The sequence below is a fragment of the Neisseria sp. GT4A_CT1 genome (assembly GCF_000227275.1).
Classification (GTDB): Bacteria; Pseudomonadota; Gammaproteobacteria; order Burkholderiales; family Neisseriaceae; genus Neisseria.
In genome coordinates this window covers 303,078-350,732 of the sequence record NZ_JH164967.1, presented here as the reverse complement: position 1 = coordinate 350,732, position 47,655 = coordinate 303,078, and the positions used below count along the sequence as shown (strand labels likewise).

43 protein-coding genes and 3 pseudogenes are annotated in these 47,655 nt (G+C 51.3%); 22 read left to right on the top strand and 24 right to left on the bottom strand.

From position 1 onward, the window contains the following. Window positions 1–58: 58 nt before the first annotated feature. The 3 genes from HMPREF1028_RS08435 to HMPREF1028_RS08425 all read right to left on the bottom strand — a co-directional run bounded on the left by HMPREF1028_RS08435 (window position 59) and on the right by HMPREF1028_RS08425 (window position 3,056). Entirely contained in the window at window positions 59–499 is a 441-nt protein-coding gene (locus HMPREF1028_RS08435) for a TIGR01244 family sulfur transferase (RefSeq protein WP_003757987.1), read from the bottom strand. 36 nt (window positions 500–535) lie between these two features. Then, window positions 536–1,228 (bottom strand): hypothetical protein, encoded by a 693-nt coding sequence (locus HMPREF1028_RS08430; RefSeq protein ID WP_009312368.1) that lies wholly within the window; start codon window positions 1,226–1,228, stop codon window positions 536–538. Window positions 1,229–1,292: 64 nt separating this feature from the next. After that, the gene (locus tag HMPREF1028_RS08425) at window positions 1,293–3,056 is read right to left on the bottom strand and encodes a M61 family metallopeptidase (RefSeq protein WP_009312367.1); all 1,764 of its coding nucleotides are present in this window, start codon (window positions 3,054–3,056) and stop codon (window positions 1,293–1,295) included. Window positions 3,057–3,385: 329 nt separating this feature from the next. On the opposite strand from HMPREF1028_RS08425, the gene ccoN reads away from it, so the two are divergent. The 4 genes and pseudogenes from ccoN (at window position 3,386) to ccoP (ending at window position 7,025) form a co-directional block, all read left to right on the top strand. Continuing rightward, on the top strand, window positions 3,386–4,819 hold the full coding sequence (gene ccoN / locus HMPREF1028_RS08420; protein ID WP_009312366.1) for a cytochrome-c oxidase, cbb3-type subunit I: 1,434 nt from the start codon (window positions 3,386–3,388) through the stop codon (window positions 4,817–4,819). 23 nt (window positions 4,820–4,842) lie between these two features. Further along, window positions 4,843–5,454, top strand: a complete 612-nt coding sequence (gene ccoO, locus HMPREF1028_RS08415) for a cytochrome-c oxidase, cbb3-type subunit II (protein ID WP_009312365.1) — start codon at window positions 4,843–4,845, stop codon at window positions 5,452–5,454. Window positions 5,455–5,458: 4 nt separating this feature from the next. Then, on the top strand, window positions 5,459–5,629 hold the full coding sequence (locus tag HMPREF1028_RS08410; RefSeq protein ID WP_003757997.1) for a CcoQ/FixQ family Cbb3-type cytochrome c oxidase assembly chaperone: 171 nt from the start codon (window positions 5,459–5,461) through the stop codon (window positions 5,627–5,629). Between the two features lie 30 nt (window positions 5,630–5,659). Further along, a pseudogene (ccoP, locus tag HMPREF1028_RS08405) lies at window positions 5,660–7,025 on the top strand (cytochrome-c oxidase, cbb3-type subunit III). 79 nt (window positions 7,026–7,104) lie between these two features. Here the strand turns inward: ccoP and HMPREF1028_RS08395 are convergent. The 6 genes from HMPREF1028_RS08395 to HMPREF1028_RS08370 form a co-directional block, all read right to left on the bottom strand. After that, a complete protein-coding gene (locus HMPREF1028_RS08395) occupies window positions 7,105–7,476 on the bottom strand; it encodes an NADAR family protein (protein ID WP_009312362.1) in 372 nt (123 codons plus the stop codon). A 521-nt stretch (window positions 7,477–7,997) separates the two neighbouring features. Beyond that, complete coding sequence (gene tyrS, locus HMPREF1028_RS08390) at window positions 7,998–9,296, bottom strand: tyrosine--tRNA ligase (protein WP_009312361.1); 1,299 nt, start codon at window positions 9,294–9,296, stop codon at window positions 7,998–8,000. Between the two features lie 69 nt (window positions 9,297–9,365). Continuing rightward, complete coding sequence (ychF, locus tag HMPREF1028_RS08385; protein ID WP_009312360.1) at window positions 9,366–10,457, bottom strand: redox-regulated ATPase YchF; 1,092 nt, start codon at window positions 10,455–10,457, stop codon at window positions 9,366–9,368. A gap of 566 nt (window positions 10,458–11,023) precedes the next feature. Beyond that, window positions 11,024–12,535 carry a ubiquinone biosynthesis regulatory protein kinase UbiB gene (gene ubiB, locus HMPREF1028_RS08380; RefSeq protein ID WP_009312359.1) on the bottom strand — a complete coding sequence of 504 codons (1,512 nt, stop codon included), beginning with the start codon at window positions 12,533–12,535 and terminating at the stop codon, window positions 11,024–11,026. A gap of 365 nt (window positions 12,536–12,900) precedes the next feature. After that, the gene (glyS, locus tag HMPREF1028_RS08375) at window positions 12,901–14,964 is read right to left on the bottom strand and encodes a glycine--tRNA ligase subunit beta (RefSeq protein ID WP_009312358.1); all 2,064 of its coding nucleotides are present in this window, start codon (window positions 14,962–14,964) and stop codon (window positions 12,901–12,903) included. A 452-nt stretch (window positions 14,965–15,416) separates the two neighbouring features. Further along, window positions 15,417–16,874, bottom strand: a complete 1,458-nt coding sequence (locus HMPREF1028_RS08370) for a transferrin-binding protein-like solute binding protein (RefSeq protein WP_009312357.1) — start codon at window positions 16,872–16,874, stop codon at window positions 15,417–15,419. Between the two features lie 323 nt (window positions 16,875–17,197). Here HMPREF1028_RS08370 and HMPREF1028_RS08360 point away from each other — a divergent pair, with 323 nt between their 5' ends. Together HMPREF1028_RS08360 and HMPREF1028_RS08355 are read left to right on the top strand one after the other, a co-directional pair. Further along, window positions 17,198–17,728 carry a tyrosine-protein phosphatase gene (locus HMPREF1028_RS08360; protein WP_094113029.1) on the top strand — a complete coding sequence of 177 codons (531 nt, stop codon included), beginning with the start codon at window positions 17,198–17,200 and terminating at the stop codon, window positions 17,726–17,728. Window positions 17,729–17,871: 143 nt separating this feature from the next. Beyond that, complete coding sequence (locus HMPREF1028_RS08355; RefSeq protein ID WP_036529469.1) at window positions 17,872–18,489, top strand: hemolysin III family protein; 618 nt, start codon at window positions 17,872–17,874, stop codon at window positions 18,487–18,489. A 151-nt stretch (window positions 18,490–18,640) separates the two neighbouring features. Here the strand turns inward: HMPREF1028_RS08355 and rplS are convergent, their stop codons facing one another. The 8 genes and pseudogenes from rplS to misR form a co-directional block, all read right to left on the bottom strand. Then, complete coding sequence (rplS, locus tag HMPREF1028_RS08350) at window positions 18,641–19,006, bottom strand: 50S ribosomal protein L19 (RefSeq protein WP_009312354.1); 366 nt, start codon at window positions 19,004–19,006, stop codon at window positions 18,641–18,643. Between the two features lie 13 nt (window positions 19,007–19,019). Beyond that, window positions 19,020–19,769 carry a tRNA (guanosine(37)-N1)-methyltransferase TrmD gene (gene trmD / locus HMPREF1028_RS08345; RefSeq protein ID WP_009312353.1) on the bottom strand — a complete coding sequence of 250 codons (750 nt, stop codon included), beginning with the start codon at window positions 19,767–19,769 and terminating at the stop codon, window positions 19,020–19,022. Continuing rightward, window positions 19,769–20,278: a ribosome maturation factor RimM gene (rimM, locus tag HMPREF1028_RS08340; RefSeq protein ID WP_009312352.1), complete on the bottom strand. Its 510-nt coding sequence runs from the start codon at window positions 20,276–20,278 to the stop codon at window positions 19,769–19,771. Before rimM ends, trmD begins: the two co-directional genes overlap by 1 nt. An 18-nt stretch (window positions 20,279–20,296) precedes the next feature. Further along, entirely contained in the window at window positions 20,297–20,545 is a 249-nt protein-coding gene (rpsP, locus tag HMPREF1028_RS08335) for a 30S ribosomal protein S16 (protein ID WP_003740833.1), read from the bottom strand. Window positions 20,546–20,621: 76 nt separating this feature from the next. After that, window positions 20,622–23,015, bottom strand: a complete 2,394-nt coding sequence (locus HMPREF1028_RS08330; protein ID WP_009312351.1) for a bifunctional acetate--CoA ligase family protein/GNAT family N-acetyltransferase — start codon at window positions 23,013–23,015, stop codon at window positions 20,622–20,624. A 385-nt stretch (window positions 23,016–23,400) separates the two neighbouring features. After that, window positions 23,401–23,463: pseudogene (locus HMPREF1028_RS15545) on the bottom strand (transposase); the annotation flags it as partial. 26 nt (window positions 23,464–23,489) lie between these two features. Continuing rightward, on the bottom strand, window positions 23,490–24,905 hold the full coding sequence (locus HMPREF1028_RS08325; RefSeq protein ID WP_003758036.1) for a HAMP domain-containing sensor histidine kinase: 1,416 nt from the start codon (window positions 24,903–24,905) through the stop codon (window positions 23,490–23,492). A gap of 15 nt (window positions 24,906–24,920) precedes the next feature. After that, on the bottom strand, window positions 24,921–25,598 hold the full coding sequence (misR, locus tag HMPREF1028_RS08320) for a two-component system response regulator MisR (RefSeq protein ID WP_003740839.1): 678 nt from the start codon (window positions 25,596–25,598) through the stop codon (window positions 24,921–24,923). Window positions 25,599–26,070: 472 nt separating this feature from the next. Between misR and pheA the strand changes: the two are divergent. Beyond that, window positions 26,071–27,160, top strand: a pseudogene (gene pheA, locus HMPREF1028_RS08315) (prephenate dehydratase). A gap of 266 nt (window positions 27,161–27,426) precedes the next feature. On the opposite strand, the gene HMPREF1028_RS08310 reads toward pheA, so the two are convergent. From HMPREF1028_RS08310 to HMPREF1028_RS08300, 3 genes are all read right to left on the bottom strand, one after another. Beyond that, entirely contained in the window at window positions 27,427–27,948 is a 522-nt protein-coding gene (locus HMPREF1028_RS08310; protein WP_009312348.1) for a DUF4189 domain-containing protein, read from the bottom strand. A gap of 131 nt (window positions 27,949–28,079) precedes the next feature. Next, window positions 28,080–28,547, bottom strand: coding sequence for a CDP-paratose synthetase (locus HMPREF1028_RS08305; protein ID WP_009312347.1), 468 nt, complete (start codon window positions 28,545–28,547; stop codon window positions 28,080–28,082). A 165-nt stretch (window positions 28,548–28,712) separates the two neighbouring features. Continuing rightward, window positions 28,713–29,174: a type IV pilin protein gene (locus tag HMPREF1028_RS08300; RefSeq protein WP_009312346.1), complete on the bottom strand. Its 462-nt coding sequence runs from the start codon at window positions 29,172–29,174 to the stop codon at window positions 28,713–28,715. Window positions 29,175–29,539: 365 nt separating this feature from the next. Here HMPREF1028_RS08300 and HMPREF1028_RS08295 point away from each other — a divergent pair, with 365 nt between their 5' ends. The 11 genes from HMPREF1028_RS08295 to HMPREF1028_RS08245 all read left to right on the top strand — a co-directional run bounded on the left by HMPREF1028_RS08295 (window position 29,540) and on the right by HMPREF1028_RS08245 (window position 39,150). Further along, the gene (locus HMPREF1028_RS08295; protein ID WP_003758056.1) at window positions 29,540–30,721 is read left to right on the top strand and encodes an efflux RND transporter periplasmic adaptor subunit; all 1,182 of its coding nucleotides are present in this window, start codon (window positions 29,540–29,542) and stop codon (window positions 30,719–30,721) included. A gap of 96 nt (window positions 30,722–30,817) precedes the next feature. Further along, complete coding sequence (locus HMPREF1028_RS08290; RefSeq protein ID WP_009312345.1) at window positions 30,818–32,755, top strand: MacB family efflux pump subunit; 1,938 nt, start codon at window positions 30,818–30,820, stop codon at window positions 32,753–32,755. Window positions 32,756–32,848: 93 nt separating this feature from the next. Further along, window positions 32,849–33,523 carry a glutathione S-transferase gene (locus tag HMPREF1028_RS08285; protein WP_009312344.1) on the top strand — a complete coding sequence of 225 codons (675 nt, stop codon included), beginning with the start codon at window positions 32,849–32,851 and terminating at the stop codon, window positions 33,521–33,523. Window positions 33,524–33,753: 230 nt separating this feature from the next. Next, complete coding sequence (locus tag HMPREF1028_RS08280; RefSeq protein WP_009312343.1) at window positions 33,754–34,230, top strand: DUF1877 family protein; 477 nt, start codon at window positions 33,754–33,756, stop codon at window positions 34,228–34,230. A gap of 96 nt (window positions 34,231–34,326) precedes the next feature. Then, window positions 34,327–34,701, top strand: coding sequence for a hypothetical protein (locus HMPREF1028_RS08275; protein ID WP_009312342.1), 375 nt, complete (start codon window positions 34,327–34,329; stop codon window positions 34,699–34,701). Further along, window positions 34,698–35,027 carry a hypothetical protein gene (locus tag HMPREF1028_RS08270; protein ID WP_009312341.1) on the top strand — a complete coding sequence of 110 codons (330 nt, stop codon included), beginning with the start codon at window positions 34,698–34,700 and terminating at the stop codon, window positions 35,025–35,027. Before HMPREF1028_RS08275 ends, HMPREF1028_RS08270 begins: the two co-directional genes overlap by 4 nt. Before the next feature lie 78 nt (window positions 35,028–35,105). Continuing rightward, window positions 35,106–35,396, top strand: a complete 291-nt coding sequence (locus HMPREF1028_RS08265; protein WP_009312340.1) for a helix-hairpin-helix domain-containing protein — start codon at window positions 35,106–35,108, stop codon at window positions 35,394–35,396. A 75-nt stretch (window positions 35,397–35,471) separates the two neighbouring features. Next, complete coding sequence (locus tag HMPREF1028_RS08260; protein ID WP_009312339.1) at window positions 35,472–36,854, top strand: TolC family protein; 1,383 nt, start codon at window positions 35,472–35,474, stop codon at window positions 36,852–36,854. 340 nt (window positions 36,855–37,194) lie between these two features. After that, the gene (locus HMPREF1028_RS08255) at window positions 37,195–37,800 is read left to right on the top strand and encodes a glutathione S-transferase N-terminal domain-containing protein (protein WP_003762636.1); all 606 of its coding nucleotides are present in this window, start codon (window positions 37,195–37,197) and stop codon (window positions 37,798–37,800) included. A gap of 18 nt (window positions 37,801–37,818) precedes the next feature. Continuing rightward, window positions 37,819–38,229: a ClpXP protease specificity-enhancing factor gene (locus tag HMPREF1028_RS08250; RefSeq protein WP_009312338.1), complete on the top strand. Its 411-nt coding sequence runs from the start codon at window positions 37,819–37,821 to the stop codon at window positions 38,227–38,229. Window positions 38,230–38,433: 204 nt separating this feature from the next. Next, on the top strand, window positions 38,434–39,150 hold the full coding sequence (locus HMPREF1028_RS08245) for a YwqG family protein (protein ID WP_009312337.1): 717 nt from the start codon (window positions 38,434–38,436) through the stop codon (window positions 39,148–39,150). Between the two features lie 92 nt (window positions 39,151–39,242). Here HMPREF1028_RS08245 and yidC read toward each other — a convergent pair whose 3' ends face one another. The 4 genes from yidC to rpmH all read right to left on the bottom strand — a co-directional run bounded on the left by yidC (window position 39,243) and on the right by rpmH (window position 41,695). Continuing rightward, entirely contained in the window at window positions 39,243–40,886 is a 1,644-nt protein-coding gene (gene yidC / locus HMPREF1028_RS08240) for a membrane protein insertase YidC (protein WP_009312336.1), read from the bottom strand. A gap of 112 nt (window positions 40,887–40,998) precedes the next feature. Continuing rightward, window positions 40,999–41,220 (bottom strand): membrane protein insertion efficiency factor YidD, encoded by a 222-nt coding sequence (gene yidD, locus HMPREF1028_RS08235; RefSeq protein WP_003758087.1) that lies wholly within the window; start codon window positions 41,218–41,220, stop codon window positions 40,999–41,001. Continuing rightward, on the bottom strand, window positions 41,220–41,558 hold the full coding sequence (rnpA, locus tag HMPREF1028_RS08230) for a ribonuclease P protein component (protein WP_003758090.1): 339 nt from the start codon (window positions 41,556–41,558) through the stop codon (window positions 41,220–41,222). Before rnpA ends, yidD begins: the two co-directional genes overlap by 1 nt. Before the next feature lie 2 nt (window positions 41,559–41,560). Further along, the gene (gene rpmH / locus HMPREF1028_RS08225; protein ID WP_002214728.1) at window positions 41,561–41,695 is read right to left on the bottom strand and encodes a 50S ribosomal protein L34; all 135 of its coding nucleotides are present in this window, start codon (window positions 41,693–41,695) and stop codon (window positions 41,561–41,563) included. A 425-nt stretch (window positions 41,696–42,120) separates the two neighbouring features. On the opposite strand from rpmH, the gene dnaA reads away from it, so the two are divergent. The 4 genes from dnaA (at window position 42,121) to HMPREF1028_RS08205 (ending at window position 47,418) form a co-directional block, all read left to right on the top strand. Beyond that, entirely contained in the window at window positions 42,121–43,671 is a 1,551-nt protein-coding gene (gene dnaA / locus HMPREF1028_RS08220; RefSeq protein WP_009312334.1) for a chromosomal replication initiator protein DnaA, read from the top strand. Between the two features lie 148 nt (window positions 43,672–43,819). Continuing rightward, window positions 43,820–44,923 (top strand): DNA polymerase III subunit beta, encoded by a 1,104-nt coding sequence (gene dnaN / locus HMPREF1028_RS08215; RefSeq protein ID WP_003758101.1) that lies wholly within the window; start codon window positions 43,820–43,822, stop codon window positions 44,921–44,923. A gap of 60 nt (window positions 44,924–44,983) precedes the next feature. Then, the gene (locus HMPREF1028_RS08210) at window positions 44,984–45,469 is read left to right on the top strand and encodes a disulfide bond formation protein B (RefSeq protein WP_009312333.1); all 486 of its coding nucleotides are present in this window, start codon (window positions 44,984–44,986) and stop codon (window positions 45,467–45,469) included. A gap of 287 nt (window positions 45,470–45,756) precedes the next feature. Continuing rightward, window positions 45,757–47,418 (top strand): electron transfer flavoprotein-ubiquinone oxidoreductase, encoded by a 1,662-nt coding sequence (locus HMPREF1028_RS08205; protein WP_009312332.1) that lies wholly within the window; start codon window positions 45,757–45,759, stop codon window positions 47,416–47,418. Window positions 47,419–47,655 lie beyond the last annotated feature (237 nt).

The following is a 47,655-nucleotide window of genomic DNA, read 5'->3' as shown; positions in this document are numbered from 1 at the left end:
CCATTTTTTGAAACGGTATTTTCAGACGACCTTTGCTTTTGGCTAAACGGATAGCGTGTTACGCCAGCCCGTTTTGTTGCGCGTCTTGCAGACGGGCTTCGAAGTTGCTCAGGTTGACGCCTGCTTGTTGTGCGGCAGCGACGACTTCGGCGACGCTTGCGCCGTTTTGCACCTGATGATAGCCCCAGAGCAGGGAGCAGCGGGTGCCGGTGCGGCAGTAGGCGAGGACAGGTTGGGGAACGCTTTTGAGCAGGTTTTGGAAAGCGGCGACATCGGCGGCGTTGATGGCGGGCGCGACGACGGGCTGATGGTGGTGTTCGCGGATGCCTGCGGCTTCAAGCCAGCTTTCGACTTGTTTGAACGAGGGTTGGTTTTCTTCTTCGCCGTCGGGACGGTTGCAGATGACGGTTTGGATACCGAGTTTGGCGGCTTCTTGAACGTCGGCTTCGGTCAGCTGCGGGGCGATGTAGAGGTTGTCGGCAAGTTTTTGGATAGACATGGGTTTTCCTTTTCTACGTTTGACGATGGATTGATTTTAGTCGTCTTGAGGGGCTAACAGGGCTTGTTCCAATCGTTTTTTATTGGCTTCGGATTGTTTTTGTATGTATTGGCGGACAATGCTGTCAATCGCCGTATCTTGTTCCATATTGGATCGGGTTGACCAAATGGCAGAGGCAAGTGTGAGGTCTACATGGTTGGGGCGTTGGGCGGCAGCCGTTTGGGCTTTGATGATGTAGTCGACGATACGCTCGACTGCTTTCGGGTTGCCGGTGGCAAAATAAGTTACCCAATGAAAATCCAGTGATGCAGGGGAAATGATGGGTTCTTGAAGCGGATGGAAGCTTTTGTTTTTTTTGAGGTTGTTTTTAAGCTCGATATCTAATGTCAGGCTGTTAAGGCAGGTTTTGGCTTGATTCGTGCCTGTCAGGGTGAGGGTGTAGGCGGCAAAGGTTAGGGCGTCGCCTTGGTAGGTTCGGATGTTGTCACACCAAATGGTGCTGCCTTGGGGGTATTTTTGTAGCGCTTGCGTCCCCCATGCAAGGGTGGTTTCGCGCATGATATCGGCTTTGACAAGCTGGTCCATCAAAGAAGCAGCGCGTTCGGCAGAGGGATTTTTGTAGAAGACGGCGATATCCTTTCCTAGTTTATCTGCCGAATCTGATTTGGGGGCGGCTGCGGCGTGCAGACTGAGTAACAGGGCGGTCATGCTGACAAGGATTTTTTTCATGGTTGTTTCTTTCAGAGTTGATGTTTCAGACGACCTTGATCCGGCACTTGAGGTCGTCTGAAAATCAGGCTTGGTCATTATAAAGCCAGTTTTCAAATAATTCGCGGTCGGTAATGTAGAGGACGGCGGTGTCGGCTTCGGCGGCTTGAACGGTGATGTCGGCGACGTACAGGATACCGGTGCGGAAGTAGTGGAGGCGGGCGGTGGCGCCGATGGGGAGTTGCGCCCACTGTGCGGCAAGGTCGGTACAGGCGTAGCCGTCGATGGCGATGATTTTGTCCTGCGGGCAGAGGGCGGCGTTTTCTGCGCTGCCGCCGTTGAAGACGTGGGTCAGGGTGGCGTGGTCGCTGCTTTGTTTGAACCTTGCGCCGAAGTCGGACGCGGGAGCGGGCGTTTCGGTTGGTGGTTCGGGCAGGAATGCGCCGCCGTGGCTGCGCGGTTGTGCCTGCCATTGCAGTCCGATGCCTATGGTGGCGAGGAGTTCGGCAAGGGGCAGGTCGGCGGTGGTGTAGAGGGTCGTCTGAAAAAAGTCTTCGAGGTCTAGGTCTGTAAATGCTTGGCAACGGGCTTGCCATTGTTTTTCGGGGATGCCTTGACGGGTGTCCAGCCAATCGCGGTAGTGTTGCTGCATGACGCTGTCGAGGGTGTGTCGTCCGCTGCTTTTACTGCGGATGGCAAGGTCGAGGCAGAGGGCGACGAGTGCGCCTTTTTGGTAGTAGCTGACGATGGCGTTGGGGCTGTTTTCGTCTTGTTTGTAGAATTTGTTCCAAGCGGTGAAGCTGGATTCGGCAAGGCTTTGTTTCAGACGACCTTTGGTTTGCTGCACGCGGGTGATGCTTTGGGCGAGCAGGCGCAGGTAGGCTTCGGGGGCGATGGTGCGGCTTCGGGCGAGGAAGAGGTCGTCGTAGTATGAGGTGATGCCTTCAAATGCCCAAAGCTGCTCGGTGTAGTTTTCGCGGTCGAGGTCGTAGGGGGCAAAGGCGGCGGGTTTGATAGATTTGACGTTCCAGGCGTGGAAGTATTCGTGTGAGAACAGTCCGAGCAGTTGGGTGTAGGCGTCGTTGGCTTCGGTCATGCCGTGCGGCGGCAGGCTGTGGCGGTCGGCGAGCAGGGCGGTGCTGCTGATGTGTTCCAGTCCGCCGTAGATGTTGTCGCCGACGTGGAGCAGGAAGAGGTAATGGGTGAACGGGGCAGGGGAGGGGAACATGGCCAGTTCGGTTTCGCAGATTGTGCGGATGTCTGACACGAGGCGGTCGCGGTCGAAATCGGGGTAGTGGCCGCTCAAGGCGATGCGGTGCGGGATGCCGCCGGCTTCAAAATCGAGAAATTCGATGTTGCCCAGTTCGACAGGGTGGTCGATTAAGTCGTGGTAGGAGGTCGTCTGAAAGCTGTGGATGCCGGTTTGGGGCAGGGTGGTGGCAATCCGCCATGTTTTCGGCAGGATGGGGAATTCGATTTGGTGCGCGCTGTTTTCTTGTCCGTTTACCTGCAAAAACAGGCACGCGCCGTCAAAGAATCCGCGTTCGGCAGTCAGAAACGAGCCGCGGACGGATAGGTCGTAGGCGTAAACGGTGTAGTAAATTTCCCACTCGCCGGACTGAGGGGCGGTGCGCCATCGGTTTTTTTTGACTTGGGTCAGATGGGCATATTCTCCGTTGCAAAAAGCGCGGATGGTGGTGATGTGGCGGGAAAAATCGCGTATCAGATAGCTGCCGGGAACCCAGTTCGGTAGGCTGATTTCTGTTTCCAAATCATGTTCTTGTCGGAAGGTTAGGCGGATGTGCCACTCGTGGGCGAGCGGGTTGGGGGTGATTTTGTAATTAATCATGACTATTAATGCATTTGTTAAATTTTATGAATAAAAAGGTCGAATTATGCAGTTTGATTTATATCGATAAAGTCCCCTTCAAAAGGGAGGCTTGAAAAAATAAAGTGGCGCTGTAGGGGAGGTTGTTAAATAATAATATGATTATAAAGTAAAAAATATAAAAAATCGATAAAGCCGCCAGATGGAGTGAAATGTAATTCCGCTTGGCTAGGCTTGTCTTATATGTTAAATTTAGAAAAATTTAAACCTAGCCCTTATTGCGTTTGTTCAAAACGCATACGGCAAAGTGAGATAAAAAATTTTTATTCCCATAATTCATGGAGACTCTCATGGACACACAAACTTATAACTACAAAGTGGTGCGCCAGTTCGCCATCATGACCGTAGTTTGGGGTATTGTGGGCATGTTGGTCGGTGTCATCGTTGCCGCCCAATTGTTTGCCCCGTCCCTTGATTTATCAGATGTCGGCCCTTGGTTCCACTTCGGCCGCCTGCGTCCGTTGCACACCAATGCGGTGATTTTTGCGTTCGGCGGTTGCGGTCTGATGGGTACATCATACTACGTTGTTCAACGTACCTGTAATGCACGCCTGTTCGGCGGTTGGCTGCCGGCATTTACCTTCTGGGGCTGGCAGGCAGTTATCGTTGCGGCAATCGTCAGCCTGCCTTTGGGTTATACCCAAGCTAAAGAGTATGCCGAATTGGAATGGCCTATCGACATCCTGATCGCTTTGGTTTGGATTGCTTACGCCATCGTATTCTTCGGTACGATTGCCAAACGTAAAATCAAACATATCTACGTTGCCAACTGGTTCTACGGCGGTTTCATTTTGGCCGTTGCCCTGTTGCACATCGTCAATAACCTGAGCATTCCTGCGGGCTTCATGAAATCCTATCCGGTTTATGCGGGCGCAATCGATGCTATGGTTCAATGGTGGTATGGCCACAATGCCGTAGGTTTCTTCCTGACAGCAGGTTTCTTGGGCATGATGTATTACTTCGTGCCGAAACAGGCGGGTCGTCCGGTTTATTCTTACCGCTTGTCCGTCGTCCACTTCTGGGCTTTGATTTTCACCTACATGTGGGCAGGTTCCCACCACTTGCACTATACCGCGCTGCCTGACTGGACTCAGTCCTTGGGTATGGTGTTGTCCCTGATTCTGTTCGCACCTTCTTGGGGCGGTATGATCAACGGTATCATGACCTTGTCCGGTGCATGGGACAAACTGCGTACCGACCCTATCTTGAAATTCTTGATCGTTTCTCTGTCCTTCTACGGTATGTCCACCTTCGAAGGTCCGATGATGTCCATCAAATCCGTCAACGCTTTGAGCCACTACACCGACTGGACCGTTGCACACGTTCATGCCGGCGCATTGGGCTGGGTGGGCTTCGTGACCATTGGTTCCGTGTACTACATGATTCCCCGCCTGTTCGGTAAAAATGAAATGTACAGCACCAAATTGGTGGAAGCACACTTCTGGATTGCGACCATCGGCGTGGTTCTGTATATCGCCTCCATGTGGATTGCAGGGGTATTGCAAGGTCTGATGTGGGGTTCTTTGAATGCGGACGGTACTTTGACCTACTCGTTTGTAGAGTCAGTTAAACGCACCATGCCTTTCTACATGATTCGTTTCACCGGCGGCCTGCTGTACCTGAGCGGTATGTGTATCATGGCATACAACGTTTACCGTACGGCCATCAGTGGCAAAGCGGTTGATGCCGAGATTCCCGCGGTGTCTCAAACCCAGCACCACTAAAAACATAAGAAAAGGCTACCAAAATGAAATTACAACAATTAGCTGAAGAAAAAGTCGGCGTCCTGATTGTATTTACCCTGCTTGTAGTCAGCGTAGGCCTGTTGATTGAAGCCGTGCCGCTGTTCTTTACTAAGGCAGTCACCCAGCCTATTGAAGGTGTGAAACCTTATAACGCTTTGCAAGTGGCTGGTCGCGACATCTATATCCGCGAGGGTTGTTACAACTGTCACTCTCAAATGATCCGTCCGTTCCGTGCGGAAACCGAACGTTACGGCCACTACTCCGTTGCCGGCGAGTCTGTTTATGACCATCCGTTCCAATGGGGTTCCAAACGTACCGGTCCGGACTTGGCACGTGTCGGCGGCCGCTATTCCGACGAATGGCACCGCATCCACCTGCTGAATCCGCGCGACGTTGTGCCGGAGTCCAATATGCCCGCTTTCCCATGGCTTGCCCGCAACAAAGTCGATGCCGAAGCAACCGTGGCGCATATGAAAGCCCTGCGTAAAGTCGGTACGCCTTACAGCGATGAAGAGATTGCCAAAGCACCTGAAGCCTTGGAAAACAAATCGGAGCTGGATGCGGTGATTGCATACCTGCAAGGCTTAGGCTTGGCATTGAAAAACGTAAGGTAACATCATGGACGTAAACTGGGCCCGCTCGCTCTTTACTGTTTGGGTTTTTATCAGCTTTATCTTAGTGCTTTATATCGTTTTCAACCGACGCAATAAAAAGAACTACGATGATGCCGCCAACAGTATTTTCGAAAATGATGAGGATAAAGAGTCGTCTGAAAAAGACGGGCGATAACAGTTTAGTCCGTGATCACGGAGCAAAATAATGAACACAGCAACCCAATTTACCAGCAATTTCTGGAATATATACATTGCAGTCATCGTCGTGCTCAGCTTTATCGGCTTGGCATGGCTGCTGCTTTCCCAAAACGTTGTGAAGCGTCCTAAAAAGGGCGAAGAGGTCAAAACGACAGGCCATCAATGGGACGGTATCGAAGAATACAACAACCCGTTGCCACGCTGGTGGTTTTGGCTGTATGTCTGCACTTGGTTGTTCGGTATCGGCTACCTGGTCATGTATCCGGGTTTGGGCGATTATAAAGGACAGTGGAAATGGAGCAGCCACGGACAATATGATCAGGAAATGGCTAAAGCAGATCAGAAGTACGGCAAAGTTTATGCCAAGTTTGCCAATATGCCGATTGAGCAAGTGGCAAAAAATCCTGAAGCACGCGCCATCGGTCAAAACCTCTTCAATACCTACTGTATCCAATGTCACGGTTCTGATGCCAAAGGTTCCAAAGGCTTCCCGAATTTGACCGACAACGATTGGTTGTGGGGCGGCGAACCTGAGAAAATCCACGAGACCATTGAAAAAGGCCGTACGGCGACGATGGCGGCATGGGGTCCTGCATTGGGTGAAGAGCGGGTAAAAGATGTGGCAAACTATGTCATGTCCTTATCCAAATCCAAAGACCAATACGATGAAGAACGTGCCGCACGCGGTAAAGTATTGTTCAGTGGTCCACCGGCAAACTGCTTTACCTGTCACGGCGACAAAGGTCAAGGTATCCAAGGACTGGGTCCGAACCTGACCGACAACGTATGGCTGTGGGGCGGTACTCAAAAAATCGATTATCGAAACCATCACCAACGGCCGACACAGTCAAATGCCGGCTTGGGGTCGTTTCTTGGATAAAGACAAACTCCACATTATGACTGCGTATGTATGGGGTCTGTCCAACAAAGACGGCAAAGCGCCCGTGAAAAAAGCCGAACCTGCTCCCGCACCGGCACCTGCTTCTGCTGCCGCATCATCCGCTGACGCTTCATCTGCGTCCGCACCTGCACAAGCTGAAAAAGCAGCTTCAGCAGCTGATGCAAAAGCGGCCGCTCCTGCCGAAGCCAAGCCGGTAGAAAAAGCAGATGCTTCTTCTGCCAAAGTGGACGGTAAAGCCGTTTTTGAAGCCAACTGTAAAATGTGTCACGGTGGTACCATCCCCGGTGCTCCAGGCATAGGCAAGAAAGACGAGTGGGCCCCGCGTATCAAACAAGGTAAAGATACCCTGCACAAACACGCGCTCGAAGGCTTTAACTCCATGCCTGCCAAAGGCGGTAACACAAGCCTGAGTGATGACGAAGTCAAAGCAGCGGTTGACTATATGGCCAACCAATCCGGCGCTAAATTCTAAACCATAGAAATTAAAACGCACCTTTTCATAAGGTGCGTTTTTTTTATGGGGTCGTCTGAAGTTGCTTTTGAAGTTGCTTTCAGACGACCTGAAGTTCATCTCGTACTTTCATTAGCGCGAAACCAAGTAGGTTCAAACCCCGCCATTGCAATGGATTTTGGGCGCGTGGATCATCTTGGGCAAGTCCGATTCCCCAGATTGCGTCAACCGGGCTGGCTTCTACTAAGATACGGCTGCCGGTGCCAAGCAAAAAGCGTTTCAAATCGGGGTGTTGGATGAATTTGGCACGGTTGCCTTCGCAAACGATATCGAAGCGGCGGGCATTCCAAATGTCGTCTTTGAATCCAAGGACTTGTCTCCCCAAGTCCTTGGTTTGTTTGGGGTGGGCAGAAGCGATGATTTGGCGGCGGATATCGTCTGCGCCGAACAGCCTCGCCTTTTCTGCCATCATATAGTGTTCGGCAGTCGCATAGCGGATGCCGTCGATTCCGAAGGGCGCAGGTGAAGACGGCTTTATCTATCTCATTTTTATAGTGGATTAACTTTAAACCAGTACGGCGTTGCCTCGCCTTGCCGTACTATCTGTACTGTCTGCGGCTTCGTCGCCTTGTCCTGATTTAAATTTAATCCACTATATGTTTTGGCGTCTGTCCCCAGAAGTATAGATATTTCAATTTTTCTTTGCGTTGGTAGGCGGTCTTCAGGTCGGCAAGAGTGTAGGGGGAAGTCATGGTGTTTCTTTCTTATTGTTCATTAAATTCAAACGGATAGGGCGTTACCGGATTTAAGATTTATGATGAGCGCAGGTGTGGCAGATTGATTGTAAATCAGGGCAAGACGAAACCTCAGACGGGATGAATGGGAAATACCGTGCCGATCTGCAGTTAATCCACTATATTCGCTATCATACTGTTGACGGTAGAAAAAAGGTCGTCTGAAAAAAGTTTTCAGACGACCTCTGTCATTTAAGGCTTATTTCCAAACCAAGAGCGCGTGGTTGCGTTTGCCGCGCCGTACGATGGTGTATTTGCCGAAGCGTTTGTGCGCATCGGTCAGCAGATAGGCATCGTCAGGTCGTTCGGCGGAGTGGTTCGGGTTGTTCGATTCGGCGGCTTGGCCGTTGAGCAATACCGCTTTGCTGTTCACAAAACCGCGCGCTTCTTTGTTGGAAGAAGCCAAGCCGGTTTTAACCAAGGCTTCGACGACGTTGAGGTCGTCTGAAACTTCAAATGCGGGTAGACCGTCGAGGGCGAGCTGTTCGAAGTCGCTTTCGGTCAGGCTGCTTTGGTCTTCGGCAAACAGGCTTTCGGAAATACGCTGCGCGGCTTGCAGGGCGGCTTCGCCGTGAATCAGGCGGGTCATTTCTTCGGCGAGGATGCGTTGTGCTTCTGGCTTGGTGCCGCTGGCTTGGTCTTTCGCTTCGATGGCGTCGATTTCTTCGATAGACAGGAAGGTGAAGTATTTCAGAAACTTATACACATCGGCATCGGCAACTTTCAGCCAGAACTGGTAGAACTGATACGGCGAGGTTTTCTTCGCGTTCAGCCATACCGCGCCGCCTTCGGTTTTACCGAATTTGGTACCGTCGGATTTGGTAACCAGCGGCAGGGTTAGGCCGAATACTTGTTTTTGGTTCAGACGACGTGTCAGGTCGATACCTGCGGTGATGTTGCCCCATTGGTCGGAGCCGCCGATTTCCAAAACCGCACCGTGACGTTTGTTCAATTCGGCAAAGTCGTAGCCTTGCAGCAGGGAGTAGGCGAACTCGGTGAAGGAAATGCCCACATCGTCGCGCTCGATACGCTGTTTGACGGATTCCTTGTTCAGCATGGCGTTGACGGAGAAATGCTTGCCGATGTCGCGCAGGAAGTCGAGACAGTTCATGCTGCCGAACCAGTCGGCGTTGTTCGCCATAATGGCGGCGTTTTCGCCTTCAAAGCTCAAAAACGGTTTCAGTTGGTTGCGGATGCTTTCTACCCAGCCGGCAACGGTTTCGGCGGAATTCAAGCTGCGCTCCACCGCTTTGAAACTAGGGTCGCCGATCATGCCGGTTGCACCGCCCACCAAAGCAATCGGCGTATGCCCCGCCTGTTGGAAACGGCGTAATGCCAACACGGGCAGCAAGTGGCCGATATGCAGGCTGTCGGCGGTCGGGTCGAAGCCGCAGTATAGGGAGATTTTTTGTTCGTTCAACAAAGCATCTAAGGCTTCGATGTCGGTGGTCTGCGCGATAAGGCCGCGCGCTTTCAAGTCTTGGATAACGGAGGTCATTGGGTTTCCTTCAATGTTTCAGACGACCTTGATTTGGCAAAGGTCGTCTGAAAAAGCGTTTTGCTTGGTTTATACGTTAAATAGGAAGTGCATCACATCCCCGTCTTGCACGACATATTCCTTGCCTTCTACGCGCATTTTGCCGGCTTCTTTGGCTTTGGCTTCGCCGCCGAGTGAGACAAAATCGTCGTAGGAAATGACTTGGGCGCGGATGAAGCCGCGTTCGAAGTCGGTGTGGATGACGCCGGCGGCTTGCGGGGCGGTGTCGCCTTTGTGGATGGTCCAGGCGCGGACTTCTTTGACGCCGGCGGTGAAGTAGGTTTGCAGGCCCAAGAGGTCGTAGCCCGCGCGGATCAGGCGGTTCAGGCCGGGTTCTTCCAAGCCCATCTCGGCGAGGAACTCGGCTTTTTCGTCGTCTTCCAACTCGGCGATTTCACTTTCCATCGCGGCGCAAACGGCGACGACGGGGGCGTTTTCTTTTTCCGCCAATTCTTTCAGGCGGTCGAGGTACGGATTGTTTTCAAAACCGTCTTCGGCAACGTTGCCGACGTACATGGCGGGTTTGGCAGTCAGCAGGAACAGCGGTTTGAGCATGGCGAGTTCTTCCGCGTCCAAACCGAAGGAGCGGACGGGTTTGCCTTCGTCCAGATGCGGCAGCAGTTTTTTGCACAGTTCGACCAGTTTTTGCGCGTCTTTGTCGCCTGAGCGGGCGCGTTTCTCTTCGCGGACGATGGCTTTTTCGACGCTGGCGAGATCGGCAAGTGCCAATTCGGTGCCGATGGTTTCGATGTCGGCAATCGGATCGACTTTGCCGGAAACGTGGACGATGTTGTCGTCGTCAAAGCAGCGCACGACGTTGACGATGGCGTCGGTTTCGCGGATGTTGGCGAGGAACTGGTTGCCCAAGCCTTCGCCTTTGCTCGCGCCTGCGACCAAACCGGCAATATCGACGAACTCGACGATGGCGGGCTGCATTTTTTGCGGATTGACGATTTTCGCCAGCTCCGCCATGCGCGGGTCGGGCACTTCGACAATGCCGACGTTGGGTTCGATGGTGCAGAAGGGATAGTTCGCCGCTTCGATGCCCGATTGGGTCAGCGCGTTAAAGAGGGTGGATTTGCCAACGTTGGGCAGGCCGACGATGCCGCATTTCAAGCTCATGGTTTTTCCTGAAAAGATAAAAGTTTAACGGCGGATTATAGCATATCGGGGAATGACTCAAAAACTGTAAAGGTCGTCTGAAAAGCGCAGTTTTATGCGATGGGAACGGTTGACGTTTTCAGACGACCTCGATGATGAAGGGAAGAGGTGGTATGGGCTTTGCCCGCGAGAAATATATCGGTCTATTTTGCTTGGAGCGAGTAGCAAAATATCCTGATTTTCGTGGGCAGAGACCACGCTACGGCTGCGGCGGGTATTGTATTCAAACTCGCAATAGAAGGTCGTCTGAAAACGGTCATATCAGGTTTGCTTAGCCGCAATCCATGTTTTCAGACGACCTTGGTAACGAGTGGAAAAGTAGTGTGGGCTTTGCCCGCGAGAATATATCGGTCTATTTTGCTTGGGGCGATGGGCAAAATATCCAATTTTCGTGGGCGGAGCCCACGCTACGGTTGAGGTGCGCGTTTTATGCAAATTCATAATAAAAGGTCGTCTGAAAATGCGGATAGCGAGTTTTTCTAAAACCACTATTTCGTTTTCAGACGACCTTTTGTGTATATGGATTTTTAATCAAACAGCAAAATCAGCAGCAACACAATCGCAATCACGCCCAGCCACATGCTTTGCCGCTGCTGCACTTTGACCAAATGGATATAGGCATCGCGCATTTCCTGCTGGCGGTTTTCGTCAACCAGCGCATTGATTTTGCGGGGCAGGGAAGGGATGATTTGCGCCCAGTCGGGGGCTTCGTTTTTGAGGTTGCGCAAAAAGGCTTTAGGACCGACCTGTTCGTTCATCCATTTCACCAAAAACGGTTTGGCGGTTTTCCACAGGTCCAAATCGGGATCAAGCTGCCGTCCCAAGCCTTCGATGTTGAGCAGCGTTTTTTGCAGCAATACAAGCTGCGGCTGGATTTCGACATTGAAGCGGCGGCTGACTTCAAACAGGCGCATCAATACGAGGCCGAACGAAATTTGTGAAATCGGTTTGTTGAACACCGGTTCGCACACGGCGCGGACGGCAGCTTCCAATTCTTCCGCGCGCGTGTCGGCAGGCACCCAGCCTGATTCGATGTGGGCGGTGGCGACGCGGTGGTAATCGCGGTTGAAGAAGGCGAGGAAGTTGATGGCGAGATAGCGTTTGTCGTAGTCGGTCAGCGTGCCGACAATGCCGAAATCGAGGGCGATGTAGCGGTTGTCGGCGGCGACCAGAATGTTGCCGGGGTGCATATCCGCGTGGAAAAAGCCGTCTCGGAAGACTTGTGTGAAGAAGATTTCCACGCCGTAATCGGCGAGTTTGTGCAAATCGATGCCGTCGGCTTTGAGTTTGGCGATTTCCGATACCGGCGTGCCGTCCATCCATTCGATGGTCAGTACGTCGCTGGTGCAGTAGTCGTAAAACACTTTAGGCACAATCAGCATATTGCTGTTTTGGAAGTTGCGGCCGAGCTGGCTGGCATTGGCGGCTTCGCGCATCAAGTCCAACTCGTCATGCAGGTATTTGTCGAATTCCGCCACCACTTCGCGCGGTTTCAAACGCTTGCCGTCGGCAAACAGACGCTCGACCCAAGCTGCGCCGAAGCGCATCAGCGACAAATCCTGTTCGATAACGGGCAAAAGGTTGGGGCGCAAAACTTTGACCGCCACTTGTTCGCCCGAATGCAGGCGGGCTTTGTGTACTTGGGCGATGGACGCGCTGGCGACGGGTTCGGTTTCAAATTCTGCATACAGCGTTTCGATGGATTGCCCCAGCGATTTTTCGATTTGCGAGCGTGAAAGCTGCGCATCAAACGGCGGGACTTGGTCTTGCAGCTTTGCCAGTTCGACCGCGTAATCATACGGAATCAAATCGGGGCGCGTGGAGAGAACCTGCCCGAATTTGATGAAAATCGGCCCCAAGCTTTCTAGGGCAAGGCGCAGGCGGACGGCAGGCGGTTCGTTTTCCAATTCAGACGACTGCGGCAGCATTTTCAACAGCGTCCGCGCCCAGCCCGGACGGACAAGCGCGGCAAACAGCTCGGCGAGGCGGTAGAGGTAAAGCGTGCGGAGGATGGTTTTGATGCGTTTGAGCCGTTTCATGATTAAGCGCGGAAAATGCTGAAAGTCGAAATTATATAGTAAATAGGCTGTGCCCACACGGAATGGTATGGGGCTAGGACATGGATGTGGGCAGGAATTGGCTTTGCGGGCGAGCAGATGGCGTTATAGTGGATTAACTTTAAACCAGTACGGCGTTGCCTCGCCTTAGCTCAAAGAGAACGATCTCTAAGGTGCTGAAGCACCAAGTGAATCGGTTCCGTACTATCTGTACTGTCTGCGGCTTCGTCGCCTTGTCCTGATTTAAATTTAATCCACTATAGATTCATAGAATCAAAAAGGTCGTCTGAAAACGTTGGGCAAAGCTGCTTGTCCGTTTTCAGACGACCTTTGTTTACGGCTATATATTATTCGCTCAAGAGCGCAATATCCGCTACCGCGTTCATCTGCTCTGCCAAGCGGTTCAGCAGGTTCAGGCGGTTTTGTTTTACGGCGGGATCTTCCGCCATCACCATCACGCCGTCGAAGAAGGCATCAACCTGCGGTTTGACGGAAGCCAGTTCTGATAAGGCCGTCTGAAAATTGCCTTCGGCAACAGCGGCGGCGATTTTCGGCTGCAAGTCTTGCGCGGCGGCGTACAGGGCTTTTTCTTCGTCTTGTTGCAGCAAGCTTTCATCGACTTCGCCCAGCGCGGTATCGGCTTTTTTCAGCAGGTTTTGCACGCGTTTGTTGGCAGCGGCGAGTGCGGCGGCTTCGGGTAGTTGTTTGAATGCGGCGACGGCTTGCAGTTTGGCGGTCAAATCGTCCAAACGGCGCGGCTGTTTGGCAAGTACGGCGGCAACAATGTCTTGCGGATAGTCGTTTTGCAGCAACACGGCAAGGCGCGCCTGCATGAAGTCGGCGGTTTCAGACGGCGTTTTCTCGTTGAGCAAACCTTTGGGGAAGCTGTCGAAGGTCGTCTGAATCAGCTCGTTTACGTCCAAACCATACTGCATCAGCATCCGCAAAATACCCAAGGCGGCGCGGCGCAGGGCGTAGGGGTCTTTGTCGCCGGTCGGAATCAGACCGATGCCCCAAATGCCGACCAAGGTTTCCAGCTTGTCGGCCAGCGCAACGGCAGTGGCAACTTTGCCGTTCGGCAGGTTGTCGCCGGCAAAACGCGGCTGATAGTGCTGCTCGACGGCTTCGGCGATTTCTTCGGTTTCGCCGTCCAAGCGGGCGTAGTATTTGCCCATCGTGCCTTGCAGTTCAGGGAACTCGCCGACCATTTCGGTCACCAAGTCGGCTTTTGCCAGACGCGCGGCGCGTTCGGCTGCGGCGGCATCTGCGCCCAAAGCTTTGGCGATGTGGGCGGCAATGCTTTGCAGGCGTTCGATGCGTTCGGCTTGCGAGCCGATTTTGTTGTGATACACCACGTTCGCCAGCTTGGGCAGGCGGCTTTCCAAAGTCGCTTTTTGGTCTTGTTTGTAGAAGAACTCGGCATCAGACAGGCGCGCGCGCAAGACGCGTTCGTTGCCTTGGATGATGTGCGACGGGTCTTCGGTTTGCAAGTTGGAGACCAGCAGGAAGCGGTTCATCAGCTTGCCGTTTCGGTCGAGCAGCGGGAAGTATTTTTGGTTTTGCTGCATGGTCAGAATCAGGCATTCCTGCGGCACGGCGAGGAAATGTTCTTCAAAACCGGCTTCCAAAACAACGGGGTATTCGACCAGCGCGGTAACTTCGTCCAACAATGCTTCATCGGCGGCTACGGTGGCTTTCAGACGACCTGCCTGTTCGTTCAAGGCCGTCTGAATCGCGGCTTTGCGCTCGGCAAACGAAGCAACGACTTTGCCTTGCTCGCGCATTTGTGTGGCGTAGCTGTCGGCGTTTGTAATAGTGATTTCGCCGTTGGACAGGAAGCGGTGTCCCAAGGTTTGATTGCCACTTTGCAGACCCAAAACGCTGACGTTCACGATGTCGCCGCCGTGCAGCACAATCAGCCCGTGAACAGGGCGCACGAAGGTAAACGTGCTGCTGCCCCAACGCATTACTTTCGGAATCGGCAGTTTCTTAACGGCTTGATTGATAATGTCTTCCAAAAGTTCGCCCAACGGTTTGCCGGTTTGGATATATTCGTAGGCGTACACGTCTTGCTTGCCGTCGTGGACGATGGTCAAGTCTTCGATTTTCGCCCCCGCACCGCGTGCAAAACCTTCCAAAGCCTTGGTCGGCGCACCGTCTTTCATGGCATTTGCCACGGCTGGGCCTTTTTTCACGATTTTCTGATCGGCTTGAACGGCTTTCACGTTTTTAACTTGAACGGCCAAACGGCGCGGCGAGGCGTAGGCGGTATATTCGGCTGCGCCGTCAATCAGTTGCGCTTTTTCCAAGCCTTCGGCAACAGAAGCGGCGAAGTGGTTGCCTAAATTATTCAGGGCTTTGGGGGGAAGTTCTTCGGTAAGGAGTTCGATTAAAAGGGTTTTGGTTGTCATGTGAGACTTTCTGCTCTTTACATTTGTCGGTTTTAATTTCGTTGAAGCGGATACTTTCAGACGACCTCTGGCTGGAAACCCCGTCTTGGTTTGATTTGTCTGAAAGTTTGGAGATAAAGCCATCGGATTCGCGCGCCGGTATGGTGTGCATTGCCGATGTCTGTTTGATTTGGTGCAGATTATGCCACAATTGCGCCTTTTCTGCGGCGTGATTATTAGAGAAGTTGGTAATAGAAGCAGGCAGAGGGTGATGAAGATAGGGGATAAAGCTGCCGGATAAGGATAACTTCCTTGTTTTGCCCTGATTTCAAATTAATTTATCGCTGCATTGGGTGACCGTGTTATGCGCTTTCATATTGGTGCGGGTGTGTTTGGCAGGTTAAAAGAAAAGGTCGTCTGAAACTGCAAACAGTCTTTCAGACGACCTTTTTTAAAGGAGACGGTCATTAGGATTATTGACGTTTCGCGCCGTAACCACCGATGAAGTGTTCGCTGCCGTCTTGGTTTTTCAAGCCGTAAGTACCGCCGATTTCAGCAGCTTTTGCACCGTAGAATTTACCGCTCAAATTACCTTTCAGACCTGCTGCGGCTGCTTCAACCGAACCAAGGAAGAGGTTGCCGTTTTCCCATTTCGCCGTACCTTTCATGTCGTACTTCGCATCGGCTTCGCTTACGCGGCGGCCGTTGGCGTCGAGGGAATGGAATTGGGAATTGGTAGTTTCAAAGCGTACGCCTTTCAAACCGAAATCAGCAATGGCTTTAACATCCGCTGTCAGCTGACGGCTTTGGTCACCTTTCACAACATAGGCGGTAGTCAAGCCGTTGTAAGTTGCCGTACCTTTCTCCGGCAGGTCGGTGAACTTGGTCTCATCGCCTAAGCTTTGATAGCCGTAAATTACGCCGGATTTCGGATCAATGTAGTGGGCGAAAGTTTGGTAAGTCCAACCGGCAGCGGCAGGATCGTGCATAACGATCTGCGTACCATCGACAAAACGGATGACGTAGATGCCGTCGAATCGTTTGTCAAACACCAAACCATCGGCATCAGTGCGGAAATAGGCAATTTGATTCATGGAATCTTGAGTATATTTTGTCAAACCTGCACGAAGTTGACGTTTAAAGTCATACAGTTCTGACAGCTCTTTGATCTTGGCTTCAATTTCTGCAATTTTGTTTGTATCAATACCGTCGGTACCGCCTTCTTTTGCTTTTTTAAGGTTTTCTCGTTCGGTCTTCAATTGTTTGAAGATTTCGACAATACGGTCGTCCAAAGTTGATTTGCCGTATTCGTATTTGGTATTTTTTTCGCTGCCATCTTGTTCGCTGATATCGGCTTTTGTGTTGCCTTTGGAATTGATTTTTGCGATGAGGGAATCGGTGGTTGTCCATTCGGGTTGCGTTGCACTGCCATTCGCATTTTTATTGAATAGTACAATTCCATCCAATTTCACTTCATCGTTGGCTTTAAAATCTAAAGAGCTGATCAAGCCGCCTTGATCTTTGTTTTGGTTGTCAGTTTGGAATTGTTCTCCTGTTTCTTTTTGGCGCAATTGAACATTTGGATTGTTTTGTTGCGCACTGGCTGAAGAAATGAAGCTGGTGTGCAGCGGTGTAGCAAGGTTTAAAGTTTCCAGCGGAGCTTCATTAATCAGACCGGCGAGGTTATCGGCATGATTGTTGCGAGGTGCTGCGGCTGCTACGGTATTGCCATTATTGTTATTGGTAGCGCTGGGGGTGGCATTGCTTGGGCTGCTGTTTTTAGCAGGGCTGCCGTTGCCACTTGTGCTGGTTGATCCGGTGGAAAGAGTGGATGCGCCACCGCTGCCACCGCCGCCTCCACAGGCAGACAGGATTGCCGCGCTGATGGCGGTTAAGATGATGGTTTTGATTTTAGTGTTGATTGCAGACATATTGTCCCCTTTTTTGTTGATTGGAATGGTGCTTTTTATCAAATGGCATAAAGTATTATCATAGATATAATTATGACAAAAATAAACTGTTTTTTACATTTGTTGGGATAATTGTCCATCGATATGCGGTTTGTGTTTGATTTGTACGACATAAAGGTCGTCTGAAAATGCTTGAAACTGCCGGTTGCGGTTGTCTGCTTTAATCGGGCTTCGTTTTCAGACGACCTGCCATTACAATCACGTTTTATTCTAGAGAAGAATTTATGCGTCATTTTGTGTCTGTAATTTTGTGTTCATGTTTCCTCGCTGCGTGCTCCACTCCTATGGCTCCTCAAGATATTTCTACCGCTTCCGCCCGTTGGGCGACTTTGGTAAAGCAAGATGCTAATTTGTACCGTATTGACGATAAGCTTTACCGCAGTGAGCAGCCGGTTGCGGAAGATGGGGAACTGATTGAACAACTCGGTATCCGTAGTGTGATTAATTTGCGATTTTTTGATCGGAACGACAACGAAACACATTTAAAAGGCCGCAATTTGATGCTGCTGAACCGTCCTTTGTTGACGTGGAAAATTAAGCCTAAAGATGTCGCGCAAACTCTTTTCTTAATTGAAAAGCAGCAAAAATACGGCCCTGTATTGGTTCATTGCTATCATGGGGCTGACCGTACAGGTTTGATTTCCGGAATGTACCGTATTATTTATCAGGGTTGGTCGGTGGAAGAGGCCAGGTTGGAAATGCAACATGGTCCTTATGGTTATCATAGTATCTGGAAAAATATTGAGAATTTGTTTACCGAAGAAAAGGTACAGGAAGTACGCGAACATTTGGAACGTCTGAGAAAAGAGGGATGATGTTGAATGTAAGGTAAGGCCTGGATTAGGCGTCTTGGAATGATAACGGTGTTGGTTTTAACTTATCTTTATCATTTTCTTGCGCTTACGGTATGGTGTTTGGCGTACACTTTGCCGGTCTCTTCAAACTAAGAATGATTCTTATGTATTACGGTGAACGCTTTAATGCGTATACTCATTTGATTGGCGCCATGCTGGCTGTTGCGGCATTGGTGCTGATGATTATTAAGGCGGATGATTCATATCGGCTTGCCAGTGCGATTACTTATGGTGTTTGCCTGTCTTTGCTGTATCTGGGCTCAACGTTGTACCACAGTATTCCTCAACCTAAAATTAAGGCTGTCTTGCAAAAAGTGGATCATTGCATGATTTATCTGTTGATTGCAGGCAGCTATACCCCGTTTACCTTGATTCCTCTTAAGGGAGAATGGGGTTGGTCGCTTTTCGGTGTGTCATGGGGCTTGGCATTTTTAGGGATTATTCAAGAGCTTACGATAGGGAGAAAGAGTGAAAAACGGCTGTTGTCCATGATTATTTATGTGGTGATGGGATGGTTGATTTTGGTTGCTTTATTTCCATTGGTTCAATCGCTTTCATCTGTCGGGCTGTTTTGGCTTGCGTTGGGCGGTATATTGTATAGCGTCGGTATCTATTGGTTTGTGAATGATAAAAAGATTAAACATGGTCATGGTATTTGGCATTTGTTTGTTCTTGGTGGAAGCTTGGCTCAATTTGTCTGCATCTATTTTTATGTACTTTAAGAGGCTGACGGTTTGTAGAAGTTGTATCAAGGTTTTTTTGTAGGCCGGTAACCGAAATCTTATCTGTAATTGAATTTACTGCCGAATGATAGAAAGATGATGTAAAAAATCCCCACTGAAAAGTGGGGATTTTGTTTTGTAATTCTTTTGCTTAACCTTTGCGGGCAGGCAATTTTTCTTTAATGCGGGCCGCTTTACCGGTCAGGCCGCGCAGGTAGTACAGTTTGGAGCGACGGACGTCACCGCGGCGTTTTACTTCGATTTTTTCTACGGTAGGGGAGTAGAGTTGGAAAGTACGCTCAACGCCTTCGCCGCTGGAAATTTTGCGGACGATGAAGTTGCTGTTCAAGCCGCGGTTACGACGGGCGATAACAACGCCTTCGTAAGCTTGCAGACGGCTGCGTGAACCCTCTACTACGCGTACGGAAACGACTACGGTGTCACCCGGTGCGAATTCGGGGATTTCTTTGTTCAGGCGAGCGATTTCTTCTTGCTCTAATTGTTGAATCAGGTTCATTGTTTTTCCTAAATTATGATTGGATTTCCTGTTGCTCTTGCAAGATTTCTTTTAAGAGGCGGGATTCCTTTGGGATTAAACTGCGCTTTTCCAGCAGGTCTGGTCTGCGCTCCAGGGTGCGCCGCAGCGATTGTTTCAACCGCCATTCGGCTATCAAGCCATGATTGCCCGAACGCAATACGTCAGGGACGGTCATGCCTTGGAATTCTAAAGGTTTGGTGTAATGGGGGCAGTCTAATAGGTCGTCTGAAAACGAATCCTGCTCGGCTGACTGTATGTCGCCCAATACGCCGGGTATCAGTCTGAGTACGGCATCCATCAGCATCATGGCGGGTAGCTCTCCGCCGGAAACGACAAAGTCGCCTATGCTGATTTCTTCATTTACGCTGCTTTGCAGCAGGCGTTCGTCAATTCCTTCGTATCGTCCGCAAAGCAGTATGAGATGCGGGGATTTTGCAAGTTCTACAGCTTTTTTGTGGGTCAGCGGTTGACCTTGCGGACTAAGGTAGATGACTTTTGCAGGAGATGAAGATGTTTGTTTGGCTTCTTCTATCGCTGCTTGCAGCGGCGGTGCCATCATAATCATTCCCGGACCTCCGCCAAAGGGGCGGTCGTCAATATAGCCGAGTTTGTTATCGGCGAATTTGCGGGGATTGATGGCTTGGAATTGCCAAAGGTTTTGTTTTTTTGCGCGACCGGTTACGCCGTATTCGGTAATGCTGTCGAACATTTCGGGGAAGATGGTGATGGCTTGTATCAACATCAGTAGTCTAAGCCCCAGTCGGTGGTAATGGTTTTGCCTTCGGTATCGACGGTTTCGATGTAGTTGGATACGAACGGGATCAGGATTTGGCCATGTTCGCCATTAATCATCAAAACATCGTTGGCACCGGTTTCCATCAGGTTTGTGACTTTGCCGAGCACGATATTGTCTTTGTTGACAACGGTCATGCCGACTAAATCTGCCCAATAATATTCGTCTTCCTCGGTAGGAGCGAATTCTTCTCGGGGGATTTCGATGGTACAGCCGCGAAGGGCAAAAGCTTGATCGCGATCGTCTATGCCTTCGAATTTGACCTGAAGCTCTCCGCTGACGATTTTGCCGGCTTCGAGTGTCACGTTCAGGGTTTTACCGTCTTTGCTTAACTGCCACTCAGGGTAGTCCAGGAGGCTGTCGGCGTATTCTGTATTGGCGGCTATTTTGAGCCAACCTTTGATGCCGAATACGCCTTTGATGTAGCCCATGGCTACCCGTTGTCGAGTGTCGGTCATAGCAAGATTAGCCGGTGATTAAGCAGCAGCTTTTTGTTCTTTGATCAGTTTTGCAACTGCGTCGCTGACTTGTGCGCCTTGGGCGATCCAGTGGTTCAGGCGGTCGGCTTGGAGGCGTACGCGCTCTTGTTTTTCATTGGCAACAGGGTTGTAGAAGCCAACGCGCTCGATGAAGCGGCCGTCGCGGCGGTTGTGGGAGTCGGCAACGACTACGTGGAAGAAGGGACGGTGTTTAGAACCACCGCGAGCCAAACGGATAACTACCATTTTGAGTCCTTTTGAGAAAATCGGATAGATAAGAAACCGCTAATTTTAGGATATTTTGCGTTGTTCATGCAAGTTTTTATTTGTTTTTGTTGCTGTTTTGCGGAGTGGTCAGGCTGAGGCGTGCTTGGCATAAAGTGTTGTCTTCTTCTGAAGGGGTGATGGTAAAGCCTGATTTTTCAGCAAGTTTAAGCATAGGGGTGTTGGATTTGAGTATTTGGGCACTCATGACGCGGTAGCCTTGTTGTGTTGCCGATTGGATAATCAGCTTCATCATTTCCGTTGCCAACCCTTTGCCGCGCACGTTTTCAGCAAGTGTGATGCCGAATTCGCATTCGTTGCGATTGATACGGCTGAAGCGGCTGACGGCGACGATGAGGTCGTCTGAATTGCGCGCCGTCCATGCGGCTTCGCTGTGGTAGTCGAGTTTGCTGAAGCGTGCGAGGGTAGGGGTGGGCAATTCGTTGGTATGGGTCATGAAGCGGGTGTAGCGCGCTTGTGGAGACAGGCTGCGGACGAATTGTTGCTTGACTTCCGCGTCTTCGGGGGTGAAGGGGTGGATGGTTACGGTTTCGCCGTTTTTCAGGGTAAGCGTGGCAGGATGCTCGGTCGGGTAGGGGGCGAGCACGTTTTGGATGGGGTCTTCGCTTTCGGTTTTTGCGCCCAAAAGTTCGGCGGCGGCTTCGCCGGTGTTGCGGAGGAACTCGGCGGCAGTCGGATTTTTGCTGCGCAGGTATTCCGCTGCGGTCTGTACTTTGGCGGCGGCCTGCTCGAGCTTGAGGGTGGCTATATTGGTTGGTTTGTTTTTCGGAGAAGGACGTTCATTAGCCTGCAAGACAAAGTCGCTGCTGTATTGGTCGCCGTTGAGGTTGAGCAGGATTTCGCCGATGTATTGCTGCCGTTGGCTGAGTGTGTTTAGGGTGTGCAGGAGCTGGTTGAGGGTGTGTGTATTGTCGAGTTGGGCGAAACGGGCGATGTGTTCGCTGTCCAGCGTAGAGAACGGCGGGAGCGCGGCGGTGGTTCTGCCTTGATGGCATACAGTCAGGATGTCGCCATAGGCGGTATGGCGTTGGAAACGGAATTGCACGGCGTTATGCGTGGTGTGCTGATAAGCCGGCAAACACAGGGCTTCGGCAAGCAGGGGAAGGTCTTTTGAAGCGAGGGCTTTGTTAATGTTTCTTGCTTGCGGGGTTTTCAGACGAACTTTTTTGGGTGTGGCGATGCGTAGCTGTTCTTTTTGCAGTTGGTCGGCAATGTTTCGGAAAGATACGGCTTGCAGGGCTTGTTCAGGACGGTCGAAATGCAGGAGGTCGTCTGAAAAGCGGCTGCTGACAAGCAGGGGTTTGGCAGTGTGTTTCGCCAGCATGCTCAGGGTGCGGGTCAGATTTTTTTCGTCGGGACTGTCGGTCGGGGCAACGATGGCGAGCAGGGCTTCGGTATGGGTATTTTGAAGTTGTTGGCTGGCGATGCTGTGGTAATGGGCGGGCGTGGGTGTGCTGCCGATGTAGCCTTGGCGGATGTGCGGCTGCTTGGTGGGAAATTGGAGTTTTAGGTTTTGGGGCGCACAGGTTTCCAGCCACTCGGCAGGGGTGTCGGACAGGATGTCGATGCTGTTCAGAGGGGGAAGATCGGATAAACGCGCGTGCAGGGCGGCTTCGAGTTCGCTGCTGCTGAATGTGGTGAGGAAGTTGCAATGACGCGCAAGGCAGCGCAACACGGCTTTTTCGGTGTCGTCTGAACGGTGGGTAACGTGGAGGATGAGCGGGGTGTGGCGGGTGAAATGGCGGATGGCGCTGAACAGGTTGCGCTGGTTTTCGGCTGGGTTATGCTCGATAACGGCAACTTTGGTGTGGCGGTTGTGGCCGAAACGGTTGAGCCAGTCGGCAGAGGTGGTGGGGCTGAGCGGATAGTTGAGGCTGATGTGGCGTGAAATGCCCTGTCCCATTTTTTGCAGCATGAGGTTGATTTCGCTGCTGACGGAAGCGTGTCCGGTCAGAAGGGCGGTGTAGCCTGCCGGATGGTCGGGTTGGGAACTGATGTTGAGGCTTTGCGATGGAAGCTGCACGCCCGCGGGGCTGCACACGCTAATGTTGAGTTCGTTGCCGTGGTGTTTTTTGATGGCGGCTTCGGCGGTGTGCCATTCATCGTCGGACAGGCTTTCCCAGTCTTGGATGAGGATGATGTGGCCGAACTGTTTTTTGCGGCAGGATTTGAACAGGGCATCGTAGCTGTCGGGCGGTGTTACGGCGATAACGAGGTCGGCGCTGCCGGGGATTTTGTTGAGGTTGGTGTAGGAGGTGAGTCCGGCAACCGTGCGGTGGCGGAGGTTGACGGGTGTGATTTGACCTTGAAACGGTGCGCTCAGGAGGTTGCTCAGGATGCGTTCGCCCAAGCTGTATGGGCGTTCGCTCGCGCCCACGAGAATGATGTGGTTGGGCATGAAGAAGTAGCCGGACATGGATTGGGCGGACATGGTGCCTCCTTTTCAGTGTGTGGACGCTGCGTTTCAGACGACCTTTCGGGCGGTTTGGGTTGGAAGGGGTGTGTGATGAGTGAACGGGATTGGGCGTTCGTTGTTGGTTTTGTTATCAATGGATAGTCTGTTTTGCTGCTCTTTATGGCGGAATACGCGGACTTTAAATGATTTAATTATTCACTTGCATTATATATGACAAATGGCATAAAAGGTCGTCTGAAAGGCGGGAACGTAAGGGTTTGTTCTTTTCAGACGACCTTTTGTAGGCTTGGGGTGTGGCAATTTGTTTATAGTGGATTAACTTTAAACCAGTACGGCGTTGCCTCGCCTTAGCTCAAAGAGAACGATTCTCTAAGATACTGAAGCACCAAGTGAATCGGTTCCGTACTATCTGTACTGTCTGCGGCTTCGTCGCCTTGTCCTGATTTAAATTTAATCCACTATACAAACCCCGATGGGCAATATTCATGGTCAAGAGTTTTTAGGATGCGGCTTTTCCGTTTTGCCGTTCACTTTCTTTTTGGGCAGGATAAAGTGCATTTTCAAACCATTCGGCTTGATGTTTTCAGCCATGATTTTGCCGTTGTGCTGCTCCATGATGTGTTGGGTCAGGGCAAGGCCTAAGCCGGTACCGGGTTTGCTGGCGCTGGAGTCGGCACGGTAAAAGGCGGTGAAAATGTGCGGCAGTTGCATTTCGTCCACGCCGGGACCGTTGTCGGTAACGTCCACAATCCAATGCTTGCTATCTTGTCCGATGTTGACGCGGATGGTGCTGCCTTCGGGACTGTAATTGATGGCGTTGCGGATAACGTTGTCAAACGCGCGGTACAAATAGCCTTCGTTGGCGCAGACCGTGGCATTTTCGGGGATTCTGGGTTCGACCGAAAGGGTAACGGTTTGTTTGTTCTGCTGGGCGATGCTTTGGTTGTCTTCCACGATGTTTTTCAGGAAGGGGACGAGCTTCAGGCTTTCTTTTTCCAACGGGATGTTGGATGTTTCCAAACGGGAAAGCGTCAGCAATTCGCCAACCAAGGTATCCATGCGGGTCAATTCGCCTTCCAGCCTTTTCAGGTATTGTTCCTGCTTTTGCGGCTGCGCCTGAATCAGTCCGACGATTGCCTGCATACGCGCCAAAGGTGAGCGCATTTCGTGGGAGACGTGGTGCAGCAGGTGGCGTTCTTTGGCAACGAGTTTTTCCAGTTTTTCCGCCATTTTGTCGAACTGGATGGCAAGGTGGGACAATTCGTCGTCACGGTCGTCCACTTGCTGGGAAATACGGGTTTCAAGTTCGCCGTTTGCTACCCTGTCCATACCGCTGCCCAAAATTTTGATGGGCTTGGTAATGTTACTGGCGAGGATGTACGCCATCAGCAGACCGACGACGATGATGAAGGACAGGATGATGAATTCGTGCCAAATCGGGGCGAGCGGCAGGCCCGGGATAAAGAGCGGGCTGGGCAGGCGTTGCGCCTGATGGCTGTCCCAACCTTTGATAAAGAAGAGGTATTCTTCGCCGAAACGGTCGTATTCGATGTGCGCCAAATCGGAATTGGGATTATTGATGGCAAATACGCGGGCGCGTTCGATGGTGTGGTTGTCGATGTTGCGGTCGAGGATGTCTTTTTTCTCGTCGCCCAAAATGACGTAAACGGAATTGGAGACGGGGCTGTCTTCCCATTCCGCCAAAATTTCGCGCGCACCGCTGTCCCCGCGCGCCCTAAAGGCGGAGAGGATGCTGTTCATCAAAGTGGTTTCGATGGTGCGGCGTTGGTTGAATTGGTTTTCGGCGAGGGTATTTTGCACCAGCCAAAAAGAAAAACTCGCCACAAAGATTGCGCAGACGATGACTGCGCAAAATGTGGCGAAGATGCGTTGAAACAGTTTCATTGATCTGTTTTATCTTTAGTTTTTAACAAACAGGTAGCCCAAGCCCCGTACGGTCTGAATCAGCGAGGCATCGCCCAGTTTGTGGCGGATGCTGGAGATGTGGACGTCGATACTGCGGTCGAATTTTGCCAGTTTGCGGTCAAGCGCTTCGATGGACAAAGTTTCTTTGCTGACAACTTGTCCGGCGTGGCGCATCAGGACTTCGAGCAGGTTGAACTCGGTGCTGGTCAGTTCGAGCGGAGTGTCTTTGATGGTCGCCTGACGTTTGGCGGGGTACAGGACGACGTCGCTGACGGAAATGCTGTTTGGCGCGTTGTTCGGCTCGCCGCTTTGTTGCGCACGGCGCAGGATGGCGTTGATGCGTGCCAACAGTTCGCGCGGGGTGCAAGGTTTCGGAACATAGTCGTCCGCACCCATTTCCAATCCGATGATGCGGTCGATGTCGTCGCCTTTGGCGGTCAGCATGATGATGGGAACGGTGCTTTGGGAGCGGACGTTTTTCAATACGTCCAAGCCGTTCATTTTCGGCATCATGGAGTCTAATACGACGACATCGTACTGGCCGGTCAGGATTTCGTGTACACCGGCTTCGCCGTCCGGAACGCTGTGGACGTTCAATCCTTCGGCGGTGAGGTATTCGGTGAGCAATTCAGTCAGCAAAGCGTCGTCATCTACGAGTAATACGCGACTCATGGGATTTCCTTTTCGTGATTGTATGCGCTGCGCAAACCCGAAATAAATGGGTGCGGCGGATAGTGATGGCTAATCTTAACACGCATTTTGAGTTTTTTGATAGCTTGTTTTCCTATGCTTTTGCGCTTTTTTGCATTGCAGGGACGCTGTCTTTACATTTTCAGACGACCCCTGTACCAAATCCCCAAAATATACGCCGGATACGCGCCAAACGGGCGGCAAAATGATGCCGGTAAAGGCTGTGTTCGAGAAAGAACGGAGGGATTCTATAGTGGATTAACTTTAAACCAGTACGGCGTTGCCTCGCCTTGCCGTACTATCTGTACTGTCTGCGGCTTCGTCGCCTTGTCCTGATTTAAAGTTAATCCACTATAAAACAGGTCGTCTGAAAACGTATTCAGCTTTCAGACGACCTGTTTGATGTTAGAATGATTGCTTGTATTTATGAATGAATCACAAGGGGCTTGTCGATATGTCCTTATCCATTGACGAACAGCTTTTGCCGCACCGCAATGCCATCGATGAAATCGATGCCGAGATTTTGCGCCTATTGAACGAGCGCGCAGGCCATGCGCACGCCATCGGCGAATTGAAAGGAACGGGCGCGGTGTACCGTCCTGAGCGCGAAGTCGCGGTATTGAGGCGGATTCAGAGTTTGAACAAAGGCCCGTTGCCTGACGAATCCATCGCAAGGCTGTTTCGCGAAGTGATGAGCGAATGCTTGGCGGTGGAGCGTCCGCTGACGATTGCCTACCTCGGCCCGCAGGGAACGTTTACCCAGCAGGCAGCCATCAAACATTTCGGCCATGCCGCCCATACCGCCGCATTTCAAACCATAGACCAGTGTTTCCGACAAGTTGAAACGCGGCAGGCGGATTATTTGGTCGCGCCGGTTGAAAACTCGACCGAAGGCTCGGTCGGACGCACCTTAGACTTATTGGCAGTAACCGCATTGAAAGCCTGCGGCGAAGTCATTGTCCGCATCCATCACAACCTTTTGCGTAAAGGCACACACGGAATTGGGCGGTATCACAAAAGTCATCGCACACGCCCAAGCGCTGGCGCAATGCAACGACTGGCTCGGACGCAACCTGCCCAACGCTGAACGCATCGCCGTTTCCAGCAACGGAGAGGCGGCAAGGCTGGTGGCAGAATCAGACGACCCCAGTATCGCCGCTATTGCAGGGCGTACCGCAGCCGATATTTATCATTTGAACTATGTCGCTGAATGCATCGAGGACGAGCCGAACAACACCACGCGCTTTTTGGTCATGGGGCATCAAGATACAGGCAGCAGCGGTAAAGACAAAACCTCGCTGGCAGTCTCCGCACCCAACCGCGCCGGCGCCGTCGCCGCGCTGTTGCAGCCGTTTACCGAATCGGGTATTTCCATGACCAAGTTCGAAAGCCGCCCGAGCAAATCCGCGCTGTGGGAATACCTGTTCTTCATCGACATCGAAGGACATCAAAACGACGAAAAAGTCCAAAACGCACTGCGGCTCTTGAGTGAACGCGCATCGTTTGTCAAGGTCATCGGGTCCTATCCGGCAGCCGTTTTGTGATGTAACGGGAATAAAGAAGGTCGTCTGAACATTCAGACGACCTTTTTTGCTAAACAAGGGTCGTCTGAAATATTGAACGCGTTTTTTCAGAACCAATCAGACTTCGGTATGGATGCCGCGCTTTTTAAAGGATGCTTTTACACGCTCATGCCAGTCTTTGATAAACAGCGGCACAGTTCTTTTGAACAGCAGGCATAAAATAAAGACGGGCACAAAGCCGATTTTTTATAAAATGCCGTCTGAAATTTCAGACGGCATTTGGTCTATTAATATTTAGGCAAAGCGCAACCTTCCGGAGTGGTAATTCTGCACTGTGTTACACCTGCGGCTGTATGGCATTGATTTAATGCATTAGCTTCGGCACGACCAAGATCATCTACTCCATAGAAAGTTTTCCATTTGCCTTTATATCTGCCTTGTGCAACTGCAAGACAGCCGTTTCTAACCCATTTTGCAACTACACATGGGGCATTGCTCCCTCCTTGTTCACAGGTCTTGATGGCTTGTCTTTTGGCTGCCTCAAGTGAATCCATATCCATTGCACCACCTGAAATACCTGTTTTAGGATTGATTGCCCATGCTAAATATTTTGAAGGAACATTGATATTAACAATTTCCGTAGGCTGTTTTCGTTGGTGCTGACGAGATGACGCACAGTTGGGATTGTAGCCATACTGACATAATGCCGAATTGTTTTGCAATGCGCCTCTGGTTGCATCATAAGTGGGATCAGCTGCATAAACATTAAGGCTAGTCAGTCCTAACAATACAAAAAATAATTTTTTCATTACAAGTCCAATCTTTTGTTTTTTAAAAATTTTAATATTTAAATGTAGAAATACTAGGATGGCTTACTTCCTTTGCCGGGTTGTTTCATGGTGTCTGTGGTCGTGATGTTGTCTATGAAATATTATATTACTTATTCAATTTGCTGCGTTTTTTCAACATGACCATTCCATTGGGCAGCCCACTCTTTCAATAAACAGTGGCGTTTTTCAAATGTCCGACGCAAAGTCGGCAATCCGATTAGCCAGTCAACCGTTTTCCCCAGCCCGAAAGTAAATTCCACCGTATCCGTTACACAAGTACGCCCTCCGGAAGATTTGAATTCGTGCGTATGGCGGAAGGAGCGGTAAATCCCTTCCAGCATCAGGTCGGTAAACGATTGGTTCGGCTCAAGCGAAATGATTTCGGCGCGATGCCGCAACCAAATCCCGCAAACTCTGTATCTGAAATCCAAAATATCTCCCCGCGCCCAGTATTCCTTTTCCGATAACCATTGCACGTCAAACGGAAACTGACAGGCAAATCCGTGTCGGGAAGTACAGTAGCGGAATATCGGTTCGAGCGGCGCATCCAGCCGGACGCTGCGGGTGTAAGTCAGCATGATATCGACCGTTGTGGGCAAAGATGGGGATGTTGATAAGAGTGGTGCGGTCGGTATCAGTTCATAAATTGCATTGAACGGCGTGATTTGGTGTTGATAGTAGAATAAAGGTCGTCTGAAAATTTTCAGACGACCTTTATGATAAATCGCGGCGGTAGGTTCAAATTATTCTTGGCTGATGGGTTCGAAGCCCGGGCAGTCCTCATTGTTTTTGGAATTGCTTGCCCAGAAGATGCCGTCGCTGTTGAGATAAACGGAGCAGGTCTCGGTGGACTTGTATTCGTCTGTGGGTTTGGCTTCGAGGATGTATCTTGAGGAAGCGGAGTTTACGATTTTTTTATCGTTGTCGTCCGGACCTTCGAAGTTGAAGATGGAGATATTGAAATATTGGTTTTGAACCAAGGGGGGCAAGGCGGGATTGCCTGCTTCGGCTTTTACGGTCGCATGCTGGGCGTAGTAACGCTCGAGGTTTTGGGCGTTGATCAGCAGCTCGGAGCGGACGCTTTCCAAGCGTGTTTTGCGGACGTAGCGTTGGTAAGAGGGATAGCCGATCGTCGCTAAAATCGCGATGATCAGGACGACAACGAGTAGCTCGGGGAGAGTAAAACCTTGTGATTTGTTTTTCATAGTAAGTGTCATTGTGTTGTTATATTTATCATGCCGGGTCGTCTGAAAGGTTCGGGGAGGCGGCCGTTGTTGGGTTTGATGGATGTTGAATTATAGTTCTTTTCTCTTGTTTTGAATGTTTGGATAAATATTGAGATTGGGAAAATATGTAAATACGTTGAAATATTCTGGAAAAGGGTTTTGATTATTTCTATGTAAAACAATAAGTTAAATTTTAGTTTGGTCGGTTATTGTCTTGGCTGGAGTAAATGCTTGCAGTAAAATCTGCCCGTTTTCAGCGTTTTCGGCGGATAAGTGTTGGGATTATGCGACATGAATCGGGTGCCGGATTGAACAGATGAAATGGATGAATCAGAAAGTCAGTTATGGCAAAAATCATTAATAAATGGACGGTTGGAATAACGGTTGCTGCGGTGCTTGGGTTTGCTGCGTGGTCTTATTTCCAGCCCGAACCTCAAACTTCTTACATCACGGAAACGGTCAAACGCGGTGACATCAGCCAGACGGTATCCGCTACGGGCGAGATTTCGCCGTCGAATCTGGTGTCGGTGGGCGCGCAGGCTTCGGGGCAGATTAAGAAGCTGTATGTCAAGCTCGGACAGCAGGTTAAAAAGGGCGATTTGATTGCGGAAATCAATTCGACCACTCAGGTGAACACGCTGAATACGGAAAAATCCAAGCTGGAAACGTATCAGGCGAAATTGGTTTCTGCCGAAATTGCGCTGAACAGCGCGGAGAAGAAATATAAGCGCGAGGCGGCTTTGTGGAAGGAAAACGCGACGTCCAAAGAGGATTTGGAAAGTGCGAAGGATGCGCTGGCCGCGGCTAAGGCAAACGTTGCCGAGCTGAAGGCTTCCATCAAGCAAACCAAAATTTCCATTAATACCGCCGAATCGGAATTGGGCTATACCCGCATTACTGCGACGATGGACGGTACGGTGGTGGCGATTCCGGTGGAAGAAGGGCAGACGGTGAATGCGGTGCAGTCCACGCCGACGATTATCCAATTGGCGAATCTGGATACGATGTTGAACAAAATGCAGATTGCCGAAGGCGATATTACCAAGGTCAAAGCGGGGCAGGATATTTCGTTTACGATTTTGTCCGAACCGGATACGCCGATTAAGGCGAAACTAGACAGCGTCGACCCAGGCTTGACCACGATGTCGCTGGGCAGCTATACCACCAGCACGGACACGACTTCCAATGCGATTTACTACTACGCCCGCGCTTTGGTGCCTAATCCCGACGGCAAACTTTCTATCGGTATGACGACGCAGAACACGATTGAAATCAACGGCGTGAAAAACGTTTTGCTCGTGCCGACGCTGACGATTAAAAAACACGACGGCAAATCGTTTGTCAGCGTTTTGGGCGCGGACGGTAAAGCTTCGGAACGCGAGATTACGGTCGGTCTGAAAGACAGTATGAATACCGAAGTGAAAAGCGGTTTGAAAGAAGGCGACAAGGTGGTGATGTCGGAAATGAGCGCGGCGGAGCAGGCTGAAGCGGCGCAACGCGCCATGCAGGGCGGTCCGCCGAGATAAATAGGCAATAGGTCGTCTGAAAGTTTTGTTTGTTAGCAAAATCCTCCTTTCAGACGACCTTTCCACTCCATACATCATTATCGGTCGGAAACACTTATGAGCTTAATCGAATGTAAAAACATCAACCGCTACTTCGGCAGCGGCGCGAACCGCGTTCATGTTTTGAAAGATGTCAGCCTGTCGATAGAGAAGGGCGATTTCGTCGCCATCATCGGGCAGTCCGGTTCGGGCAAATCCACGCTGATGAACATCCTCGGCTGCTTGGATAGCGCGACTTCGGGTTCGTATCAAATCGACGGCATCGAAACCGCCAAAATGGAGCCGGACGAATTGGCGGCATTGCGGCGTGAACGCTTCGGCTTTATTTTCCAACGCTACAACCTTTTGGGTTCGCTGACGGCGCGGGACAACGTCGCCCTGCCTGCCGTGTATATGGGCATGGGCGGCAAAGAGCGTTCCACGCGTGCGGAAAAACTGTTGCAGGATTTGGGTTTGGAAGGCAAGGAAGGCAACAAGCCCAGCGAACTTTCCGGCGGCCAGCAGCAGCGCGTCTCCATCGCCCGCGCCCTGATGAACGGCGGCGAAATCATCTTCGCCGACGAACCGACCGGCGCGCTCGATACCGCTAGCGGCAAAAATGTGATTGAAATCATCCAAAAGCTGCATAAAGAAGGACATACCGTGATTATGGTTACACACGATCCCGGTATCGCCGCCATCGCCAACCGCATCATCGAAATCCGCGACGGCGAAATTATTTCCGACAGTTCAAAAAATCCCGAAATCCCCGAAAGCAAAATAGAACGCATCAAAGAAAAATCTTCGTGGCTGTTTTATTACGACCAATTCGTCGAAGCCTTCAAAATGTCGGTGCAGGCGATTATGGCGCACAAAATGCGCTCGCTTCTGACCATGCTCGGCATCATCATCGGCATCGCCTCGGTCGTGTCCGTCGTCGCTTTGGGCAATGGTTCTGAGAAAAAAATCCTCGCAGACATCAGCGCGATGGGGACGAATACCATCAGCATCTTCCCCGGGCGCGGCTTCGGCGACAGGCGCAGCGGCAGGATTAAAACGCTGACCATTGACGACGCCAAAGTCATCGCCAAACAAAGCTACGTCGCTTCCGCCACGCCGCAGACCACCTCCGGCGGCACGCTGACCTACCGCAATACCGACCTGACCGCCTCGCTGTACGGCGTGGGCGAACAATATTTCGACGTGCGCGGGCTGAAGCTGGAATCAGGCCGCCTGTTTGACGAGGGCGATGTGAAAGAAGACGCGCAAGTCGTCGTGATTGACCAAAACACCAAAGAAAAACTCTTCGGCACGGATGTCGATCCGTTGGGCAAGACCGTACTCTTCAACAAACGCCCGCTGACCGTCATCGGTGTGATGCAAAAAGAAGAAAACTCTTTTGGCAATTCCGACGTATTGATGCTCTGGTCGCCCTATACGACCGTGATGCACCAAATCACCGGCGAGAGCCACACCAACTCGATTACCGTCAAAATCAAAGACGACGCCAACACCCAAGTCGCCGAAAAAGGACTGACCGAGCTGCTCAAAACGCGGCATGGTACGGAAGACTTTTTCATGAACAACAGCGACAGCATCAAGCAGATGGTTGAAAGCACCACCGGCACCATGAAGCTGCTGATTTCCTCCATCGCCTTGATTTCGTTGGTGGTCGGCGGCATCGGCGTGATGAACATCATGCTGGTGTCCGTAACCGAGCGCACCAAAGAAATCGGCGTGCGCATGGCGATTGGCGCGCGGCGAAACAACATCCTGCAACAATTCCTGATTGAAGCGGTCTTAATCTGTATTATCGGCGGTTTGGTCGGGGTAGGGCTGTCCACTGCCATCAGCCTCGTGTTCAACCAATTCGTTACCGAATTTCCGATGGAAATTTCCATCGGCTCTGTTATTGGCGCGGTTGTCTGTTCCACCGCCATCGGCGTAGCGTTCGGTTTTATGCCCGCCAACAAAGCCTCCAAGCTCAATCCGATTGATGCTTTGTCTAAAGATTAAGTTTTCAGACGACCTCCAAACCTAAGGGGTCGTCTGAAAACCCCGTTTGGCTATTGTCATCATAATGAACATACACACACCGAGGAAAACCGAATGATTACCCTGCATGTATTGGCACAATCCCGCGCCCTGCGCATCGTCTGGCTGCTCGAACTCATCGGCGCACCGTATCAAATCAAAACCTACGCGCGCCATCCCGAAACCCTGCTCGCGCCCGACGAACTCAAAGCCGTTCACCCGCTGGGCAAGTCTCCCGTTATCGACGACGACGGATTCGTGCTCAACGAAAGCGGCGCGATTACCGACTACCTGATTCAAACCTACGGCGGCGGACGCTTCATGCCCGAACGCGGCAGCCAAGATTACTGGCATTACCAACGCTGGCTGCACTATGCCGAAGGTTCGCTGATGCCCTTGCTTTTGCTCGGTCTGGTGTTCCGCAAAATAGAAAACGCCCCCATGCCGTTTTTCGTCAAACCCGTTGCACGCAAAATCAGCGGCAACGTCAAAAACGGCTTTATCGAACCGCAAGCCTCCCTGCATCTTGCCTATGTCGAAAACGAATTAAACGGCAAAGACTGGCTGGTCAACAACCGGCTCAGCGGCGCCGACATCATGATGAGTTACCCGCTGCAAGCCGCCGCCGACCGCTTCGGATTGGCGGACTATCCCAACATCCGCGCCTATTTGCAGCGCATCGAAAACGACCCCGCCTATCAAACGGCGGTACAGAAAGCAGGCGGCCCGCTGCTGCGTTTGGATAAATAAGGTCGTCTGAAAAAGCAAAAGTCGGGTCAGAACCCGACGCAATACCGAACACACGATTCACACAATACATTGCGAAAACAGCCCGAGCGTCGTCCGAATCCGCAACATATAGTAGATTAACTAAATCAGGACAAGGCGAGGCAACGCCGTACTGGTTTAAAGTTAATCCACTATATTTCAGACGACCCCTCCCGAAACAGGCATCTTCAGCCTTCAATACAAGGAAACCTATGGACGTTTACGCAACATACACAGCCTATCCGCAAAGCGGCATCGAACAAATCAAAACTTCCTCCGGCACCCCCGCCGCCGTATCCGAATGCAGCGCAGGCAAACTATGGGACGCGCTGCATTTCATCCTGACCGGCAAAGGCTCGGACGATGCCGACGCGGCAAACCCGTTGAGCAAAGCCATTATCGGCAACATCCTGCGGCAGGACGAAGAAGCGGGCGAACACACCGGCTGGATCGACGATACCGAAACCGCCGAAGTAGCCCAAGCCCTGAACCAAGCCGATTTCGCCGCGCTGCTCGACGGTAAAGCCGCAGCAGATTTTCAAAACACCCAAATCTACCCCGATATTTGGGGCGATGAAAAAGCCTTTGCCGAAACCCGCGCAGAATTGACGCAGCGGTTTAAAGAACTTGCCGCGTTCTACCAAGCCGCCGCCGAACAGCATTGCGGCGTCGTGGTCAGGATTTCATGATTTCAGACGACCTTTTTGAATGGGAAGAGGTCGTCTGAAAAACGGATTCAATGGCGAAAGGTACATGAATAATTGATTTAATTGAATTTTATTGAAATGAGTAATACGAATTACGTTTGTTTTTCCTGCCGCACCGCCGTGCGCCGTCCGAAACGCTATTTCCACCCCCAAGACAGCAGTTCGCCCCGTTGTTCGCAGTGTTCCAAGCCATGTGTGGAGCTGTCGGATAGAATTCCGCTTCCGTCAAAACATAAAACCAAAGAATGGCAGAAGTTGCAGCAGGATTTGTGGCGGCAAAAGTGGCAAATATTGGAGAGACAGCAACGCTCTAGAGTCAGGTATAAGCATGAACTCGAACACGAAGCCGATCGGTTGGAGCGTAAACTGCAAGAGCCGATGCATCCGCAAACTGCCAAACAATTAAAACGTCTTCTGAAAAATTGTTTGAAGAACTTAGAACAAATCAAATGACCGAGCAAGAACTGGTGCGCCGTTTCCATCAGGCTTTAACCGATATTTCCGCCCTTGCGGAAGCCATTGGCGAACTGCATTGGAAAAGGGCTTTTTTCGACAAGGCGGTGCGGACGCTTGAAAACGAATCCCTGCCTTTTGAAGAACGTTTGGAGCTTGCCTGCGAACAAAGCCACGTTTTCGGCGGCATGGGTTCTTGGAATGATTCCCCGCCGTTCTCCGCCCACGAACACGGATTGTTTGATGAGTTTGAGAAGACCACTTCGGCTTTGTATGAAATACGTTCGACGGCAATGGTGCATTTAAGGTGGAAGAGCGGAAAGTAGCGTGGGCTTCGTCCGCGAAAACAAGTTTATCCATCCGATTGCAGGTTTTCAGACGACCTACAAACCAAAGGCTGAAACATGAACCCCGACAAAGTACAACGAAGCAAGCTGAACACGCTGACCGACCTGCCCAATGTCGGCAAAGCCGTGGCGGAGGATTTGGCTTTGCTCGGCATCACGCAGCCGCAGGATTTGGCGGGGCAGGACGCTTACGAAATGTACGACCGCCTGTGCAGCCTGACCGCAACCCGACACGATCCCTGCATGATCGATATCTTCCTGTCGCTGGTTGATTTTATCCAGGGAAACGAACCAAAGCCGTGGTGGCATTTTACGGAACAGCGAAAAGCGTTTTTAGCCGATAAATAAACGCAGCCGATGAGATTGTTCAGACGACCTCGCTACCTTTCAGGTCGTCTGAAACCTTAAACCGAAAGACACAACATGCAGAAAAAACCTTTTTTTCAGACGACCTTATCCCTGTCGCTCGCCCTTGCCTTAAGCGCGTGCGCCGTCCACAGCACCGACAAAAACCTCACGCTCGAATCGACGGGGCAGGTCATGAGCACGGCGGAAACCGCCGAACGCTACGACGTGAACGGCAATTGGTGGGAAATCTACCAAAGCCGGCAGCTCAACGCCCTGATGGCACAGGCTTTGGAAAACAATATCGATTTGAAACAGGCGGCCATCAGCGTCAATAAAGCCCTGTATCAGGCGAATATTTTGGGGGCGGATTTGGTGCCGTCGTTCAGCGGCTCGTTGAGTGCGTCCACATCCAAAAACCTGAAAACCGGCAGCCACGGCAACACCTTCAGCAGCCAGCTCGGCTTGAGCTACGAATTGGATTTGTGGCGCAAACTCAGTGCCACCGCCGACGCGCAAGTCTGGGAATACCAAGCCACACGGCAGGATATGGCGAACACGCGCCTGACTTTGATCAACAATGTCGCCGACGCCTATTTCAATATTGCCTATCTCAACGAAGCCATTGAATTGGCGCAGAAATCCCTCAAGCAATATCAGGAAATCAACCGCATTGCCGATGCCAAGTTCCGCTACGGCAGAGCCGATTCCAGCCAGCCGACGCAGGCGAAACAATCACTCTTGAGCGCGCAAAACAACCTGATTTCCCTGAAAAACAGCCTCGACACGCAAAAACAGGTTTTACGCAACCTGCTCAACCTCAAGCCGAACGAGGCCATCGCCGCCGACCCCGCGCAATACCGCCTGCTGCCCGTCAAAGGCGTGAACCTCGACGTACCGATTACCGTGTTGGCGAACCGCCCCGACCTGCGCGCCGCCGAATACCGCTTGCAATCCTCGCTCCAATCCGTCGAAGCGCAAAAACGCAGTTGGTATCCCTCGATTACATTGGGCGCGAGCTTGAGCACGTCGTCTGAAAAAGCCAAAAGCGCGTTCAATATCCCGCTGCTGGGCGGCTCCGCCACCATCAACCTGCCGTTCCTCAACTGGCAGACCATGAAGTGGAAAGACAAAACCGCCCAAGCCAATTTCGACAGCGCCAAACTCGACTTTGAAAAAGCCCTGACCACCGCGCTGAACGAAGTCAATACCAATTACCTCGCCTACCAAAACGCCCAAGCCGCGCTTAACAATCAAGAGCAGCGTTACGCCTTGGACAAGAAAAACAGCCGCTACTACCAAGTGCGCTACCAACACGGCAAAAACGAGCTGAAAGACTGGCTGGAAGCACTGAACACGGAATACAGCTCTGCCCAAAACGTGTTGAACCAGCGGTATGAGACGCTGAAATACGAAAACATGGTGTATAAAGCGATGGCGGGGCGTTATACGCCGAAGTAGGGCGTTTGGCTCGAGAGGTCGTCTGAAAACTGAGAAAAACGGTTTTCAGACGACCTTTTTGACGGCTTGTCGGAAACAAGCCAGTGTGCAGTAAAAACGTCGGTAATGTCCCGCCGCGGTTTAAATTTGCTGTAAAAATCGAAACGCATCGGAAAAGCAAAGAATTTGAGTTTGGATATCGTTTTTTAGAAATTCGAATTTTATTGAAAATAGCTTTATAAACAAAAGGATATGTGCTTTTTGTGGAATTGTTGGATGCAATCGCGTATAATTTTGCGATTGTTTTATTCTGCAATTTCAGGCAGTAAATTGTCTGGGATGCTTATAGGAGCCCAATACCATGATGATATTATATTCAGGCATTACATGCCCGTTCAGCCAACGCTGTCGCTTCGTCCTGTACGAAAAAGGCATGGATTTTGAAATTAAAGACGTTGATATTTTCAATAAGCCCGAAGATCTTGCCGTAATGAATCCGTATAACCAAGTCCCCGTTTTGGTTGAACGCGATTTGATCCTCTATGAATCCAATATCATCAATGAATACATAGACGAACGCTTTCCCCATCCGCAACTGATGCCCGGCGACCCCGTGATGCGCGGCCGCGGACGATTGGTTTTGTTCCGCATGGAAAAAGAGCTGTTCAGCCTGGTGCATGTATTGGAAAACCCGAATTCCACCAATAAAGAAATGGCGAAAGCGCGCGAAGCTATCGGCAACGGTCTGACCATGCTCGCGCCTGCGTTCACCAAAAACAAATACATTCTCGGCGATGATTTCTCAATGATTGACGTGGCGTTGTCCCCATTGTTGTGGCGTCTCGACCATTACGACATCAAACTCGGCAAATCTGCCGCACCATTGCTGAAATACGCCGAACGTATCTTCCAACGCGAAGCCTTTATCGAAGCCATGACCCCCGCTGAGAAGGCAATGCGCCGTTAAAGGCCGAAAGGATTCATCATGACGACATCTACCAAGCCTTATCTGATTCGCGCTTTGTACGAATGGTGTACGGACAACAATCAAACGCCGCACATTGTCGCATGGGTAAACGAACATACCCGCGTCCCCATGCAGTATGTTCGCGAAAACGAGATTGTCCTCAATATCGGACCGACTGCCAGCCATAATCTGAACATCGACAACGATTGGATCAGCTTTTCCGCCCGCTTTGGCGGCGTAGCGCACGATATTTGGATTCCGGTCGGACACGTTGTCAGCCTGTTTGCCCGAGAAAGCGGCGAAGGCATGGGATTTGAAGTCGAACCCTATGAGCCTTCCGATAAAGAACAACCGGAACGGGAAACTGAAAACAAACAAGAAACCGATGCGCCGGCAAAATCCGGTAAGGTGTTGAAGTTTGTGAAATAGGTTGGAAATGTAAAAGGTCGTCTGAAATTAAGTTTTCAGACGACCTTTTTGTGTTCATCGGGAAGGAGGAGGAGTATTTCAAAAGTGTGCTCTAGTTTAGTAAGTTTAAACTTTCAGACGACCTCTCGGAGATTTCAGGTAAACATTGATTTAATCCGATATAATTTATTCCATTCAACACTTTTTATCCGATAGGAGAACCTCATGTACCGTCCTGCCGTCTGCTTCACATTGGGAGAAGCTGCTGCTACCACGGCCTATCAAAGCAAAATAGGCGGTACGCCCTACCTGCCAAAAAATGCCGAATATCCGTATCACGCCGAGAAAAAGCATCCGTTGACTCTGGTGGCACAAATCAACTTTTCCGAAGTGCCGCCGTTGCCCGGTTTCCCCGAGCGTGGCATCTTGCAAGTTTTTGTTGATGGGCTGGATTACGGCTTAGGTAACGACTTTGAAAATCTGTCGGAACAAGCCGGATGGCGCATTATGTACTATCCCGAATTATTGCCCGAGAGCGAATTGCAAACCGATTTTTCCGCTTATCAGGCAACCGATTCAGAATGTCTGCCGTTTTCTGGGGAGTTTCCGCTGATTTTCCAAGCGGCAAGCGAAGAGGAGGAAGATGCAGATTTCAATAAATCTCAAGGGCATAAAATCGGCGGTTCTCCGATTTTTCTTCAGGGCGACCCGTTTCTTGAGTGTGATGAAGACGCTGATTTTGACGATCCCGCTACCATCACTTGTTCTGATTGGCGCAAATACATCCTGCTGTTGCAATTAGACACTGATATCAATGAAAAAGACCGCTATACTGGAAAACTGATGTGGGGCGACTCCGGTGTGGCGAATTTCTTCATTACGCCCGAAGATTTGGCTAAACGCGATTTCAGCCGTGTGGCATTTGTGTTTGATTGTTGTTAAATGCCCGATCAGCCATCTTTTATAATGCTCCCAAACAAAAAGGTCGTCTGAAATTAAGTTTTCAGACGACCTTTTTGTGTGTCAAACCGCTGTTAGGAAACAACTTCGCCTTGGGTGCGTTGTTTGTCGATGCTGCGGTTGATGTGCCATTGTTGGGCGATGGTCAGGAGGTTGTTGACTACCCAGTACAATACCAGACCGGCAGGGAAGAAGAAGAACATGGCTGAGAAAATCAGCGGCATGACTTTCATCATTTTTGCCTGCATCGGGTCGGTCGGCGGCGGGTTGAGGAATGTTTGGGCAAACATGGTTACCGCCATAATTACGGGCAGAATGTAGTAAGGGTCGGAACGGCTAAGGTCGGTAATCCAGCCCAGCCAAGGTGCCTGACGCAATTCTACGGAGGCAAACAACGCCCAGTACAAGCCGATGAAGACGGGGATTTGCAACAGCATAGGCAGACAGCCGCCCAGCGGGTTGATTTTTTCGTCTTTGTAAAGCTGCATCATGGCTTGCTGTTGCGCCATACGGTCGTCGCCGTATTTTTCTTTGATGGCTTGCAGTTTGGGCGCGGCGGCGCGCATTTTTGCCATCGAGCGGTAGGATGCGTTGGTCAGCGGGTAGAGTACGGCTTTGACGATAATGGTCAAAACGATGATTGCCCAGCCCCAGTTGCCGATAATGTTGTGCAGTTGGTTCAGGAGCCAGAAGAGGGGGGAGGCGAACCAGTGTACTTTGCCGTAGTCTTTTGCCAGTTGCAGGTTGTCGGCGATATTGGCGATGACGGATGTGGTCTGCGGGCCGGCGTAGAGGTTGATGGAGGCTTCGGATTTCGCGCCGTTTTGGATGGCGGCAAGGGGAACGCTGACGCTGGTGCTGTACAGGTTGTCGTTGCGGCGATTGATGTCGATACGGCAGTCGCCGGCGGCGCAAACGCTTTGTCCGCCTTTGGGCTGGAGGATCCAAGTGGACATGAAGTGGTGTTCAATCATACCGAGCCAGCCGGTTTGGGTTTTGCGGGCGTATTCGGCTTCGTTTTTGCCTGATTTGGCATCGTCGTCCAAGTCGGAGAAGCTGACTTTTTGGAATTTGCCTTCAGGGGTGTAAACGACGGGGCCGAGGTAGGAATGGGTAAAGTAGCCTTGACCTTCAGGTTCGCTGCGGTCGCGCACGATGCGGTAGTCCGCGCTCAGGTTGGCAGGCTTGCCGCTGGTGTTGGTGATGTCGAAACGGACGTTGACGAGGTAGCTGTCTTTGGTAAAGGTATAGACTTTGTCGATTTTCAGTCCGTTTGTTTCCGGCGCGCTCAGGCGGACTTCGATTTTGTCGCCGTTGAGGCTGTATTGTTTTTGCGCTGCGGTAAAGTTGACGCCTTTCAGGATGTTGTTGCCTTGTGCGTCTAAAAGCTCGGACTGGGCAACGTAGGTGTATTCTTTGCTGTCGTTAAACAGGGTGAAGGGTTTGTTTTCGTCGCCATTTGCTTTGTATTTGAGCAGGGTCATTTGACGCAGGTCGCCGCTTTTTTCGTCGATGACGGCTTTGACCGTGTCGGTTGTTACGGTAATCGGCGTTGCGGGGGCGAGTGCGGCTTCAGCGGCAGCGGTTGCGGCGGTTTGCTGCTGTTGCTGCGCGGCTTGTTGTGCCGGATTGGGTTTGGGGCTGGGGAAGAAATGTTCCCAGCCGGCATAGATTGCCAGCGAAATGGCAAAAAATGCTATAAATCTTTTAAAATCCATAAGAGATTCCTGGAATTGACGGGTATGTAATGGAGATGAAAACTGCTTCAGACGGCATTATATAGAAACCGACGGGAAATTAAAGGAAATCAAGTTATCCGAATGATTCGGATTACGGGACGGGGTCGTGTCCGTGTCCGCCGAAAGGGTGGCAGCGGGCGATGCGTTTGAGGGCGAGCCAGCCGCCTTTGAATGCGCCGTATTTTTTGACTGCCTCGACAGCGTATTGCGAACAGGTCGGGGTATAGCGGCAGCGCGGCGGTATCAGCGGGCTGACGGCGTATTGGTAAAAACGGATCAGCGCGAGGATGAATTTGGACAACAGGGTATTCATCAGCGTTTGCGCATGAGTTGCGCCAATTGGTTTCGGGCTTCGGCGGCATTTTGCCGGTTGAATGCCAGGCGGACGCGTACGACGAAATCATGTGGCGGCAGGCTGTTTTTGTTCAGCCTGAACCAATCGCGGATGACGCGCTTCATGTAGTTGCGTTCATGCGCGCGTTTCGCTGTTTTTTTGCTGACGACCAAGCCGAGCCGCGGATGGTTCAATCCGTTGTCGGCAGATTGGGAAACTTGCAGCAAATCGCGGCTGCGTCGGTTTTTGAACGCAAAAACGGATGAAAAATCATCCGTTTTTAATAAGCGGTACTGCTTTCCGAAGCGGTAGTCCAAAATTACACTGCCAAGCGTTTGCGGCCTTTGGCGCGACGGGCTGCCAATACTGCGCGACCGCCGCGGGTTTTGGAGCGGACCAGGAAGCCGTGGGTACGTTTGCGTTTGGTAACGGAAGGTTGATAAGTGCGTTTCATGATGTTTCCTAAAAAATCGGTAGATAAATAAACCGTGAATTACACTCTAATTTTCTGCTTTTGTCAATCTCGGTTAAGTAAATGGTTATGGCGCGCGGGGTGGTTTGGTTTGCGGATTCGCGTGGCGCTTTGTGGATAAAATTTCCGGCGGGTTGTGGATAAAGTTTGGCGGAGTGGGTATAATCGGCACTTCCTGTCCCTTTGTCGGGCGATAGGTCGTCTGAAAATGTTGATATGGATTTATCGTGATGATTTTCCGAAAATAATTTCATTGTATTTTCAGACGGCGTCCGGTTTGGCGGATAGGGTTTGTGCGGTATTTGCGACACTTTTTCCGTCGGGCTGAAACCGCATTTCCAAAGGCTGCAATTTCCGACGGTTTCTCTCCGTTTCTTTCCAACGATTTCCACGACTCGAGCTTATTCATGACGCTAGCAGAATTTTGGCCGCAGTGCCTCCGCCGACTTCACGATATTTTGCCTGCCGGGCAGTTCGCGCAATGGATTGCGCCCTTGACCGTGGGCGAGGAAAACGGCGTGTGGGTGGTTTACGGTAAAAACCAGTTTGCCTGCAATATGCTCAAAAGCCAGTTTGCCGCCAAAATCGAAGTGGTGCGTGCGGAATTGGCTCCGCAGCAGGCAGCGTTTGCGTTTAAAGCTGGCGTGGGGCAGCATTATGAGATGGCGGAAAATGCGGGGGCGGTTGCGCCTGAACACGCTGCGTTGACCGAAGAAATGCCGAAAGCGGACGCGCAAGAATCTTTTTCGGACGGGACGTCGTCTGAAAACTCAGACAAACCCTCCGTTGTGAAAACGGCGGCGGACATTTTGGCGCAGCGCATGAAAAACCTGCCGCACGAAAACAAGCAGCCTGCCGCTGCGCCCGCAGAATCCAAAGCCGTTGCCAAAGCCAAAACGGAAGCGCAACGCGATGCGGAAGAAGCGCGTTACGAACAGACCAATCTGTCGCGCGACTACACATTCGATACTTTGGTAGAAGGTAAGGGCAACCGCCTTGCCGCCGCCGCCGCCCAAGCCATTGCAGAGAACCCGGGGCAGGGCTACAACCCGTTTTTCCTGTACGGCAGCACGGGTTTGGGTAAAACCCACTTGGTGCAGGCCATCGGCAACGAACTGCTGAAAAACCGTCCCGACGCCAAAGTGCGCTATATGCACTCAGACGACTATATCCGCAGCTTTATGAAGGCGGTGCGCAACAATACTTATGATGTGTTCAAGCAGCAATACAAACAATACGACCTGCTGATTATCGACGACATCCAGTTCATCAAAGGCAAAGACCGCACGATGGAAGAATTCTTCTATCTGTACAACCATTTCCATAACGAGAAAAAACAGCTCATCCTCACTTGCGACGTATTGCCTGCCAAAATCGAAGGTATGGACGACCGCCTCAAATCGCGTTTCTCATGGGGTTTGACTTTGGAACTTGAGCCGCCCGAGCTGGAAATGCGCGTGGCGATTTTGCAGAAAAAGGCAGAAGCGGCAGGCATCAGTATTGAAGACGAAGCCGCATTGTTTGTTGCCAATCTGATTCGTTCCAACGTGCGCGAACTGGAAGGCGCATTCAACCGTGTCAGCGCCAGCAGCCGCTTCATGAATCGTCCTGTTATCGACATGGATTTGGCGCGTACGGCTTTGCAGGACATCATTGCCGAAAAACACAAAATCATTACCGCCGACACCATTATCGACGCGACTGCTAAATATTACCGTATTAAAATCAGCGATATACTCGGCAAAAAGCGCACGCGCAATATTGCCCGTCCGCGTCAGGTTGCCATGAGCCTGACCAAAGAGCTGACCACCCTCAGCCTGCCGTCCATCGGCGACGCTTTCGGTGGACGCGACCACACGACCGTCATGCACGGCGTGAAAGCCGTAGCAAAACTGCGCGAAGAAGATCCCGAGTTGGCGCAAGATTACGAAAAACTCCTGATTCTGATTCAAAACTGAGTCAGAACCGGCTTTCAGACGACCCCTCTCTTAAAAGGTCGTCTGAAAACACAAATACACTTTGATTTTAACGGCGGCGAATCAACCATCTCGTCCGCCGAACCCGATTCAAAAACACCCGAAATAACCGATTCAAAAGGAATTGACCATGCTGATTTTACAAGCCGACCGCGACAGTCTGCTCAAGCCGCTGCAAGCCGTTACCGGTATCGTCGAACGCCGCCATACCCTGCCCATCCTCTCCAACGTCCTGCTCGAAAGCAAAGACGGTCAAACCAAACTCCTGGCGACCGACTTGGAAATCCAAATCAACACAGCCGGCCCCGAAAGTCAGGCGGGCGACTTCCGCATCACCACCAACGCCAAAAAATTCCAAGACATCCTGCGCGCCTTGCCCGACAGCGCCATCGTTTCGCTCGACTGGGCGGACAACCGTCTGACCCTGCGTGCAGGCAAATCACGCTTCGCCCTGCAAACCCTGCCTGCCGAAGACTTCCCGCTGATGAGCGTCGGCGAAGACATCAGCGCAGCGTTTTCCCTGTCGCAGGAGACTTTCAAAACCATGCTTTCACAAGTCCAATACAGCATGGCAGTACAAGACATCCGCTACTACCTCAACGGCTTGCTGATGCAGGTTGAAGGCAACCAACTGCGCCTCGTCGCCACCGACGGCCACCGCCTTGCCTACGCCGCCAGCCAAATCGAAGCCGAGTTGCCCAAAACCGAAGTCATCCTGCCGCGCAAAACCGTTTTGGAACTCTTCAAACTGCTGAACAACCCGTCCGAACCCATCAGCGTCGAGCTGCTCAACAACCAAGTACGCTTCCAATGCAACGGTACGACCATCGTCAGCAAAGTCATCGACGGCAAATTCCCCGATTTCAACCGCGTCATCCCGCTGGACAACGACAAAATTTTCCTCGTTTCACGCACCCAACTTTTGGGCGCGCTTGAACGTGCCGCCATCCTTGCCAACGAAAAATTCCGCGGCGCGCGCCTGTTCCTGCAACCCGGCCTCTTGAGCGTCGTGTGCAGCAACAACGAGCAGGAAGAAGCCCGCGAAGAACTCGAAATCGCCTACCAAGGCGGCGAACTCGAAGTCGGCTTCAACATCGGCTATCTGATGGATGTATTGCGCAACATCCATTCCGACGATATGCAGCTCGCCTTCGGCGATGCCAACCGCTCGACCTTGTTTACCGTACCGAACAACCCGAACTTCAAATACATCGTTATGCCGATGCGCATTTGATACAGCGGTTGTTTTGAAATGAATAAAAAGGTCGTCTGAATAATTGGAAAGTTTAAGGTTATGAATTTTTTTAGAAAAACCATCTTTTTTCTGGTTGTCTTATCGATCTTGGCTGCCTGCGGTTCGTTCGTCTCACAATATGTTTTAGGAATGGACCCTTGCGTTTTATGTATTTTGCAGCGCTTGTCGGTTTTGGCGGTCGGATTGGTGGCTTTGACGGCAGCCTTTTTCCGTCAGGCTTCTAAGATTGGCAGACTGTTCAGCGCCTTGTTGGTCAGTGTGCCTGCGGTTTATGGCGCGGGTGTTGCGGCCTATCAATTGTGGCTGCAAAGCCTGCCGCCGGGCAGTGCGCCGTCCTGCGGTGCGCCGTGGACTTTCCGTTTGAAGGATTGGCCGCTGTTTGACTGGTTTGAACCAATTGTGCGCGGCTTTGGCGATTGTGCCGTACCGGACTATCTGCTGGGTATTGCACTGCCGTACTGGAGCATCGCCTATTTTGGCTTTGTGATTGTATTGGTGTGGTTTGCCTGGTTCAAAACCAAATAGCCGCAAAGATGAAAAGGTCGTCTGAAAACCGAAAATATGGTTTTCAGACGACCTTTGTTGTATTTGGTAACTATATGTTCCCGTTGTATAATCGCGGGTTTTCAATTCAATAATATAGTGGATTAACTTTAAACCAGTACGGCGTTGCCTCGCCTTAGCTCAAAGAGAACGATTCTCTAAGGTGCTGAAGCACCAAGTGAATCGGTTCCGTACTATCTGTACTGTCTGCGGCTTCGTCGCCTTGTCCTGATTTAAAGTTAATCCACTATAAATACACAGGAACCACCATGACAGAATCCATCACCCGCGACAGTATGCAGTACGATGTCGTGATTGTCGGCGCAGGCCCGTCGGGTTTGTCCGCCGCCATCAAACTCAAGCAGCTTGCCGAAAAAAACGGGCGCGAAATCAGCGTTTGCGTGGTGGAGAAGGGTTCTGAGGCGGGTGCGCATTCGCTGGCGGGGGCGGTCATTGATCCGATTGCGCTGAATGAGCTGATTCCCGACTGGAAAGAAAAAGGCGCGCCGCTGACGCGCGCGGTAACGCAGGACAAAGTGTTGTTCCTGACCGAGAAAAAAGCGTTCAATCTGCCCGTTACCCCCAATTTTGACAATCATGGCAACTACATCGTCAGCTTGGGCGAAGTCGTGCGCTGGTTGGCGGAGCAGGCGGAAAATATGGGCGTGGAAATCTATCCGGGCTTTGCCGCCGCTGAAGTGCTGTATCACGAAGACGGTTCGGTCAAAGGCATTGCGACCGGTAATATGGGCGTAGGCAAAGACGGCGAGCCGACCGACAGTTTCCAGCCAGGCATGGAGCTTTGGGCGCAGCAAACTCTGTTTGCCGAAGGCTGCCGCGGTTCACTTTCCAAGCAAATTATCGAGCGTTTCCAACTCGACCAAAACAGCCAGCCGCAAACTTACGGCTTGGGCATCAAAGAGATTTGGGAAGTGTCGTCTGAAAAACATCAGCCAGGTCTGGTTATACACAGCGCGGGCTGGCCGCTGGACAGCAAAACCTACGGCGGCGCGTTTGTTTACCATTTCGACGACAACAAAGTCGCCGTCGGTTTCGTGGTCGGTTTGGACTATCAAAACCCTTATCTGTCACCGTTTGAAGAGTTCCAACGTTTCAAAACCCATCCCGAAATCCGCAAAACCTTCGAAGGCGGCCGCCGCATCGCTTACGGCGCGCGTTCGCTGATTGAAGGCGGTCTGCAAAGTCTGCCGAAGCTCTCGTTCAAGGGTGGCGTTTTAATCGGCGATGCGGCGGGTTTCCTGAATATGCCGCGTATCAAAGGCATCCATACGGCCATGAAATCCGCCATGCTTGCCGCTGAAGCCGTGTTCCCCTTGTTGGAAAACCTCGAAGAAGTGGAAAGCTTCGACAGCGGCAAAGAGGCGGCGGATTATCAGCAACGTTTCGAACAAAGCTGGCTGTATCAAGAGCTTTACGCCGTGCGTAACGTCCGTCCGTCATTCAAATGGGGCGTTTACCTCGGCTCGCTTTATACCGGCATCGACCAGATGATTTTCAGAGGCAAGGCCCCGTGGACCTTGAAACATCACGGCAAAGACAACGAGCAGCTCAAAAAAGCCGCCGCGTGCAAGCCGATTGATTATCCGAAACCCGACGGTGTGTTGACCTTCGACCGCTTAAGCAGCGTCTTCCTCGCCAATCTCGCGCACGAAGAAAACCAGCCCGACCATTTGGTGCTGAAAAATCCGCAAACGATGATAGACGTGAATTACAAAGAATACGCCTCGCCCGAAACGCGCTATTGTCCGGCCGGGGTGTACGAAATCGTCGAAGAAAACGGCAGCCCGCGCCTGCAAATCAACGCCGCCAACTGCGTCCACTGCAAAACGTGCGACATCAAAGACCCGACGCAAAACATCACTTGGATTTGCCCCGAAGGCGCAAGCGGACCGAATTACGGCGGGATGTAGGCTTTAGTTGCAGCGGGCTTGTCTAAATGGGACAAGTCTCTGTCGTATCAGATAAAAAAGGTCGTCTGAAAATCTTGGTTTAAGGTTTTCAGACGACCTTTTGGGTTTTTCAGGGAGCGGGCATTAACAGAATATCGTTGATTTATAGTGGATTAACTTTAAACCATTACGGCGTTGCCTCGCCTTAGCTCAAAGAGAACGATTCTCTAAGGTGCTGAAGCACCAAGTGAATCGGTT

Bases quoted from the DNA above. Each gene is read 5' to 3' on its own strand.
- HMPREF1028_RS08435 (WP_003757987.1), bottom strand. From the start codon at position 499: ATGTCTATCCAAAAACTTGCCGACAACCTCTACATCGCCCCGCAGCTG.
- HMPREF1028_RS08430 (WP_009312368.1), bottom strand. From the start codon at position 1,228: ATGAAAAAAATCCTTGTCAGCATGACCGCCCTGTTACTCAGTCTGCAC.
- HMPREF1028_RS08425 (WP_009312367.1), bottom strand. From the start codon at position 3,056: ATGATTAATTACAAAATCACCCCCAACCCGCTCGCCCACGAGTGGCAC.
- ccoN (WP_009312366.1), top strand. From the start codon at position 3,386: ATGGACACACAAACTTATAACTACAAAGTGGTGCGCCAGTTCGCCATC.
- ccoO (WP_009312365.1), top strand. From the start codon at position 4,843: ATGAAATTACAACAATTAGCTGAAGAAAAAGTCGGCGTCCTGATTGTA.
- HMPREF1028_RS08410 (WP_003757997.1), top strand. From the start codon at position 5,459: ATGGACGTAAACTGGGCCCGCTCGCTCTTTACTGTTTGGGTTTTTATC.
- HMPREF1028_RS08395 (WP_009312362.1), bottom strand. From the start codon at position 7,476: ATGATGGCAGAAAAGGCGAGGCTGTTCGGCGCAGACGATATCCGCCGC.
- tyrS (WP_009312361.1), bottom strand. From the start codon at position 9,296: ATGACCTCCGTTATCCAAGACTTGAAAGCGCGCGGCCTTATCGCGCAG.
- ychF (WP_009312360.1), bottom strand. From the start codon at position 10,457: ATGAGCTTGAAATGCGGCATCGTCGGCCTGCCCAACGTTGGCAAATCC.
- ubiB (WP_009312359.1), bottom strand. From the start codon at position 12,535: ATGAAACGGCTCAAACGCATCAAAACCATCCTCCGCACGCTTTACCTC.
- glyS (WP_009312358.1), bottom strand. From the start codon at position 14,964: ATGACAACCAAAACCCTTTTAATCGAACTCCTTACCGAAGAACTTCCC.
- HMPREF1028_RS08370 (WP_009312357.1), bottom strand. From the start codon at position 16,874: ATGTCTGCAATCAACACTAAAATCAAAACCATCATCTTAACCGCCATC.
- HMPREF1028_RS08360 (WP_094113029.1), top strand. From the start codon at position 17,198: ATGGCTCCTCAAGATATTTCTACCGCTTCCGCCCGTTGGGCGACTTTG.
- HMPREF1028_RS08355 (WP_036529469.1), top strand. From the start codon at position 17,872: ATGTATTACGGTGAACGCTTTAATGCGTATACTCATTTGATTGGCGCC.
- rplS (WP_009312354.1), bottom strand. From the start codon at position 19,006: ATGAACCTGATTCAACAATTAGAGCAAGAAGAAATCGCTCGCCTGAAC.
- trmD (WP_009312353.1), bottom strand. From the start codon at position 19,769: ATGTTGATACAAGCCATCACCATCTTCCCCGAAATGTTCGACAGCATT.
- rimM (WP_009312352.1), bottom strand. From the start codon at position 20,278: ATGACCGACACTCGACAACGGGTAGCCATGGGCTACATCAAAGGCGTA.
- rpsP (WP_003740833.1), bottom strand. From the start codon at position 20,545: ATGGTAGTTATCCGTTTGGCTCGCGGTGGTTCTAAACACCGTCCCTTC.
- HMPREF1028_RS08330 (WP_009312351.1), bottom strand. From the start codon at position 23,015: ATGTCCGCCCAATCCATGTCCGGCTACTTCTTCATGCCCAACCACATC.
- HMPREF1028_RS08325 (WP_003758036.1), bottom strand. From the start codon at position 24,905: ATGAAACTGTTTCAACGCATCTTCGCCACATTTTGCGCAGTCATCGTC.
- misR (WP_003740839.1), bottom strand. From the start codon at position 25,598: ATGAGTCGCGTATTACTCGTAGATGACGACGCTTTGCTGACTGAATTG.
- HMPREF1028_RS08310 (WP_009312348.1), bottom strand. From the start codon at position 27,948: ATGAAAAAATTATTTTTTGTATTGTTAGGACTGACTAGCCTTAATGTT.
- HMPREF1028_RS08305 (WP_009312347.1), bottom strand. From the start codon at position 28,547: ATGCTGACTTACACCCGCAGCGTCCGGCTGGATGCGCCGCTCGAACCG.
- HMPREF1028_RS08300 (WP_009312346.1), bottom strand. From the start codon at position 29,174: ATGAAAAACAAATCACAAGGTTTTACTCTCCCCGAGCTACTCGTTGTC.
- HMPREF1028_RS08295 (WP_003758056.1), top strand. From the start codon at position 29,540: ATGGCAAAAATCATTAATAAATGGACGGTTGGAATAACGGTTGCTGCG.
- HMPREF1028_RS08290 (WP_009312345.1), top strand. From the start codon at position 30,818: ATGAGCTTAATCGAATGTAAAAACATCAACCGCTACTTCGGCAGCGGC.
- HMPREF1028_RS08285 (WP_009312344.1), top strand. From the start codon at position 32,849: ATGATTACCCTGCATGTATTGGCACAATCCCGCGCCCTGCGCATCGTC.
- HMPREF1028_RS08280 (WP_009312343.1), top strand. From the start codon at position 33,754: ATGGACGTTTACGCAACATACACAGCCTATCCGCAAAGCGGCATCGAA.
- HMPREF1028_RS08275 (WP_009312342.1), top strand. From the start codon at position 34,327: ATGAGTAATACGAATTACGTTTGTTTTTCCTGCCGCACCGCCGTGCGC.
- HMPREF1028_RS08270 (WP_009312341.1), top strand. From the start codon at position 34,698: ATGACCGAGCAAGAACTGGTGCGCCGTTTCCATCAGGCTTTAACCGAT.
- HMPREF1028_RS08265 (WP_009312340.1), top strand. From the start codon at position 35,106: ATGAACCCCGACAAAGTACAACGAAGCAAGCTGAACACGCTGACCGAC.
- HMPREF1028_RS08260 (WP_009312339.1), top strand. From the start codon at position 35,472: ATGCAGAAAAAACCTTTTTTTCAGACGACCTTATCCCTGTCGCTCGCC.
- HMPREF1028_RS08255 (WP_003762636.1), top strand. From the start codon at position 37,195: ATGATGATATTATATTCAGGCATTACATGCCCGTTCAGCCAACGCTGT.
- HMPREF1028_RS08250 (WP_009312338.1), top strand. From the start codon at position 37,819: ATGACGACATCTACCAAGCCTTATCTGATTCGCGCTTTGTACGAATGG.
- HMPREF1028_RS08245 (WP_009312337.1), top strand. From the start codon at position 38,434: ATGTACCGTCCTGCCGTCTGCTTCACATTGGGAGAAGCTGCTGCTACC.
- yidC (WP_009312336.1), bottom strand. From the start codon at position 40,886: ATGGATTTTAAAAGATTTATAGCATTTTTTGCCATTTCGCTGGCAATC.
- yidD (WP_003758087.1), bottom strand. From the start codon at position 41,220: ATGAATACCCTGTTGTCCAAATTCATCCTCGCGCTGATCCGTTTTTAC.
- rpmH (WP_002214728.1), bottom strand. From the start codon at position 41,695: ATGAAACGCACTTATCAACCTTCCGTTACCAAACGCAAACGTACCCAC.
- dnaA (WP_009312334.1), top strand. From the start codon at position 42,121: ATGACGCTAGCAGAATTTTGGCCGCAGTGCCTCCGCCGACTTCACGAT.
- dnaN (WP_003758101.1), top strand. From the start codon at position 43,820: ATGCTGATTTTACAAGCCGACCGCGACAGTCTGCTCAAGCCGCTGCAA.
- HMPREF1028_RS08210 (WP_009312333.1), top strand. From the start codon at position 44,984: ATGAATTTTTTTAGAAAAACCATCTTTTTTCTGGTTGTCTTATCGATC.
- HMPREF1028_RS08205 (WP_009312332.1), top strand. From the start codon at position 45,757: ATGACAGAATCCATCACCCGCGACAGTATGCAGTACGATGTCGTGATT.